The sequence below is a fragment of the Limnospira sp. PMC 289.06 genome, from assembly GCF_032350395.1.
Classification (GTDB): Bacteria; Cyanobacteriota; Cyanobacteriia; order Cyanobacteriales; family Microcoleaceae; genus Limnospira; species Limnospira platensis.
On the sequence record NZ_JARPLC010000010.1, the window covers coordinates 28,076 to 68,780 of the forward strand.

Below are 40,705 nucleotides of genomic sequence, written 5' to 3' on the forward strand. Positions count from 1 at the left end.
AATAAATTTGACTAATTCACCCCTGACTTTATAAGTTTCTTATATTTAACTGCTACAGTTAATTTCAGACCCTGATTTATTCTCAGTCCACCCATAAGTAAAATCACTTGTGATTTTTCGGTGGCTAATACCTTCCCACTATATGCTGGCTAGGAAGGTATTAGCCACTTACCCCTATCACAACTCGGAAACTCTCTCCGAGGGCTAATGCTGTTTACATAGATAGGGTATATGGGGGGCTGAGTTTTTTTTGTCGCGCAGACCTGCTGAAATAAATTTGACTAATTCACCCCTGACTTTATAAGTTTCTTATATTTAACTGCTATGTTGAATGTCGGACCCTAGTTTATTCTCAGTCCACCCATAAGTAAAAATCGGCACTGATTTTTCGGTGGCTAATACCTTCCCACTATATGCTGGCTAGGAAGGTGTTAGCCACTACCCCAATCATGACTCGGAAACTCTCTGTTAGGGTTGATGATGTTTAGATAAACGGGGTATATGGGGGGGCTGATTTTTTTGGTACATTAGTCTATGACATCTACTGAAAAACCTTATCAAAAAATTCCGATTCAAGATTGTGGGGAATTGTTGACTCCCATTCCCTCGGAAATGTTTATTTTCGAGTCTCCTCACCCCTATCAAAAATTGGGTGCGCCTTATCAACTCTCTCCCGTTAGTTCCCCCTATTACCTGCGAGAGAAGGTTGGCGATCGCTTAATTAACGCTCATCAATATTTACAAGCTGAATATCCACATTTGCGGATTTTGGTTTTTGATGCTTATCGACCTATTGAAGTACAACAGTTTATGGTTGATTATGCTTTTCAACAACAACTTAAAGCTACAGGATTAACCTTAGAATTGCTATCGGAACAACAGCGACAACAGTTGTGGCAGGAAGTTTATAAATTTTGGGCTATTCCTAGTCGTGATCCGGCTACCCCTCCACCCCATAGCACCGGGGCTGCTGTCGATGTTACTTTATTTGATATGGTGACGGTCAGTGCTGTTAATATGGGTTCTGATATTGATGAGATTTCTTCTCGGTCTCAACCGGATTATTTTGCTGAAAGTTCTGAGATGACAGAATTAGAATATCATCGAAATCGACAAATTTTAAAGCAGGTCATGACCAGGGCTGGCTTCCTACAACATTTACATGAATGGTGGCATTTTTCCTATGGTGATCAAATGTGGGCTTGGCTACATAATCGCCAGAATAACACTGCCGCGATCGCTTCTTATGGTTTATATAGTTGAAATCACCATATATATGCCGCCACATTTTCCCATGATATAAGTATAGGTCAAGTCGCCGAACTTGTCAAGCCCAAATCAGCAGTTAATTTGATGTTTAATTATTGAGTGTTTGTGTGTCTGTGTCTAACCCTGTAGCAGCGAGAGATAGATAGAATTTCCGGGATGGCGATCGCTTGTTGGGGTTGGCATAGTTGAAATCACCATATATATGCCGCCACATTTTCCCATGATATAAGTATAGGTCAAGTCGCCGAACTTGTCAAGCCCAAATCCGCAGTTAATTTAATGTTTAATTATTGAGTGTTTGTGTGTCTGTGTCTAACCCTGTAGTCGTGAGAGAGACAAATCCGAATTATCGGAGTAGGGGCGAGTAATAATTGAGAGATAATCAGAGATTCTAAGGATAGATAAAATCGGGAAAATCTGTTAACTTCATATTAGGAATTAGTGGCTAGGAGTGATTTAATCTTGACACATTTAGAAAATTCTGATAAATTCAGGTTAGAACATGGTAGGATGGCTATCCCTGTGGAAATACGAACCCTTATAGCTGTAATAGGGCTGTGTGTGGGGATATTGCTGACATCATGTAGCCTTCCGCAAGTCTCGGCAGCGAACCGAATGTTCTTAGATTTATCCCTAGAGTTTGTGGGTGAGTACGAACTACCAGAGTCTCAAAGGCTGTCAGATTTGACCTATGAGATTACCGGATATGGTGAACCGACCGATGGAGGTATTCGCTTCTATGGACTAGGGGAGTCCGAAGGCGAAAGCGACCCGACAGAATTATATACCCTGGGTTGGGAGTTTGCTGGTGGGAACAAATCGGCAGATATTGCTAAGATTGGGATTAAGGAGAGCATCAAATTAAGCGATCGCCCTAGGGAAGCGCGCAGCATCGCCTTTTCCCCGCGCAAGTCGCTGTTTATCGCCACAGATAACTCCCACATCGGGGAATATGACCTAGAAACGGGGGAACTAAAAAATACCGTGCCACTACCTCCGAGCTATGTGTTGAAGGAGGATGAGACCAAACCCCCCCAAGGCTTACAACCGGAGTTAGGCATAAAGTCTCTAGCCATAGCGCCTGATGGTTTTAGTGCGGGTGGGATGGACCCATTTAGGTTGTTTGTCGCACCATACGCATCACTAAAGCAGGATCTAGATAGCGGTGCGGGGAAAGTGCGAATATTGCATTATGTGATAGCCGATCGCGCTTCGTTTTTAGTGTCGGAAAATCTGTATAATTTTGATGAAGATGCCCAGGGAAGGGAGTTAGCCGGACTGGTGGCTCTAAACCGGGGAGGTTCATTTCTGAGTTTAGAGCGATCGGCGAGTGGTATGGGTGCGGGAATTTATCAAGTGTTTAGTGGAGACGCAACAGATACCTCCCGCATTGCTAGTTTACGCGGTAAATTAACTAAGGTTCAATCTTTGCGAAAACAACTGCTTTTAAACCTCCCAGAATTAGGAATTAATGCTCAAGTTACTGGTATGACTTTAGGACCCCGGCTTCCTGACGGTGGACAGAGTTTAGTGGTAATTAGAGATAACCCTCCGGGTTTATTGATTTTTCGCCTGACCGGAATTTAAGGGATAATTGAGGATGGACAATTTTGGTCAATCATTGAGGTTGGGGGTGCTACGGGCATTTTCTCCGCCCCCATGGTTAGCCAGCTTTGTCCTGCCTAGAACTGTGTACGCAATTGTTGTATCCTACAGAATCGAGAAAGAATTGTTAGGAAATCATATTTATTGGCGCTATTATGACACACGCTACAGATATTCTGACCCTAGGGCGTTGGTTGGCTTCCGACTTCAGCAACCAACCCCAAGCCTTTGAAAATCCGCCATTTTTCGCTCATATTCGGGTCTGTATGCGTCCCCTGCCGTGGGAACTTCTCAATGGGTTGAGTTTGTATCTGGAACAGGCCTATGATATTAACCTGAAACAACCTTACCGGGTGCGGGTGCTGAAGTTAATCCCTGTAGATGATCATATCGAAATCGAGAACTATGAGATTGATGGTCAGGAGGAGTTTTATGGGGCTTCTAGGGAAGTCGATCGCCTGAAAGCCTTAAAGAGGGAACAACTGAATAAACGATGCGGCTGTACTTTTATCACCCACTGGACGGGAAAGGGATTTAAGGGAGTGGTGGAACCGGGGAAAGGCTGTATGGTAGAACGGAAGGGGAAACTGACTTATTTGGATAGTAGTTTTGAAATAGACGGCGATCGCTTTATTAGCCATGATCGTGGTATGGACCCAGAAACCGATGAGCATATCTGGGGTGCGGTAGCTGGACCTTTTGAGTTTGTGCGCTGGGCGAGTTTTGCTGATGAGGTGAAGTTAGGGGAATAATGGTTTCTAGGGGGACCAATTGCTGATAAATTAACCTAAGTATCAACAAATACAAAATTTCACTGAAAGTTTATGAGAGTTCTGGTTACTGGTGGTGATGGCTACTGCGGTTGGGCGACGGCGCTGTATCTTTCCAACCGTGGGTATGAAGTGGGCATTCTGGATAACTTGGTGCGCCGACACTGGGATCAACAGCTAGGTATTGAGACCTTAACACCGATTGCCCCTATTCAAAAAAGGATTCAGCGCTGGCGTGAGTTAACAGGTAAGTCTATTGACCTGTTTATGGGTGATATCAATAACTATAGTTTTCTGATCAATAGCTTGCGAGAGTTTCAGCCAGATTCTATTGTTCATTTTGGTGAACAGCGATCGGCTCCTTTTTCCATGATAGATCGTGAACACGCGGTTCTCACCCAAAGCAATAATGTGATGGGAAATTTGAATATCCTGTATGCTATGCGGGAAGAGTTTCCTGATGCACATTTGGTCAAGTTAGGGACTATGGGCGAATATGGTACGCCCAATATTGATATCGAAGAGGGTTATATTACCATTGAGCATAATGGTCGCAAGGATACTGTCCCGTATCCGAAACAGCCAGGAAGTTTCTATCACCTTTCTAAGGTCCATGACAGCCATAATATCCACTTTGCTTGTAAAATTTGGGGTCTGAGGGCTACGGATTTAAACCAGGGTGTGGTTTATGGGGTTCTGACGGACGAGACGGGAATGGATGAGTTGTTGATCAACCGTCTGGATTATGATGGGATTTTTGGGACGGCTTTAAATCGTTTCTGTATTCAGGCGGCGATTAATCACCCCTTGACGGTTTATGGTAAGGGAGGACAAACTAGGGCTTTCCTGGATATCCGCGATACGGTGCGATGTGTGGAGTTGGCGATCGCTAATCCGGCTGAACCTGGTCATTTCCGCGTGTTTAACCAATTTACGGAGATGTTTAGCGTTGGCGACCTGGCGATGATGGTTAAAAAGGCTGGTGTCACCCTGGGGTTAGATGTGGAGATTCAGAATATCGAAAATCCTCGGGTTGAACTGGAAGACCATTATTTCAACGCGAAAAACACTAATCTGTTAGACCTCGGTTTGCAACCTCATTATCTGTCTGATTCGCTATTGGATTCTTTGCTGAATTTCGCGATTAAATACAAACATCGGGTAGATAAAAATGAAATTCTACCCAAGGTTTCCTGGCGTAATCCGGGTTCTGTTTACGCGAAAAGCTAATCGATTTTCCCCGCTTTGTCTCCCCAGAGAGATAGGCGGGGTATCTGATGATTAGCCATGGATAATAAATAATTAACTCCCGGAAATTATAATATGTTTATATGTCCGGTTTGTGGATATAAATATTTGCAAAATATTCCGAGAAATTGTGATGTTTGTAACTGGAATTTAGAGTTAACAGAAATTCATCCCGAACAACTAGATTGGGCGATAGAAACATGGAAAAACCTAGGTGATTTGCAGGGAAAACGCAAGAGAAAGCGGGTAACGGTAGCGGATTTGTTACCCAAAATAAATGCCATTGAGTCGGAACTGACAGCGGCGAAAATTGAGCGAGAAAATCTGAGGAATCAACTAGATTGGGTCTTGTATTATATCGAAACCATTAATCCTGAACAGGTGACAGAAACCCTGTCAAAAATGCGGATATGGTTAGAAGATAATCACGCGGAAAATCCCCCCCTGTCTGAGGTGGGTATGGACTATACAGGATTAATGGAATTATTGGCGGCGGAAGATTGGAAAACGGCTGATGAGTATACTTGGCAGATTATCTTATATCTGACGGGAAGGGAACAAATGGGATGGTTAAATGTGGAAGATATTGATAATTTTCCGCTGACGGATTTAGGGACAATTGATTATTTGTGGGATTATTATAGTAGTGGATTGTTTGGGTTAACGATTCAACAGCAAATCTGGGAGAGTGTAGAGTCGGATTATACTAAATTTTGCGATCGCATTGGATGGCGAGAGGGTAGTTGGAAATATTATGATGAACTAATCTTTAACCTAAACGCCCCCAAGGGACATTTACCAGTAATTCCTTGGCGGCGGCGGTCCTGCTACGGCGTAGGAATAGCCACCGCCTCCGAGATTTTATCGTCATTTATCCAGAGACTCTTAGCAGCCACCACTGACGGGAGGAATTAAAACCACCTCATCTCCGTCTTTTAGGTAGGTGTCTGGATTGACAAACTCCAGGTTAACCCCAAACCGGGTTAAATCCCGCCATTGTTGCAATTGGGGATATTCACTAATCGCTACATCAAGGATATAAGATACAGGGGTTTGGGGTGCGAGTTGCAAGACCAACTCAGGGACTCCATAGGCTTCCTGAAAAGCCGCGAATAGTTTAACCGTCACTGTAACCGAGGGATGGGACATCAAATCTTCAATCATGAAAAACCCGTCAACACCAAGCTATCAGACGTTTACAGCCTTATTGATAAGCCGAGATTAGCATATTGGTTGTAAATTTCTGAAGCAGATGATAATTGATTTACACATCATAGACTATAATCTATAGCAAATCTAAAGAGAAGATAAAATCTCCCTTTGAGTGGAGAACGGATTTTAGCAATTTATCCCAATCTTTCAGTTATGACTGAATTTTTCCTGCAAAACATTTGGTGGATTCCCTGCTATCCCTTTTTGGGGGCGCTACTATCAATTCCCTGGTCTCCGGGAATTATCCGCAAAACCGGACCGAGACCCGCAGGATATATAAATATCCTGATGACCCTGATGGCTTTTGTACATGGCTTAATCGCTTTGAGCGGAATGTGGGGTCAACCTGGCTATGAGATGGTGATTCCGTGGCTACAGGTGGCGGATCTGGATTTTTCGATTCCCTTAGAAATCTCAGTGACAACCATTGGCGCTACTTTGGTAATTACTGGGCTGAATTGCCTAGCCCAAATTTACGCTGTGGGCTATCTGGAGATGGATTGGGGTTGGGCGAGGTTTTACTCGCTGATGGCATTATTTGAAGCTGGACTCGCCGCCCTGGTGTTGTGCAATTCCCTGTTTTTCAGTTATATCGTCTTGGAAATTCTCACCCTGGGGACTTATTTATTGGTGGGTTTCTGGTTTAATCAGTCCCTGGTGGTAACTGGGGCGCGAGATGCTTTTCTGACTAAACGGGTGGGGGATTTATTCCTGTTGATGGCGGTAGTTTCCCTGTATCCCCTGGCGGGAAGTTGGAATTTTTCGGAATTAGCAACATGGGCGGAAACTGCAACGGTTAACCCCACTGTTGCGACTCTGTTAGGGTTGGCTTTGTTGGCGGGTCCGTTGGGTAAGTGCGCTCAGTTTCCTCTGCATTTATGGCTTGATGAGGCTATGGAAGGCCCCCTTCCTAGTACCATCCTACGGAATGCGGTAGTTGTCTGTTGCGGCGCTTGGGTATTAATTAAGGTGTTTCCGGTGATTTCCCTGTCTCCGGTGGCGGTGTCTGTAGCAGTGTTTATCGGTTTGGCTACGGCTGTGGGTGCCAGTGCGATCGCTATTGCTCAAATTGATGTCAAACGGGCGGTTTCCTATTCGGTTAGCTCATACATGGGGATAACTTTTATTGCTGTCGCAACCGGACAAACTCAGGCGGCGTTATTACTGCTGTTGACTTACTCCATGGCGATGGCATTATTAGTGATGACCAGCGGCGGAATTATCCTCAATAATATTACCCAAGATTTAACTCAATATGGGGGGCTGTGGTCGCGCCGCCCGATTTCGGGTATTTGTTTTATTGTGGGGATTATGGCTTTGGTCGCTGTGCCGCCATTTGGTGGTTTTTGGACGATGTTGGAGTTGACACAAAATCTGTGGATCAGTCAACCGGCGATCGCCATTACTTTATTGGTAATCAACGCTTTAACTGCTTTTAGTCTCACCCGTGAGTTTGGCTTGATTTTTGCGGGACCCCCTAAACAGATGACTATTAGATCACCAGAGGGACTCTGGGCTTTAGTGCTACCGATGACCGTTTTAATGGGTTTTTGTCTACATATTCCCCTGTTGTTGAAGGCTTGGGGAGTCCTACCCAGTTGGGAGGGTATTAACCTCACTGTAGCCACATTGCTGATAGCTTCTAGTGCGATCGGTATTGGACTAGCTACCTGGATTTATGTATTTAACGGTATTGAGAAACCCGTTAAATTATGGTCTAAATCAGTTCAGGACTTTTTCGCTTACGATTTCTACACCGCTAAACTGTATCGATTAACCATCATTTCCGCCGTCGCCTTCATCTCCAAAATTATTGATTGGATAGATAGATTTATTGTCGATGGCTTCGTTAATTTAGTCGGTCTAGCCACAGTTTTTAGTGGACAAAGCCTGAAATATAACGTTTCGGGACAAACTCAATTTTATGCCCTCACTATTGTAATCGGCATTACTCTCCTGTTAAGTTTGTTATCCCTTGGTTTGTTCTAAGTCCCTCACAGATGGTCAATCATGCTTAGTTTGTTAATTGCAATTCCCCTAGTTGGTAGCCTCTTAATCGGCTTGCTCCCCCCTTCCTTTACCCCCCACCGGATTCGGTTGATCGCCTTGGCTGTTATGGCATTAACGGGGCTGTGGACGCTGAAATTAACCTTAGATTTCGACCTAGATAATCCTGGTTTTCAGTGGGAAGAATATCTCCCCTGGATTCCCCAATTAGGGTTATCCTATAGTTTGGGAATGGATGGCTTATCTTTACCTCTGGTAGGGTTAAGCGCCATTTTAACCCCTATGGCGATCGCCAGTAGTCGCCCCGACATGAATCGCCCCCGTCTTTACTACTCCATGATTTTGTTAGTAAATGCGGCGATCGCTGGTGCTTTTCTCTCCCAAAATCTCCTGCTGTTTGTGCTGTTTTATGAATTGGAACTCATCCCCATTTATCTATTAATTAGCATTTGGGGCGGCGAAAAACGCAGCTATGCAGCGATGAAGTTCCTAATTTATACCGCCGTATCAGGAATTTTGATTTTGGCAGCTTTCCTGGGTATGGCTTGGTTAAGTGGGTCAGGAAGTTTTGATTTTGGTGCCATTCAAACTCAGAATTTATCAGCAATTAGCCAACTGGTATTGATGGTAATTCTACTAATTGGATTTGGTATTAAAATTCCTCTAGTTCCCTTCCATACCTGGCTACCTGATGCTTATGTAGAATCTTCCGCCCCCGTCACCATTTTACTAGGAGGTTTATTAGCAAAACTGGGAACCTATGGGTTAATTAGATTTGGCTTACAACTCTTCCCAGAAACCTGGAAAATTATCGCCCCCGAATTATCCATTATCGCCGTCTTTAGCGTCATGTATGGGGCTTTAACCGCCATTTCCCAACAAGATATCAAGCGCATGGTTGCCTATAGTTCCATCGGTCACATGGGTTATATTATCGTCGCTATGGCGGCGGGAACCGAAGTTAGTCTGATTGGCGCTATTTCCCAAATGGTCGCCCATGGGTTGATTTTAGCTATTCTATTCCACTTGGTGGGAATAGTTGAAGTCAAAGTGGGAACTAGGGATTTAAAACTCTTAAATGGCTTAATGAACCCCATTCGTGGTTTACCCCTCACCAGCGCCTTATTAATTATGGCAGGAATGGCGAGTGCGGGTATTCCTGGCTTAGTGGGATTTGTGGCAGAATTTCTGGTTTTTCAAGGCACTTTTACCGTCTTCCCCATTCAGAGTTTACTCTGTATTATTGCCTCTGGTTTAACCGCTGTTTATTTTGTGATTTTGCTCAACCGCACTTGTTTTGGTAAGCTAGACAATGAGTTAGCCTATTATCCAAAAGTTGCCTTTTCTGAACAAGCACCAGCTTTGATTTTAGCCCTGTTAATTCTGTTCCTAGGTGTGCAACCTAGTTGGTTATTACGCTGGTGTGAACCCACAGCTAAACAAATGGCAATGGAGTTGAGTATTCATCCCGTGCAACAGGTAGCAATTCAACCGGAAAATCCCTCTGGTTTATGATTCTTTATCCCGCCGTTTAGTTAATTACTGTTGATTATGACAACCAGTTTCATGCAATCAGAAAAAACCCCCACTAAATTACCTCCTTCTCAACATGAGTTTGCTGAGATTATTCATCGCTTAGAGGCGGGAGGTGCTATGCTACCGGATACCCCCGAAAATTTGATGCAAATTATCGGCATTTATAAGGCTTATGCGGTGCCCATGGATTTCTATTGGCGCGATTTGTTGTATATTGCTGAACGGGTGTTTTTAAATCCGTTGCCGTTTTTTAAATACTTTTTACCCCAGGAATATTTAGACCTGCATAACCATTATGCGGGGGATGATGCGGATTTAAGGATTTGGCGCGGAGAAGCGATCGCACACCCGGAATTATTGGCATTTATGCAGAAAGGGGAAACCCGAAAAATGCCCAAACTTCTGCATCATTTATGGCACGATCGCGTTAATATGGAATTTGCCGAAGCCTGTATGCAAGCCATGTTTTGGCATCGAGAAATGGGCGGCAGATTTGACAGTTATTTAGACACAGACGAATATAAAGCCAATGCTGACCGGGCTATCCGCGCCTATTTCCGCAAAAACCCAGTTATGTTGGGTTTATATCAACTGTTCCCGGATATGTTCTTAGAACAGGTCAGGCAACTTTCCTATTATAGCAATTTAGGGCTATTTTGGGAAGTCATGGCTCCCGTATTTTTTGAAATGAGCGATCGCTATGATGAGGGGACAATGACCACCGTACCCGAGGCGATGAATTTCCTAGTTAATGGCATTTTTGCGATCGCAGGTCGCCCTATTTATCATCATGTTTATATTGATGGCGAATGTTATGAAATCGTCCCCAAATCCAAAGGTTTTATGTGGCTCTATGAAGCCGCCTTACCCTATGTAGAAGCCGTTTTTTATCGCACCGCACCTTTCCGGGGTACTAAGTCCTACAACGCCCAAGCCCAACAGGTTCCTGATGACCAGAAGGATTTTCATTATGGTATTCTTTACGCCGATATTTTCCCAGTGGGTACCGCTGGAATACCACCAACTTTATTAATGCAGGATATGTATCACTTCTTACCTCCCTACTTGGTGGATTATTACCAGAAATATTGCCGAGGTGAGGATGATATGTTGATTCAGTTGGCTAACACTTTTCAGCGTTCCATGTATTGCGTCACATCAGCCGTTATTCAGGCTTTAAGGACGGCTTTACTATATCCCCTTGATGACCCCAACCCCCGCCACCTAGAAGCCAACAGAGCCTTTTTTGAGGCGCAAATGGATCGATTTAAACGCCCCGAAGCACGGTTAAGGAATATTCAAACTCCCAATTACCGTTAAGCTAAATTCCCCGTAGGGTGCGTCATAGCCCAGGCTATATAAATCTCAACCCGATAATTTGGGGATGACGCACCACCGCAGCCGTAGGGTTTAATTACCCAGAAAAGTTAATGGCATTAGGTTTGATGAAGTAATAATACCGCACATTCAGCCAACCTAGCGACTTGTTCTGCGACCGAACCCATTAACACCCGTTTAACGCCAGTATAGCCGTGAGTAGGCATAACAATTAACTCTATATTTTGAGCTTTAGCATAATCGACAATTTCATGGCTAGGTGTACCAATTAAAACGGTGACTGTTGCGCCATCAAATCCTCTTTTGATCAACTCAGCTTTCAAAGCCTCTTCCGCGTGTTTTTGGCGAGACTCAGGACTAACTGATTCCCACATGGAGCCAGGTTCTGCGGGATGTAATTCATGCAAAATATGGATAATATGGAGTTGCGATATATGGGGGACAAACTCTCGCGCTGGGGATAAAGCAGCAAAAGAAAGTTCAGAGAAATCGATAGGGACTAATACGGCATTTTTATTAAACCAACTCATCAGCGACTATCCTTTTGTGTTTTTCTACGACGAATTTCATCACCTACTGTAGCATTTAATTGTGCCCCCATAAGCACTACTAAGGAACTAATGTTTAACCATAACAGGAGAACAATAAAAGTGCCGATCGCCCCATAGATAAGATTATAATACTCAGACTGGTAAACATACCAGCGAAATAAATTAGAGATTAAAGCCCAAAAAATCGCGGCTAGAATTGAGCCAGGAATTAGGGGAGTTTTAGGCTTTCTGTAACTAGGACCATAACGATAGATAAAAGCAAAGTTAGTGGAGACAATGCCGAGGGTAATTGGCCATTGTAGACGATTCCAAGTATCCAATAATGTTGATTGAAGCAAACAATCTTGGACAGGTTCTTGAGCCAAACACATATCAATTTTATCTAGGGGACAATTACCAACTGTTTCTAAGATGCAACTTTTGCGGGCGATAATTTCCACCAAAAAATCACTAATAAACACGGCTCCTAATGCCATAATTAATAGTAATAATGTCCCCAAAGTTAAGGCGATCGCAATTAATTTAGACTTCCAAAAAGGTCTGATTTTTTCTTGGGGTACTTGATGAATCCTATTTAAGGCTTCCATAGCGGAACTAATCACCCCAGAAAACAGCCAAATAGAAATAATAAAACTAAAGGAGAATAATCTAGGGCTAAGACTTCTGCCAGATTGGCTCATAGTTGCCCCAATCAATTTTTGGACTTGTTCTGGTACTACTTCCCCTAACAAATTCGCCATTTCCAATAGGGTAGATTGTAGAGATTCATTGGAACCAATAGCGGCTAACAGAGCTAAAAGCGCGGGAACCAGTGCTAGGGTAGAGTGATAAGCCATTTCGGCAGACAAACCGTATAACCGTTGTTGAACAGTACGAACTCCTAAACTATGAAAAGTTTGCCAATTGAGGTAGGTAAAGAATAGAACAAAATCCACCACGCGCTTTTTGATTTGACGACCTAGCCACCATAGGCATTTGAAAAGGATAATCAGCAGATCGGCGGTTTTGGCAGCTACCCAGTCGAACCCCAGACACCATGCTTTACGGTTGAGTATCCATAGGGTTTTCAATCCCTGTAGCAGGGTTAACAGCAGCTTCCATAGCAGGTGTAGGAGTGTTAATAACAGGTTAACTATAATTTCAGCAGCATAGTCTATGATCTGGTTAAGGCTTGGCAGCTTTAACCGACAGTGCAATATTGCCCTATTTAGGTGATATAAAAATTGACAGGGCAATGCGAGTAGCATTTTGCGGGTTGGGGAAGATTTAATCAGGGCTACTTTATAGTATGACTTGTCGTGGGGGGTTTAACACAGAAACCGGGTGAGTAGGAGGTCATCTTTATGGGAGATTAACAATTGATGGTTTAAATTTCCCCAGGGGTTGAATGTTTCCGGTTGCTTATGGATTTGTAGGTTGAGTTATGAGTCAGGATATTAGACAATGGTTGGATGAAATTAAGCGATTGCAAGAGCAGTTAGGACAACTGCGATCCGATCGCGATCAGGCTTTAGCTAGTGCTGATCAGTGGCGAGAGCGTTATAATACGGAAGCCCAGCAGCGCCGAGAAGAGGTGCGCCGCCATCAAGATGCGATCGCTCAACTGCGCGGAGATCTTGAACAACTACAGAATAAATTTGGTATTGCTAAAAATGAGATTCTGACGCGAGTACAAACCCAGCGGGAGGTTGAGGGTTTACAAACCGTGGAGGAGTTGCAAAATAAGATTATCCAGATTACCCTAGAACGCGATCGCGCTAGGGAACAGGTCCACCAAATGACGGCAGCCCTAGAGAAGGAGAAAGCCGATCACCTAGAAACCCGCACCAGTCTAACTACGGCTTTAGGGGATACCATGGACCTGCTCACTAAGGCTCAGAATACGGCTAAGTTAAATAGTTAACTGGACGCTACAGGAGGGGGTTGGACTGAAATTGAGCAACCCCCTCCCACGGGCTAAAATCCCATAGCTTTAGCTACTGCGTCTAAATTAGCAGCAATACCCTCTTTAGTGGGGTTATTACTGTGGTTAATGGCTACATCGGGATCTTTTAAGCCATTACCTGTTAACACACAAACTACGGTGGCTCCCGCTGGTACTTGGTCTTTGACTTTCAGGAGTCCGGCTACGGAGGAGGCGCTGGCGGGTTCACAGAAAATGCCTTCTTGGGAGGCTAATAGGCGATAGGCGTTGAGGATTTCCTCATCAGTAACGGCACTAAAACTGCCTTGGCTGGCTGATTGGGCTGCTATAGCCATATCCCAACTGGCTGGGTTGCCGATACGAATGGCGGTGGCGATGGTTTCGGGATGGGGCACTGGTTGGCCATTAACTATGGGGGCGGCTCCGGCTGCTTGAAATCCCATCATCCTGGGGAGGCGATCGCATTTTCCTTCTGAATGATACTGACAAAATCCCATCCAGTAGGCGGTGATATTTCCGGCATTTCCCACCGGGATACACAACCAATCAGGGGCATCACCCAAAGCATCTACCACTTCAAAGGCGGCGGTTTTCTGTCCTTCTAAGCGATAGGGGTTGACTGAGTTAACTAGGGTGACAGGATATTGACGGGAAACCTCCCGCACAATGGTTAGGGCTTCGTCAAAGTTTCCTTCGATAGCTAAGACTTCCGCACCGTAGAGGAGCGCTTGGGCTAGTTTCCCCAGGGCTACATAGCCGTATGGAATCACGACAAATGCTTTTAATCCAGCTCGACGAGCATAGGCGGCGGCTGATGCTGAGGTGTTACCTGTGCTGGCACAAATGACGGCTTTGGCTCCCTCTTCTTTTGCTTTGGATATGGCCATGGTCATCCCCCGGTCTTTGAATGACCCGGTGGGGTTCAATCCGTCATATTTCACATATACCTGCACCTGTTTTCCGATTTCGGCGGCAATGGTGGGGACTGGAATTAGGGGGGTATTACCTTCTTGCAGGGTGACAACGGGAGTGGCTGAGGTAACAGGTAGATAATCCCGGTATGCTTCAATCAGACCGGGCCAAATATTGAGTTTTCTTTCAGTTGCGGGCAAAGTCAGGGTCATTTCAATGTTACAGTTTGTGGTTTTGGGCTCAATTTACTTGACTTTTCAAGGTTGCCGTGGTATATAACTTGGGGCTCATAGATTAATCAGCCCTTGAGTCCTACTCAGGTGAAAACGGTTTCGCGCCTGTCACCCTTAACTCAGTTTACCCCTTATGTCAACATCAAGTCACTTTGATTTGGGGATGATGATGTTTTTTTCCAAACCAGTTTAACATGGGGTTAAAATATAGTTAAGATTTGTTGATGTGCAAGTTCAGTTTAGACCACAAAATTAATTACTGATGCCAACTCCTTCATCGACTTTACCCCGTCCACAAAATCTGTCATCCTTGCCGTTGTCTTCAGCCTCCGGTAAAATGGATAAGATGCCATCTATATATAGTGTTGATCAGCAAGTGAAGTTTTTGCATCTTCAAGCTGAGGTGGACACTCTACTGTTAGAATTACAAACTCTAAAGCAAATGCGATCGCTTAGTCCCACAGCGCCGAAAAATTAGGCCCAATCCCGCCAGGCGGCCAATTGTCAAAAATCAGAAATTAGCGATCCCGATCGCAGATGGTGTGCTATAAATGATCAGACTAAACTTAACAGTCTGAGGGGTTGATTCAACTATTTGGAATCAGCTAATCTTGGTTGGGAGTTTCTCTCAATCTCACTGCCGGGTAACTCATCAAAAAAAGACCGCTTAGGCTGGTTGATTGACTGAAATACCGAAGCTGTGGGCTGAGAAAGTTGTCAGCTACCTGGGCAGTTAAAAAAAAGCACATTCATTCAGAAGCCAGGCACCAGTAATGGTGGCTTGGTTTTCCCTTAAAATTCATCTATGACCCTATCAATTGTAAAGTCTGAAGATTCATCGTCACCCCCCTCCGCAGTTCCCTCTGATTTGCGTTTAAGGGATATTATAAACACCCTCCCTAGTGATGTGTTTGTCCAAGACCGATACAAAGCTTGGATGACAGTAATCATTAATGTTTTAATGGTGGGTTTAGGGTGGCTAGGAATAGCGATCGCTCCCTGGTTTCTCCTCCCCGTGTTATGGGTATTTACAGGAACCGCCCTCACCGGATTTTTTGTGATCGGACATGACTGCGGACACCGTTCATTTTCTCGGAATGTATGGGTAAATGATTGGGTAGGTCATATCATGTTTCTGCCGATTATATATCCCTTTCACAGTTGGCGTATTGGTCACAACCAACACCATAAATACACTAACAGAATGGGGTTAGATAATGCTTGGCAACCCTGGCGCAAAGAAGAATACCAAAACGCTGGTAAATTAATGCAGGTCACTTATGACCTTTTCCGAGGTCGCGCCTGGTGGATTGGTTCCATTCTACACTGGGCCAGCCTTCACTTTGATTGGACGAAATTTGAAGGTAAGCAGCGCCAACAGGTCAAGTTTTCCTCTTTGTTGGTGATCGGCACGGCGGCGATCGCATTTCCGACTATGATTTTAACCATCGGAGTTTGGGGATTTGTCAAGTTTTGGTTGCTTCCTTGGTTAGTGTTCCACTTCTGGATGAGTACCTTTACCCTGCTTCATCACACCATCACCGACATTCCCTTTAGAGAACCCGAAAAATGGCACGAAGCCGAATCTCAACTATCAGGGACTGTTCACTGCAATTATCCCCGCTGGGTTGAGTTTCTCTGTCACGATATCAACGTTCATGTTCCCCACCACGTCACCACCGCAATTCCCTGGTATAACCTCCGGAAAGCCTATGCCAGCTTACAGGAAAATTGGGGTGAATATCTCTATCCTGAGTGTGATTTTTCCTGGGGTTTAATGAAGGAAGTTGTTGACCACTGCCATTTGTATGATGAGAATAACAACTATCAGTCAATCCCGGACTACAAAAAGAGTTTAGCTGTAGCCGAAAAATAGCATAGGCTTAAATCTCTGTATCAGCCAATTAGTGGCTTAACCTCGGTCGGTTGTGGAATTTCCCAGCCGACCTTAATTTTGGGTAATTGATTGGGTGAGTCAGACTTGACAGAAATATCAAATGATGTTATGTCTAAAGCAAGTTTAATTATACTCATTACAGCTAAAGACATTAACTTATGTCAAGCCCCACCGTAAGCCGGAACTGGAAACCGATAATCAAAGAATTTGCCGCCGTTGTAGGTAAGCGGGGGGTGGTTCAGCGACGGGAAGAATTGCTAGTTTATGAATGTGATGGACTAACCAGTTATCGCCAACGTCCGGCTTTGGTGGTTCTTCCTCGCACCACAGAAGAAGTCGCAGCAGCCGTGAAAATATGCGATCGCCATAATATACCCTGGGTAGCGAGAGGGGCGGGAACCGGACTATCAGGAGGTGCATTACCCGTCACTGATTGCGTGATGATTGTCACCGCCCTAATGCGCCAAATTCTGAAAGTAGACCTCGAAAATCAGCAGGTCGTCGTACAACCAGGGGTGATTAATAACTGGGTAACTCAAACCGTCAGCGGTTCAGGATTTTACTACGCCCCCGACCCCTCCAGCCAGATTATCTGTTCCATTGGCGGTAATGTAGCCGAAAATTCCGGTGGTGTTCACTGTTTGAAATATGGAGTCACCACTAACCACGTCCTGGGCTTAAAAATCGTTACCCCAGACGGGTCTATCGTCGATTTAGGCGGTTCAATTCCGGAAATGCCAGGATATGACCTGACGGGTTTATTTGTGGGGTCAGAAGGGACTCTAGGCGTGGCTACGGAAATCACCCTCAGAATTCTGAAAGCCCCCGAATCGATTTGTGTTCTGTTGGCAGATTTTGCTACCATTGAAGAAGCCGGACAATCGGTATCTGATATTATCGGGGCGGGGATTATTCCCGGTGGTATGGAAATTATGGATAATCTCAGTATTAATGCGGTGGAAGATGTCGTTAATACCGGATTATATCCCCGAGATGCCGGGGCGATTTTATTGGTAGAATTAGATGGTTTACAGGTGGAGGTAGACCGCAATAAACAGCGGGTGGCAGATATTTGTAAACAAAATGGGGCGCGGAATATTACTACCGCCAATGAACCGGAAAAACGCTTGAAAATGTGGAAGGGTCGGAAGGCGGCATTTGCGGCGGCGGGTCATGTTAGCCCGGATTATTATGTACAAGATGGGGTGATTCCTCGGACTCAGATGGCTTATGTATTGAAAGAAATTGCGGCTTTAAGCGAAAAGTATGGCTATCGCATCGCTAATGTGTTTCATGCGGGAGATGGGAATTTACATCCTTTGATTCTCTATGATAATTCTGTGGCAGGTGCCTTAGAGACGGTGGAAGAAATTGGCGGCGAAATTTTGAAAATTTGTGTTGATGTGGGTGGGAGTTTGTCGGGGGAACATGGTATCGGGGAAGATAAAAAGTGTTATATGAATAAGATGTTTAATGAAGAGGATTTGGAAACTATGCAATGGGTGCGATCGGTTTTTAATGCTAAGGGTTTGGCTAATCCTGGTAAAATGTTCCCTACACCTCGCACCTGTGGAGAATCCGCTAAAGTTCAGAATGTTAAGAAGTTTGAAGGTGCTGAGGTATTTTGATGAGGTTGTGCGATCGCCTGACCTAACCTAGGATAAAATCAGAATGCCCAACCTAGATAATCCGAATTAATAGCCTTTACCATGACTCATTTTGCCCCTGATGCTGATATCTGGCCGCAACTTCTCCAACAACTCCTAGATCATCAGTCCCTGTCCACCGACCAAGCCTCAATTTTAATGGAAGGATGGCTGAGTGAGTCTATCCCCCCTGTGTTATCCGGGGCGATTTTAGTGGGGTTACAAACCAAAGGAGTATCTGGGGAAGAGTTGGCGGGAATGGCGAAAGTATTACAATCGCAGTCCCAATCAGGAAATCTACCCACCCCCAGCGCAGATGGTTTAAAATCCCAATTTTCCCTAATCGATACCTGTGGAACCGGGGGAGATGGGGCATCGACTTTTAATATTTCCACTGCTGTGGCGTTTGTGTGCGCCGCCGCCGGGGTTCCGGTGGCTAAACATGGGAATCGCTCGGCTTCGAGTAAGGTGGGCTCTGCGGACGTATTAGAGGGGTTAGGGGTCAATTTAGGAGCGCCCCTAGAAAAGGTTAGGGCGGCGGTTGAACAGGTGGGGATTACTTTCCTATTCGCACCGGGTTGGCATCCGGCTATGAAGGCGGTAGCGCCCTTACGTCGAACTCTGAAGGTGCGGACGGTATTTAATCTTTTGGGGCCTTTGGTGAATCCCCTGCGTCCGGTAGGACAAGTTATTGGGGTGTTTGATCCGAGTGTTTTGGATGCGATCGCAAACGCCCTAGGACATCTTAACATCGAAAGAGCTATTGTTCTCCACGGGCGGGAGGGTTTGGACGAGGCGGGTTTGGCTGATGGTACGGATTTAGCTATTCTATCTGAGGGTAAGGTAATGCGATCGCTCCTGAACCCAGAAGATTTAGGCATCAATGCCGCCCCTATTAGCGCCCTGAAGGGGGGAGAACTATCGGAAAATATGGAAATTTTAACCCAGGTGCTACAAGGGAAAGGAACGACCCCCCAACAAGATGCTGTGGCGCTCAATAGTTCCCTAGCTTTACAGGTGGCTGGGGTAGTTCCACTCCAGGAACATCACCAAGGCTATAGCCTGGCGCTGGATATTCTCCAAAGTGGGGCGGCGTGGTCAAAATTACAGGAGTTAATCGAGTTCCTGAAGTCTTAGTTATGGATTGATTTTCCTTTGGCGATCGCTCCTAAATGGTAGGTTGAAATGGTGCGATCGCTTTGGGCAGGTTATCGCTCAGAATTCTGATGATCCGACAGGCGTTTATAGACTGCTGAAAGCAACCATTCCGAAACGACATTTTTAAAATCATTGTCATTCATATAACGAGCGAAAATAGTTTCATTTTGGTCTACACGCTCTACAAAAAGAGACTCAACTATTTTATCAAACAGTAAACCAAATTTATTTACCGAATTGACTTGGGCTGCTTGTTGCAGTGCTTCCGTGTTGACAGCCGCTTCAACAATTTGGTCGAAGAATAGTTGGTCAGCTTGATTAAAGTCAGTACCAAAGCGGTTATTCAAAACATCAATTAACTGTGACAGCTTAACAGAATTTTCCCGCAAAATTGCCGTACCAATTGCTGGGGAGCCATCTTGAGGAATCGTTTCTCCTTTTTTTAGGTGAATTGAGCCTTCACTGATTTTCTGAAGACGATAATATTCAAGCTTAATCTCACTATCAAAATCATATTGGTCTTGATTTGAGGGACGCAATAATTTAGTAGCCAAATGGCGGAGGAAAATATAAACTTGCTCCAAATCAGAATCCTGATAAGGAATAATCTGGCTTAAAAAACTATATAAATTGCGAAAAGCTGTTAATTTTCGTCGCCAGAGTTCTGCCGCTTCAACATCCTGCTCGTATAACGCCAGAAATCGATCTACAGCCGGATCTAGAGCAGCATTCATCCCTTGATGATCGCTAGGATTCTGACGCTGTTTTGGCTTAAAATAAATAGTGCAGAATCTGTTGACTTCTTCACTTAAATATATTCCAGAAGCGTCGAGTTGACTTTTAAGGTGGTAAAGCTGTCCGGGTTCTGCTTCCTGTCCCAACTCTGCCCCTTCATAGAACTGTTGAAAAGCCTCTTGAATTTCTTGACGTTTATTGACAAAATCGAGGATAAAAGTATCTTCTTTATGAGGGTGGGTGCGATTCAGGCGAGACAAGGTTTGTACTGCTTTAATACCCGCCAACCGCTTGTCAACATACATGGTATGGAGTAAAGGTTGATCGAAACCCGTTTGATATTTTTCCGCCACCAATAACACTTGATAATCATCACCAGCAAATTTTTCGGTTAATTCCTTTTCCCGAATTCCATGATTCATTTCTTCTTCGGTGTAAGTTTTCTCCGGTATTTTGTCATCATTGACAATTCCGGAGAAAGCAACTAAACTCTTGATGTCATAGCCTTTTTCTTTAATGTACTTATCAAAACTCTGTTTGTAACGAACTGCTTCCAGGCGAGAACCTGTGACCACCATTGCTTTTGCTTTACCCCCAATTTTATGCCGCGTAAAATTATTAAAATGTTCTACCATAATTTGAGTCTTTTGTGCAATATTATGAGGATGTAAGCGCATAAAATGAGTTAGAGATTTAGCAGCTTGCTTCCGTTGAACATTGGGGTCATCACCAGAGTCTTTGAGTAGTTTAAAGTAAGCTGTATAGATGGTGTAGTTTTTTAAGACATCTATGATAAAGCCTTCTTCAATAGCTTGACGCATGGTGTAACGATGGAAAGGTTCACCTTCACGACCAAAAAATTTCAATGTTTTGTGCTTGGGTGTAGCCGTAAATGCAAAAAAGCTGAGATTGTCTTGTAAGGAGCGTTTTGCCATGCTGAGGAACATCTGTTCTAAATGTTCTAATCCTTCTTCTTGTGCCATTTCACGGGCTTTCTGATGTAATGTTTCACCACCTAGCACTCCCTTCAATTCTGTAGCCGTATCCCCCGATTGTGAACTGTGGGCTTCATCAATAATCACCGCACAGCGACGAGTGGGTAGTCTTCCGCTTCCCTGTTCGTTTCGTTCTTCTGCAAGTTTAAGCAACTGTCGGGTTACAAAGGGAAATTTTTGGAGGGTTGTAATAATAAGAGGAACAGCACTTTCTAGGGCTTCTGCCAACTGCTTAGAATCTTTATCTATTTTTTGAATAACGCCTTGGCGGTGTTCAAATTGATAGATAGTATCTTGTAGTTGTCGGTCAAGAATACGTCGATCGCTAATCACAATGACAGTTTCAAAAATTCGCTGGTTTTCTGTGTTATGCAGAGAAACCAAACGATGGGTTAACCAAGCTATTGTATTACTTTTGCCACTTCCTGCCGAATGTTCTATTAAGTAATTAGATCCGACTCCCTCCTCTTGGGTGGCTGCAATCAATTTTCGGACCGCTTGCAATTGATGGAAACGAGGAAAAATCATGGTTTCTTTCTGATATTTTCGCCCGCGATCGTCATATTTTTCTTCGATTTGTACATGAAGAAACTGAGCCAGAAGGTCTAATAAACTATCCGGTTGTAAAATGTTTTCCCAAAAATAGGCGGTGCGATAGGTTCGTCCTTGGGGGTCGCGAGGGTTTCCGGCACCGTTATTGTCACCTTGATTAAAGGGTAAAAAATGGGTGGCTTTTCCGGCGAGTCTGGTGGTCATCCAGACTTCTTCGGTATCAACAGTAAAATGAACTAAAGTTCGCCGTTTAAACTCAAAAATAATTTCGTGAGGATCGCGATCTTGACGATATTGTTGTTTCCCATGTTCTACGGTTTGTCCGGTGAGGGGGTTTTTCAGTTCTATCGTGACAATGGGGATACCATTGAGACTGAGAGTAATATCGAGTTCATTTCGATGGCGATCGCTATATTGAAGTTGGCGGGTAATCCCAAGTTGATTGGCTTTGTAGCAGGTTTCCAAGTCAGAATTGAGGCTGTGGGCAGCTTTGAAATAGGCAATCCGCAGGGTGCGACCATAACATTTAAAACCGTGACGCAGGGTATGGAGTGATCCATAGGTATCCATCCATTTACACAGGTCGGTAAGGATTTGATTACCCGTATTTTCTCCGTGTAAGGCTTCTAATTTTGCCCAGGCTTTGGGTTGGGTTTGACGGATAAAGTTAAGGGCAATATCTGGAAAAATGGCTAGATTTTTGTTAAATGGGGTTAGGGGTTTAACATAGCCCTGTTTTATAAGAGAGTCTTCTATCACTTGCTCAAAGGCTTTTTCGCTTTGTGGGAAAACAACACTGATAGAGTCCATAGGTCAATAGTCTTTATAGATTAATGCAAGGTTTTTAGAACTTAATTGATTCCAAGATAAATGGGGTTATATTAGTTGTCTTGCAACTTGTTCAATAGCCAAGCAAAATTGACGAAATTTCCCCTCTTCATTCTTTTGGGAATATAAGCCATTAGCAATTTTCTGGATATCTGAGGCATCTAATTCAATATCGATAGGGAATATTGCTTCATCAATAGCTGCCTTTCTTAAGTCTATCAATCGCTGATGATTTAACACTAATTTTTCAATCGTTATTTGTGCCGCAGTGTCTTGATGATTTGTAGCTTGGACTTTCCCAAAATCATCAAACTTGAATCTGTCTTCACAATCTAATTGTAACGGTGTTACAAAATTGTCACGTTCATACCAATTCTCTTTAGCGTGCGCTCCAAAAGGACATTTCTTGCTATTCTTGTTTTTTTTGCTAGGTTGATTAAGTTCATCATCTTCATCATTCTCATCCTCTTGAGATTTATAATTTCTACCGGGATAAGCAGTTACAAGATTAAAATAGTTGACATCTTCATAATTTTTCTCATTTCGACATATAGAATAGGGCTTGAGGTGTTCAATGTGGGAATTTTCAGTATCAATCAAGATCCCTGTATAACAACATAGAAAGCCTTGCTCCTTTAGTAGATGCTCTTTCACATCCCTTTTAACATCGCTTGGCACGTCATCATAGTAGTCGCAACCAAGGCGATTTCCTTCTTCATCATATTGGTTGTTAAACCAGGAACGTAATTTTTCAGGTTCTTGTTCTTTTTTGATGTACTTCATCATTTATTTCCCTAATAGTCTGATCCGATCAATGCGAGTTTGCAGGCGTACCAATTCAGGAAAGTTTCCTAATTCACGGAGACTGTTGATTTGTTCAGTCGCTTCTGGAAAATTCCTCTGTTTAATCAATGATTCTATCTTTTCTAGGGTTTTTTGCGTGTTTATATCACGCTCAGGAGTTTCCATAAGAAAGCGTAAAATCCAATTACTATCCATACCCAAGGATTGGTCAGGAATATAGGGTTGTTTATCTTGGTCTAGAATAATAATATTTTCTGGTTCAACTTCTCCAATCATTTGCGGTGAATGAGTGGTGGCAATAAATTGGCAGTTTGGAAAGATTTCGGTCAGTTTGTGGACAACCATGCGTTGCCAGAGTGGATGTAAGTGTAAGTCCAATTCATCAATGAGCACGATCGCTTTTCCATCCTGTAAAGGATTTTCGAGATCGGGATTTGCCTGTAAAAGCCGTTGTACTAGGTCAAGTATCAATGCTATGATACCCCGTTCGCCATCTGAAAGCTGATTAATATTTAGTGTTACCCCGTTTTTGTCAAGTAGCAAGGTTGGTTTTTTGTATGTATCCGAGGCTGGAACAGCACGAACATTATTACACCAATCTAAAAAGTGGGTGACGGCATCATTTAAAGCATTAATATGACGGTTTAATTGAGGTTTTTCGTCTAAATTTTCCTCTTGGACTAACCACCAATCTATAAATTCCCGAAGACGTAGCATTCTAGGAATGAGTGCGTCAACAAAAGCCGCAGATTGATTACCTGAACTACGATTAGGATTTAAGTCTTGTTCTGTAACTATTGAGCGCCGGGTTGCACAATATACAATCAGGGGTTGATTTTGCGCCTTTTTTAGAGGTTCTAAAATTTGGTCACCGTTAGGTTTGAGTTCCTGTTCATGGCTTTTTCCCCGGCTAAATTTACATCGAAAAGGTATTCCTGATATATCCACATTCATTTCAATCATTAATTTATCTTTTCCAATCATAATATCATCGGTATTAAAATTAATCTTTCTCTCTTGACAAGCTGTTAATTTAGGCAGGATTCTTGAAAAGGCAATCCGCAAGGCATCCAAGACACTGGATTTGCCGACTCCATTAATCCCCACAATCAGGTTCATTCCTGGCTGAAATTCAAATTCTGCCTGTTCAAAGCCTCTAAAGTTACTCAGTTTAAGTTGGTTAATTTGCATGGGTACTCCTTGATTTTAAGTAATTTTAATTTGTCCGGTGACTGCTGCTGTAATTAATGAAGTTCGGCGTTCTTGTAGCAATTTTATAGTTTCTTCTGATGAAAGACATAATTTTTTTATTTTTTTTGTGTTTGTCTGAATATATTCTGTGATGTTCAACTGTTCTTCAATTGGCGGGATAGGAATCTTGATATAACTATAACGATTAGGGTTTAAGTTGACTTGCCCAATAGCTGGCAGAGCATTACTTTTAGCCCATGTCAAGACCGGCAAAGAGTTTAATAAATAATTTAAGTATTCTGGAATTACTGAATCATTACAACGCATTCTGACAAGATAAGAAGCAAAGGAAACCGGAAATAAGAAGTTGTTTCTAAAAATGGCTACTTTACCAATTTTATCTAAACTATTAGTGCGATTAAACAGCAAATCATTTGCTTTTAAAATCAAATCATGATCTACATCATCAACAAAGCCTACATTATCATAACTAATTTCTCCCTCATCAACATCACCCATACGCAATACAGCTATATTACCTTCACTTCCAACAGACTCGGAAATACCATAATCCATTGTTTGAAGAATACGCCGCAAGGGTAAAATTTCCCAATGTTTAGGAATTTCCCCTATCCACTCAACACCAGAATCACGCATCGGAACATCAGGATTTAAGCCACGAGTGACAGCATGGGTGATGAGGGCACGACGTTTTTCGTCTAATAATGCCAATAATCGTTTTTTGGCTTTAATTAGTTGGTCGATTTTAGCCGTTTCTATATCGAGATAATGTGCGATCGCTTTTTGTTCACCAAGTGGAGGAATAAAAACTTTTTTTGCATAAGCATCATCTCTACTAAGTCCCGGGACTGCTGCTTCATCTGTACCTTGATCTAAATTGAGTGTTTGCAATAGATAAAATAACCATCTTAAATGATGATGTGTAGTTGTTGCATCAATAAAGAAAGTTGTGTCAGAAGCAAAACACGGATGATCTGACCAATTTACTTTGCCATAGGAGCCTTTCCGCCCTACTATAATTACAGGAGCCTGAGTATTTGCTCGCCCATAGTTATCATACGCTCCATTAGAACCGAAAACTTTGAAATCCCCCTCTCGTTCTTGATCTTTAGGAAGGGCATCACCATAAGCAAAATGGGCCACATATTTGAGCTTTGCTTGTAGCCAAGTCATGCTGTTACCTCCCTCAACAACTTAATAATCTCCTCTTCCATCTGTTTAATGTCTGAATCAATTTCCGCCAATGGACGAGGTGGCGTGTACTTGTAAAAATAGCGATTGAAATTAATTTCAAAAGCACTTCTAATTTTAGCGCCATCTGCCCAAGCATCGGAAACATGGGGTTCAACTTCCTCCAGAAAATAACGGGTCACTTCATCTTGTAAATTAACATTTTCAAAATCCCGCAGCTTTGAGTCTGGCTCATACATCAGTTCAATTTTTTTACCAGCCACTGGGAACCAACCCCAAACACGAGCATAAGGTTCATCCTTAGCCTTCCGTTGTTTTAAAATAACGGGTTCTGCCTCCGGTTCTCGTTCCGTAAAAACATCTCGAAATAGCTTTTGTTCCGCCTTTTTCCAACGACTACTCCGCTGTTTTAATAAATCGTTCATTAACCGATCGAACTCATTCCAATCCGGACGAGGTTCGCGCCCTAATTGTTTGTCTATCGCCTGAACATCCTCTAATAAATGGGGAACACCATCAAGAAAACGAAGTTTTCGGTCTGTATCCATCTGATACAGTAAACGTAGGGGTCGCTCAATGGGAACGCGGTTATAACCGAAATCCTCATTCTTAAAAATTTTGCTGGTTTCCGTTTCTACAAAATTTCCATATTCCTGCACCACAATGGCGATATCTTCTTCACCCATATACCGGCGTTTATCCCCTAAACTCCGTCGCATCGGTTGCCAACGGTGACGTGCATCAATCAGTTGAATTTTGCCTTGACGGTGTTTCTGCTTTCGGTTGGTGACAATCCAAATATAAGTTCCAATACCCGTGTTATAAAACATCTGTTCGGGTAAGGCGACGATCGCCTCTAACCAATCGTTTTCAATAATCCACTTGCGGATTTCACTTTCACCGCTTCCCGCACCCCCTGTAAATAGAGGAGAACCATTAAAGACGATCGCCAGACGAGAACCCTTTTTATCGCTGTCTGGTTGATAGGGTTCAAACTTGCTAATCTGATGCTGTAAAAACAACAGGGAACCGTCATTAACCCGGGGCAAACCCGCCCCAAACCGTCCGGCAAAACCAAATTTTTCATGTTCTCGTTTTACGTCCTTTTGCTGTTTCTTCCAATCCACACCAAAAGGAGGATTTGCCAAAAAATAATCAAAGGTTTCGCCGGAGTATTGATCGTCAGTTAGGGAGTCTCCAAACTGAATCGCACTTTGTTCGTTGCCTTTTATCAATAAATCAGAAGCGGCGATCGCATAAGCCCGGGGATTAAAATCCTGCCCAAAAACCCAGAGTTGTGCTTCTTTGTTATTTTCTCGTAGATAGTTTTGGGATTCCGATAACATCCCCCCGGTACCACAAGCCGGGTCGAGCAATCTACAAATAACAGGTTTGGTCAAAATATCATCATCGGGGTCGAATAAAATATCGACCATTAACCGGATGACTTCTCGGGGGGTAAAGTGATCTCCTGCGGTTTCATTGGCGAGTTCATTGAAACGGCGGATTAAATCTTCAAAAATCGACCCCATTGCAATGTTATCCACTTGGTTAGGGTGTAAATTAACATCACAAAACTTGGAGACGACTAAATAAAGAATATTCGCCTCATTCATCTTTTCAATTTCGGCGGTGAACTCGAAGCGTTCAAAAATCTCCCGGATGTTTTTTGAAAAACTATTGATATAGGTCACCAAATGTTTGTCAATGTTATTGGGATCGCCCTTTAGCTTTTCAAAGGTAAATTCAGAACGATTGTGAAAGCGAAAGTCTGGCCCTGCTGCTTTATTGAGCATGGAGTCAAGGGCCTCATCTTTGAATCGATCCTTACATTGCTGATATTTGTCTAAAACATCCTGTTTGGTGGGTGCAAGTATGCAGTCAAAACGACGCAAAACCGTCATCGGTAACATGACCCGCTCATATTGTGGCGGTCGATAGGGCCCCCGCAACAGATCGGCAATTTGCCAAATGAAGTTAGAAAGTTGCTGATGATCTACGGTTGTATTTTGGGTATGGAGCATTACGCTCTCCTCTGTGATCATGTGAATAACTCAATCTCTAATCTGCGAATAAAATTACAACTCTAAATCTGAAAATTTTATAAAGAAAATTTTATAAAACCCAGAGGGCGATTCACTCGGGCAGCGGGCCCCCCATTGAGTCCGCCAGACTGAGAGCGATCGCCTTGAGTTTTTAGATATGATGATGGCAGATCACATAATCTGAAAAGCAATAGGGGATATCCTGAACTAGGTTTAATAGTAGCTTTAAATGGTGCGATCGCTCAAATTCAGCTAGTAACAGTTTATGATCGCGTCCCTCTCCCCCCCCCTGAGATTCTGATTTAGGGTGAGGGTAATGTTTTAAGTGACTTCCCGGCTGTATCTACCACAGCAAATTATTATTATTAGAAAGCGATTCAACCTCCCGTTGAAGTTCCTCAACAGATTGCTGAATAAAATCAAAATTTTCTAGAGATATACCTCCTTCAGGCAGACTTTTAGAAGCTACTTCTTTTAAGCCATTCATACAGCGATTGATATCCACGATAAATTCACCACGAGTAGCCACACGACGGGGTCTAAAGGTGCCGTCATGAAAGGCTCCCATGCAACCATATTGACTGATGAATTGAATAGCTTTATAAGCTGGGTCATTAGGGCTAATCTCAAAGAATTGTTGATAGTCTACTCCTCTCAAAGTATCAGCATTTGGATAAGTAACCGCACTGGCAAATTCTGAGGGGTTGGCGGGAGGAAAACGCAGGTCATTTTTTAAGCTATATTGTGCTTCCCGTTCCTGTACATCGATAAAATCATTGATTTTAATTCCCAAACTTATATCAACACATTGAGGGCGCTCATGCTCCTGGCCTGAGCCATGCACGCCGATCACTTCTCCGCGATCATTGAAGACAGGACCACCACTCATACCCGTGGCTGTCTCAGCCGTGTAACATAAATTATAATTGCCATTCGGATCAGCAGGGTCAATAATTTGTTGAAGTTCTCCAGCTCTCAAAACACGGGTTCGATCTTGGGATGGGTTGCTTGGTAAAGGCCAACCTGAAACAAACACAGGTGTTCCAACTTTAGTTGTGTTGGCATCTCCAACCACTGCAACGGGATAATTGTTATTGCTTTGAAAACTGATTAAAGCTAAATCATAACCATCCACCGTTTTTTTCTGAGGATTATATTCCCCAAAGCGGGTTACTGTATCCTTTGTGGTATCCTTTTGACCCAAATCAAGATAGGGGGGCAGCTCATTTTCAACTTGATGCAAATCGCCATCGTGAGTCCGAATAGCATACTTATTACGATGTGGCACAACATGTTGATTGGTCAAAACATAGTAAGTTGCATTTCTGCGGGCTACAATTACGCCGGAACCAGCTTCCCTGAACTGTACACCACTTTGTTCCAATTTTTGACGATTTTCGATTTGCCCACCCACAAAAACTGTGACCGCCCTAGCAATGGAGTTAATGTCATTTTCGGAATAATTAGCTGCTAGGATTATCGGTTCTCTCTGGTTTTCCAAGATAGGGGAAGGGGTACTGGCATCGCTGCGAATGGTACTGATAGCAAGAAAAATACAGAGGCTGGCGATCGCAGCTATTACCATGGTTGGCCAATTTTTTAGATTCAGTTTAAACATGATGTTTTCCGTAATGTTTAAATCAGTGGATCCCCAGCAAATATTAAAAAACGTCTGGCTAATTAACTGGGGTAGAGCTTCGCCGTTGATTGACTTGTTGTTGTAAGGCATCAATCCTATTTTGCAAAGCAGCCACTTGGGATTTAGTTATCCCATGCGTTCCGCTGGTTGTTAGATTTTGCTCCAATGAATTCATGCAGGAACTCAGATAGACTGCTAGTTCAAAGCGAGTTAAGGCTCTATTGCCTCTAAAGGTTCCATCCGGGAAGGTGCTAAAGCAATCATAACGCTCAATTAGAGATTGTAAGGATTGAAAGTAGAAATCCGTAGGTTGAACATCAACAGGCAAATTTTGAGCCTTGGCTGGGGGGTTTGATGGTACAATTAGCAGCCCAAATACCGCTAGTACAACTACAAAAATTGCACCAAAGACAGCTAGTTTAAACTTGGATAATTGCGATCGCAGCATAATAGACAAGCCAAATAAGAACAGCAAAAAATCTGGATCAGCTCACATGGGAGCAAGATTCGGTTAAGGACTTCCCTGCTGTAATTCTCGTATAGACTCTTGGAGAGCTCTAACAGATTGTGCAAGTCGGTCTAAATCCTCTGGTGTGGCTAAATCGGACTGTGTACTATCTAGCTCTGATGTTTCTAATATCCTTCTGATAAAGCCTTCAAACCATTGAGCTACTTCACCTCGTCTGACTGCTCGATTACCACGAAATGTCAAATCAGGATAAGCGATCGGCATTCCTCGATCCGCTAAAGATTGAACCGCCATAAATGCCGAATCCGTTGGCTGAACATCCGATAATTGACTCACCGATGTAACATAAATTTGATCAGTTGTATGAAATTGAGTGTCCGGCTCGACCTCAGACTGTAGAGCTGAGATTGGGGCTATTGTGGCGAGAATAATTACCAACAAACTGGTCAGAACCGCTAAAAGTCCTAACCTAATATTCCAGTTGTTTTTAACCATAATTCCTGGGATGATGAATGGCTAACAGAAACTTAAATTTTCTCTGGTCATTGATTCTGACGCATGGGTGTCGCCGGTAAAGAGGGCTGAGTCGGATCGGTGGAAAAGGGGCGACCAGTCGGCCTAGGTTCCAAGGGTCTCTGAAAGGCAGAAATTGGCACAGCCCAGCTCAAGGGCGACATATACTCATAGAGTTCGAGTGAGGGCAAAGTTCCATCGGTGAAACGAAATGTCTCAATTCCATGAATCGTGACCCTGCCACGTCCGTGAATCCCAATCAGTTCACCGTCAGCATTCAAGACCGGCCCACCACTCATGCCTTGAATGGTGGCATTAGTATAGGCAAGCTGATAGCCACGTTGCAAGGTCAGACCCGATAACCGCATGGATAGATTTCCAGTTGTGAATCGAAAAGCTCTTAGTCCCCAATCATGGGTAATATGCAGACCACCATCATCTCGGGGTTGATAGTTGGGGAATCCTGCCACATAAATTGGTTTTCCAATCGAAATATCTTCAGAATTCCCCAAAACCGCAACTTGATAAGGGTTTGAGCTTGTAAACTCCACCACAGCCAAATCTAAGCCCTGCAAACCCGACATTGGCCGACGTCGCCCCCAATGGGTTTTACCATCGGGAGTCAAGATTTGATAGGTCTGATCTTGACTCCCGCTAACAACAACATGGTCGCAGGTGAGAACTGTATAGGTTCCCCCTTGGCGGTCAATGATTACCCCAGACCCAGCTCCCTGATTTTTCAAAATTCTGACCGTCACCTGTTTGGCTACCTGGAGGACAGAACTTTCTACAGATGGTGATGCGGGGGGTAAAGGATTTTGAACCATAGACTCAGCTATCTGTTGGTCAAAGGCTCTCAACCCGGAAGTGTTTGCTAAGACCAGTCCTGCTGCGAGCAAGAACCCGACCCAAAATTGCCGAGATTGAAGGTTAGATTTAGGCATCACAATCTTAAAAAATTAAGGGGATTTGGAGTTGATAAATTGACTAAAAAACTACGGGCGGATCGTTGGGAGGACGAACAGGAGGACGCACAGGATCGGGAGTGGTTACCGGGTTACTATGACCCCCGCCTCGCCTTCTGGCTTCGTCTAACTCCCGCTGAACCAGTTCGCCGAATCTGACAGTGGTTCGACGCACGCTTTCTTGACCCGGTGTTCCTTCGCTCATAGGATTAGCCCCCATCTTGAGAAAGTTACCCAGAAACTCACCCGCACTGCGACCAGGAGAAATAGTTACTAAAAGGTTATTCGGGTTGCAAACGGAACTGCTATTGTTTGTCCAGCAGACGACATCATAGCCATTAACGCTTCCAGTCGTTAACAACAGATTACTCAGAAGCCCTCCACTCTGAGCCACAGCCCTGGTTAAACGTTGACTGACTATCTCACAGCGATTTTGGGGTGTATAGCCACCTGCTATAAAGGCTTGACTATTCCAGGTGATCAGAGGTTCACTTTGGTGTCCGGTACTAGCTACAGCAATGGTGGCATAACCGTTTCCGGCTGGAATACATCGAAAGGTGGTATTGGCAACAGCCGGTTGACTGGTGAGAGCCACGGCTGCTGAGACGGTTACACCAGCCATTGATAAGTTTAGCAATATTTTGGCTTTAGACATTATGGTTTACTCCACAACGCAACTTCCCAATCCGATGGGTTTTCCTTCAGAGTCGGGAATTAATTTTTAGGTAGAATGCAATAGTCTATAAAAATCACACCATGCAAAAAAGTTCGCCTGAATACATAATTGGATTTGGATAGAGTTCCAAATCTCTATACCTGACTACACCTCATATCCTAGCATGACATAGCTTGAATACAATAGTACTGATCAGTAAATTTATAAAATGTTACAAACCTTCATGGTTCTTGATAAGATTATCACATTCATTAAGAATCGTTGAATCAGCTTGTATAAACAGAAATATATTTAATCACAATTTGTGTTAATGTCTTCAACTGGGTTGTGGAGGTTCCCCCCCCAGTTGATCATCCTTATAAAAATGTCTTTACAGCAGGGAAATCACTTACTTAAAACATTACCCGCACCATAAACCCTTATTCCCCCCGGGATAGGGACGAGGGAAATCATATTGCATGATGACTGAAAGGGTTGTAAGTTTATAATCATCTGATGTAATCGCTCACATCGACATACTAAAAAATCATAAATTGTAGCTTGGGAAACCCAACCCCAGCCTACAGATAATCACCCCACAGATAATCTGAAAAGCAATAGGGGATGTGTTTAACTAGGTTGAAATGGTGCGATCGCTCAAATTCACCCACTCCCAACTACTCCCCGCAGCCTCCCACCTCAACAACTTAGGCGTATTTACAACTCACCACAGCCAAAGTCGTCACCCTCCCAGACCGCCAAAAAAGTCAGGCGGTATCAGAAGATGCTACCTGAAATCGATAAACAGACAGAACTATTGGGAAAGGTTGGCCATAATCAGGTAAGGGTGTGGGCTTTACAAATTTTGGATATCATCTTATAAGTTCCTTATATTTTGCTGGTACTATGCTACATAGACCCTGATATACAGCCCAGTCTACCCATATAGAGCTGGTACCTAATAGTTTAGGAAACCAAAAGCCCTCAAGGGTTCATGCCCTTTCTGGGTGAGTAGGAGACCTAAATATCTAGTCCCTAGTGGGCTGGAAGTGGGGGCTGGGTTTTTCTTTCTGACAATCTCGGTCAGTAGCTGCGGCTATGATGGATAACTCACCTAGACTGTTTTCGGATCTGTTTAACTTTTCTTCTCAGTTGCGATCGCTCAATACGAGCCATAACGCGGGTGACTAATTCTGGGCCCATAATTGGTTTAGTAATAAAATCATCTGCGCCAGCTTCAAAAACCCTTTGGATCATATCAGAACTTTGATGTCCAGTGACCACCAAAATTGGTAACTCTTCCCAAGCCGGGTCTTGTCGGACGACCTGACACAAATCCAAACCCGTATAGGTAGGTATTTGTACATCTAAAATTAATAAATCCGGGAGAGTTTGGGTTAGGACTTGCCAAAATTGGTTAGGTTCTCTCAAGCAAATCATATCAAATCCCCAGGGTTTGAGGATATTTCGCAAAACTTGCAAACAGATAGGATCATCTTCTACAATCAGAATCCGAGCATCTCGGCTGGGGGGTTTGGGGAGAACTTGTACGATCGCTTCAAAAATGTATTGAGGCGTAACGGGTTTGTGCAAAAATCGTCTAGCCCCCAAACGCGCTGACATAATACGTTCCGACAGGTTATCCTCATAAGTAAAAATCAAAATAGGAATTTCCGGGAAACGTTGTCCGATGTTCTTGAGGAAATCAAATCCTGTCAAATCTTCCTCTGACAAATGGGGGTCTAATAAAATCGCATCAGGGAGAGTTTTGGTCAGCCACTGTCTAGCATTAGTCAAAGTGGAAACCGCGTCTATATTTAAGTTCCAAGCGCCAGCTTGACCTTGTAATTGTTCCGCTAAACTTCGATCAGCATCAATCAGCAAAATTTGATTAGATGAAGCACAAATTTGGAAATATATCGGTTGAGGAGACTGGTTAATTTCATGACATAATTGGCGTATTTTTTCTTGAATTATACTGATATTTTTATATTTATCTGATAAGCCATCATCATAGCTCAAGCAGTTTTCGATATCACGGGCTAATTCCGAACCTCGTTGATAGCCAAAAGAACCCAAACTTCCCGCTAAATTATGAGCAATTTCTTGAGCCTTTTCCCTGGCAATTTCTGAGATAGAATCATCCGAATAATTGATTAAAAACATGGTTTCTAAAAAGCCGACCTCTTCGTCAAAGGAATTCTGATATTTAGCCAAAATCTCCTCAATATTATGGTTAGATCGAGGGATTAAAGACGGTGAGTTATCCAGATATTCTGCCTGATTAGATTCAGTTTCTGGGGGTGGATTTAAGCGATATCCCAAGCCATAAATAGTCGCGATAATATCTGTAATCATCCCCGCATCTTTGAGAGTTCGGCGCAGGTCTTTAATTAAATTAGTGACCGCATATTCGCTGGGTTCATTATCAAAAGACCAGAGTTGATCGATAATATCCTGACGGCTAAAAATCCGCTGTGGATTTTTCAGAAATAGCAACAGTAAATTATAGGCTTTTGGCTTAATATCAACAGGCTTGTTATCATAATAAACCTGTGCAGAAGTTTCATTAACCTGCAAGTTTTCCCAGGTAAATTGTAATGGTAATTGTGGCAAACTTTTCCTTCTTAATAAGGCTCTAATTCTCGCCAAAACTTGAGACGGGCTATAAGGTTTAGAAACAAAATCATCAGCGCCAGCATCTAATCCGGTAATAATCTCCTCATTAAGATTGCGTACAGTTAAAAGCAAAATAGGTTTGAGAAAACCTTGCTCGCGCAATTGACGACAAATTGCTAGTCCATTGATTCCGGGAAGCATCCAGTCAAGGATAATTAAATCATAATTCCATTCTAAAGCGAGTTCCAATCCGGTATGACCATCAACCGCCAAGTCAACAATATAGTGATAGGCTTTTAACTCGTCAATCAGAGGAACAATTGCATTTCTATCATCCTCAACAATTAAAATTTTCATGAACATCTCCTACTGATGCTATCATCAACTCTCTAACCCTGACTAACAAGATAGGAAACCGGATAGAAAAAAGAAATAACTGTCTACTATATAAGTATCTCAACTCCTGACAAGTTTTACACAACTCGACAGACAAAGTTAAAGGTAGCCCAAGCATTAATATCTAGGGCAAGATTATCAGTAGAAATCCCAGAACGTTCAACTCCTAGTTTACTAGCTTTTGCCAAATCCTCCAATACAGACCGGGAAACTTCCCAAGGATTTGACAGCAATTGCAGTCTATTTTTTGAACTGATGGAAGTTTGCTTTAAACCACGACTAATAGCTGGTAAAGTCTGAGTAAAAGGGTAATGGCTAATAATCAGATAGGTTTCAATCAACCCAGCCGGACCCCGCACCAATTCTCCTAGGGTTTCGGTGGTGCTAGTTCCGCCATTAACATTAGCTGGGGGAATACTCATAGTTTTTCCCCCTTCTACCCGTAAAACCTGGGGTAAAATCATAGAACTGTCTTGAGTCTCAACTATGGGAGGTCTAGTAGCATCATAAACGTATGTTTGACCACGACTGTCAAACAGAAACATGATGAAATATAATGGGAGTTCACCATTATTCTGTAATTGCATCTGAATACGACTCTCCTTTGGTATAGTCGGTATACCAAAGGTCTCGGAACGGTGTGCTACCGCTGGGGTAGAATTAGCATTATTTGGGCTGGTTAGGGTGAGTTGATCACTTCCCTGATGGGATAAATCAGGGGTTTCTCGTTTAGCGATCGCCCGTGACTGGGGAGTTAACATCCCTAGGGTAACTTTGGCTTTGAGTAAGTCAGAACGTTCATTTTCCGTCAGTCGTAGCAACTTAGCAGCTAATCGAGTTTTCAATTGAGGAACTAATCGTTGTACGGCGACTTTGACAGCCTCTCCACCTTCTCCTGCTGTATCGGGAAGCACCACCTGAGCGGGGGAAAATAGACCATAATGCCCTTGGAATAATGAATTCATCGAGCTACTCGGATTTTGAGCAATAGTAGTATCGCGTACAGCGCTGAATAGATAATCAATGGGTTGGTCGTTGCTAGTGATAGAGATATGATCAATACTAGACAAGGCACTGGTTGCATCGACCCTTTCAATGCGATCGAGTTTAGAATCAAGACCAATTTTTAAGTTAATGTGGCGAGGTATAACCCGAATAGTCTCTTTAATAAATTGGCCGGACTGAACCACAGGTGACTTGATACCACCCACTTCTAATATTCTCACCTCAGCGGTAGCGTGCAATGAGTTAGAGCCGCGAATTTGGAGTTTTGGCTGCACCTTAGCTTCTGTACTCTCAGTGTTTGATACAATGGTAAATAGGGAATTAATTTCTCCCGATTCCAGAACACAGCCAGGTAAACCAGCCAGTAGCAATTCCGTACTTTTGCCATCCCCAGTCACAGCAGTAACAATTCCATCGACTGGGGGTGATGTTAGCGGTAGATTAATCATGGGTGGTTGATCATCTAACGTAATTCTAACTTGACGCTGAAGCTGAGGTTGCTGGTTCGGTCCGGTAATACGTTCTACCACTCCGGCTACACGACCTAGAGTTTCTTTGAAGTCTGAGGTGGCTGTCGCATTCCAGAGAGTTTGAGTAAGGTTATAGGTAAACAATCCGGCGCTGAGTCCAGACCAAGTGGTTTCTGTAGCCATTTCGGTGGGTTTGCTGGCTGCTAAGACTATACCAGGAAGTTCTCCGAGGCGACGTTGTTCTAGTTGTTCGGGGTCGATTTGGTAGCGCTGTAGTAATTGTTGTTGTCGGGTAATGGTGCGATCGCTAATTTGGCTAGAATTGGGGCTGGCTGCTGATCGGATTCTCAGGACTCCCTGTTGAGAATAACCAGGATAAGCATAACTGGTATCAAGAATTGTGATGACTTGTTGAGTTTTCAGCGATCGCAGTAATAGCCACAGGGTATCCTCCATAATATCGTTAATGGGTTCTCCATTATGGTCTGGGGTGACATCAACGGGAATTAGGGAATGTTTAATAGTAGCCGCGTCAGGGTTTTGATTAGCATCAGCCATACAACTGCCATAGCCGCTATAATGAAAAACCACCAAATCCCCTGGTTTAGCTTGGTTAATTAGATGTTCTATAAAGCTAGTTTCGATATTTTCCCCCGTCGCTTCCTTATTAGTAAGGGTAAGGATATCTGAGGGGTTAAATCCAAATCTACCGATTAACAGTTCCCGCTGTAATTCTACATCCGTGACGCATCCTGATAGGGGTTCTATATGGCGTTGGGAGACTTTCGGATATTGATTGATACCCACTAGCAGAGCCAGTTTCCGATGATTCGGTTCTGCTAAAGCCCTATGGTAGCGATCGCCAAGTTGCCACCAAGCCGCCTCACTAAGTCCCAACCCTGCCAGTAGCATACTCGATCTTTTTAGAAATTGCCGTCGCTTTAATGCCATGATCTATTATTCCTAATCCATCTATCCCTGAAACTTACTCAAACTTATTCACTAGCAAAATTTACCAATTTCTGGAAATCAAAAACATCACTAATTCCTAGATTTTTGAACCCAGGATCACATCATCATGGTGAGCCATACTCCAATTCATCCATAAATTAATTAAGACTGACCACGGACTGTAAATATAGCCATTATCGCGGCTTTTTTTAAGAAGAATAAATGCTATAAATAAAATTTTATATGCCTCCACTGCTATTAACTGTTTGAAGGTTGGCATTTCTCGCTGATTATTTATGGCAATTTTAGTGTAAAAATTGTCAATTTTCATTCGTGTTAATTACTCTCCTAATTGTCGTTTTGTATCACTCCTATAACTAGATAATATCGCGGGAAACACAAAGATTATTTCCTAGACATGAAAGCCTCAATGTTCTTATTATTCATAACTAGAGACCTGAGAACCTGCCACCGAGATGGTTTGACAATAACCTGATGAGTTTCCCACCGATTAAATTCGGTTGAGCCCTAGCATAGGATATATTTTATCCTAGCGCGTCTTCTGCAATTGTCGATAATTTTCTACTCCCCCCTCCCAGAGACGGGGATAGGGGGATTTGGTGAAATTATGCTTCTGAGGGAACCCTCATCGCCTTAATTAGTTCCGCCGCCACTTCTGGACGAGAAAACTCTGGGGGTGGCAATTCTCCCCTTCGCAGCATTTCCCGAACCTTGGTTCCCGATAAGTGAATCCGTTGTTCTGGGGTACTGGGGCTAGTTTTACTGGTAGCCATACCCTTAGTCAATGTGCAATAGAAAGCGTGTTCAAACTTCATGGGAGTAATACCCAATTCTGCCGGTTCAAACTCATCAAAGATATGCTGGGCATCATAGGTTCCATAATAGTCCCCGACACCAGCATGATCACGCCCGACAATAAAGTGGGTACAGCCGTAGTTTTTGCGGACCATAGCATGAAAAATCGCTTCTCTCGGTCCGGCATAACGCATAGCAGCCGGATTAATCGCTAAAATCACCCGATTTTTAGGATAGTAGCGTTCCATCAAGATTTCATAACAACGCATCCGCACATCAGCCGGGATATCATCAGACTTAGTAGCCCCAACCAGAGGATGGAGAAATAGACCATCAACAGTTTCTAGGGCGCATTTTTGAATATACTCGTGGGCGCGGTGAATAGGGTTGCGAGTCTGAAATCCAACAATGGTTTTCCATTCCCTTTCTCGGAATAGTGAACGACTATCGGCTGGGTCAATTTGATAGTTGGGGAACAAAGGGTGTGATTCTCGCTGGAGTAACCACACAGGACCGGCGAGATTGACCGGACCTTGGTCATAAACTACCTTGACTCCCGGATGTTTGTTATCATTAGTGCGATAGACGTGGATGGCTTCGTGTTCTTTATCGTAGGTGTATTTTTGGGTTAGTTCCAGAACTCCCACAAATTTACCCTTTGGTGAGTCCAGACGGATTAGGCTACCTTCCGACAGGTGCGCCGCTTCCTCTTCGGTGACGGATAGGGTGATGGGAACAGACCAGGGCAGTCCGTTACTCAGTCGCATATTATGGACGACATTGCTATAGTCTGCCTGTTCCATAAACCCGGTTAGGGGACTGAAACCGCCGATCGCAATTAGTTCTAAGTCCGACTGCGATCGCTCGTCAAGTTGTACTCTGGGGAGAGTATCGGCTTTTTCTAGGAGTTCGGCCCGTTGTTCGGCACTGGCCATGCGATTAATTAGCTTTCCACCGTGGGGCGCAATAGCATCTTGATGATGAGTCAAGGGAACCTCTAATGGTTAACTACAGATTGAATTAAATCGATTCAGTTTGATTCAATCTCCTATTTTACCTTCTGCTGTGACTTAATATTGGCGCTCTACCTAAGTTACACTACTCAGGGTCCTACCTGGGAACTTTACGATCGCCAATATCGACTATAAACTTGGTCAATCCTATTGACAAAATGATACTATATATGTATGGGTAAATGAACCCGGATTTTCGTTAGTCTGAAACCGTAATCATTTCCCATGGGGGTGTCAATTAATCTTAAAATTATGGAGAATTGAGTAATGAAGGGTATTTTGGTTCTGACAACATTTCTAATGGCGGGAGGGTTACAACTGCCTGCTGACCAGATGGTTGCCTATGCTAATTCTACTCAACAAGCTACTATAGGAGAAACGGGATTTGCGATCGCTAATCGTAATAATGATGATTGGCGGCGACAGTTTGAGAGGGATTTTGAAGAATATAGCCGGCGGCGACATGAGCAGCTAGAATCGGAAATGCGAGATGAGATGAACAAGCCCCACAATCAGCGTTTGTCTCAAAGCCAAAAAGAACGGGTGATTCGAGAAGCCCATGAGGAATTAGAACGCAGCCTCAGTCGTGAGAAAAAGGAATGGGAAAAGCGCTATCGCGACAACTTTGAAAAAATGCGCGATCGCCAAGACCGCTATAATCGCGGTTACCGCTATAATCGCCATGATCGTTATAATCGCGATGACCGTTATAACCGCTAATACCTAGGTAATTGATGGATAATGAAACCCTCTAAATCTGGCTCTCCCGAACTCTGGGAGAGGGCTGGGGAGGGTTTGGTGATGTGGTAGCCTTGAAAAAATAGGTCGCCCATACTGTGGGTATAGGGCGGGTTGGGCAATCTTTTCTGTGGGAATTGAGGATTGACAGCAGAACCCGCCCCGACATCATGGTTAATGTGATGTTCAATTGTCCATGGTCTAGTATATACTGGGTGGGATGGTGGAAACTTGTAATTGATTGAGAATGGAACGTTCTAAAGTAGTTGCCTATATTACCGGAGCCATTTCGATTATTTTAGCGATCGCTTATTTGTTATTGGTGAGCATCCTAGACTTCCGTGGAGAAATGCTCCCCGCCCCCCAAAGCCAAGTCACCGGGGAGATCTCAATAGCCTCCGTTTCCATTTCTAGTGAAGCAATGCACCCAGGGGGCGGAAGTCAAACCGGATTCTATGGGTAGCCACAAGGCTGGCTGGGGCTTTTTTTGTCGGACGGAGACATTAGGGCGCTTTGATTGCGCCACAACGTGTTAACTATAAACCCTTATCCTAACAGCGATAGCGGGTTATTACTCAACCCAATAACTATGCCTAGTTACTCAAATGTTACTCACAATCTAGTCCTAGCATAGGAAAATAATTCTGTCAATAGGTTGATTACTCAGTCAATAAGCACAACTTAATCAATCTGTCAAATACCCATACCACCCCCCTAACCAAACACCGATAAGGTAACTCTCTCGTGATACCCGTCAATGGCAAGCCTATCGGTTCGTTACGAACCAA

Annotated in this window: 32 protein-coding genes and 1 pseudogene; 15 read left to right on the plus strand and 18 right to left on the minus strand. The window is 43.5% G+C overall.

The annotated features are described in order from the left end of the window. The first annotated feature begins 534 nt into the window (after window positions 1-534). From P5674_RS04050 to P5674_RS04070, 5 genes are all read left to right on the plus strand, one after another. Window positions 535-1,263: a M15 family metallopeptidase gene (locus P5674_RS04050; RefSeq protein ID WP_152088684.1), complete on the plus strand. Its 729-nt coding sequence runs from the start codon at window positions 535-537 to the stop codon at window positions 1,261-1,263. 468 nt (window positions 1,264-1,731) lie between these two features. After that, window positions 1,732-2,856: an esterase-like activity of phytase family protein gene (locus P5674_RS04055; RefSeq protein WP_286171764.1), complete on the plus strand. Its 1,125-nt coding sequence runs from the start codon at window positions 1,732-1,734 to the stop codon at window positions 2,854-2,856. 173 nt (window positions 2,857-3,029) lie between these two features. Next, a complete protein-coding gene (locus tag P5674_RS04060; RefSeq protein ID WP_006620300.1) occupies window positions 3,030-3,626 on the plus strand; it encodes a chromophore lyase CpcT/CpeT in 597 nt (198 codons plus the stop codon). A 72-nt stretch (window positions 3,627-3,698) separates the two neighbouring features. Beyond that, window positions 3,699-4,874 (plus strand): NAD-dependent epimerase/dehydratase family protein, encoded by a 1,176-nt coding sequence (locus P5674_RS04065; RefSeq protein WP_014274283.1) that lies wholly within the window; start codon window positions 3,699-3,701, stop codon window positions 4,872-4,874. 93 nt (window positions 4,875-4,967) lie between these two features. Further along, the gene (locus P5674_RS04070) at window positions 4,968-5,807 is read left to right on the plus strand and encodes a GUN4 domain-containing protein (protein WP_315669813.1); all 840 of its coding nucleotides are present in this window, start codon (window positions 4,968-4,970) and stop codon (window positions 5,805-5,807) included. On the opposite strand, the gene P5674_RS04075 is transcribed toward P5674_RS04070, so the two are convergent. Further along, window positions 5,778-6,056 (minus strand): MoaD/ThiS family protein, encoded by a 279-nt coding sequence (locus P5674_RS04075; RefSeq protein ID WP_315669814.1) that lies wholly within the window; start codon window positions 6,054-6,056, stop codon window positions 5,778-5,780. The genes P5674_RS04070 and P5674_RS04075 overlap by 30 nt on opposite strands. 201 nt (window positions 6,057-6,257) lie before the next feature. On the opposite strand from P5674_RS04075, the gene P5674_RS04080 reads away from it, so the two are divergent. From P5674_RS04080 to P5674_RS04090, 3 genes are read left to right on the plus strand one after another with little or no spacing between them, the layout of a single operon-like run. Further along, on the plus strand, window positions 6,258-8,093 hold the full coding sequence (locus P5674_RS04080; RefSeq protein ID WP_315669815.1) for an NAD(P)H-quinone oxidoreductase subunit F: 1,836 nt from the start codon (window positions 6,258-6,260) through the stop codon (window positions 8,091-8,093). A 21-nt stretch (window positions 8,094-8,114) separates the two neighbouring features. Further along, window positions 8,115-9,626, plus strand: a complete 1,512-nt coding sequence (locus P5674_RS04085; RefSeq protein ID WP_062945576.1) for an NADH-quinone oxidoreductase subunit M — start codon at window positions 8,115-8,117, stop codon at window positions 9,624-9,626. A 36-nt stretch (window positions 9,627-9,662) separates the two neighbouring features. Beyond that, window positions 9,663-10,967: a CO2 hydration protein gene (locus P5674_RS04090; RefSeq protein WP_410223010.1), complete on the plus strand. Its 1,305-nt coding sequence runs from the start codon at window positions 9,663-9,665 to the stop codon at window positions 10,965-10,967. A gap of 116 nt (window positions 10,968-11,083) precedes the next feature. On the opposite strand, the gene P5674_RS04095 is transcribed toward P5674_RS04090, so the two are convergent. Together P5674_RS04095 and P5674_RS04100 are read right to left on the minus strand one after the other, a co-directional pair. Further along, window positions 11,084-11,515, minus strand: coding sequence for a universal stress protein (locus P5674_RS04095; RefSeq protein WP_014274288.1), 432 nt, complete (start codon window positions 11,513-11,515; stop codon window positions 11,084-11,086). Further along, window positions 11,515-12,783, minus strand: a complete 1,269-nt coding sequence (locus P5674_RS04100) for a YihY/virulence factor BrkB family protein (RefSeq protein WP_190490337.1) — start codon at window positions 12,781-12,783, stop codon at window positions 11,515-11,517. Before P5674_RS04100 ends, P5674_RS04095 begins: the two co-directional genes overlap by 1 nt. Window positions 12,784-12,959: 176 nt before the next feature. Between P5674_RS04100 and P5674_RS04105 the strand changes: the two genes are divergently transcribed. Continuing rightward, window positions 12,960-13,439 carry a hypothetical protein gene (locus P5674_RS04105; RefSeq protein ID WP_014274290.1) on the plus strand — a complete coding sequence of 160 codons (480 nt, stop codon included), beginning with the start codon at window positions 12,960-12,962 and terminating at the stop codon, window positions 13,437-13,439. Window positions 13,440-13,492: 53 nt separating this feature from the next. Here the strand turns inward: P5674_RS04105 and thrC are convergent, their stop codons facing one another. Further along, a complete protein-coding gene (gene thrC, locus P5674_RS04110; RefSeq protein WP_006620310.1) occupies window positions 13,493-14,584 on the minus strand; it encodes a threonine synthase in 1,092 nt (363 codons plus the stop codon). A 283-nt stretch (window positions 14,585-14,867) separates the two neighbouring features. Between thrC and P5674_RS04115 the strand changes: the two genes are divergently transcribed. The 4 genes from P5674_RS04115 (at window position 14,868) to trpD (ending at window position 19,285) form a co-directional block, all read left to right on the plus strand. Beyond that, entirely contained in the window at window positions 14,868-15,083 is a 216-nt protein-coding gene (locus tag P5674_RS04115) for a hypothetical protein (RefSeq protein WP_014274291.1), read from the plus strand. Between the two features lie 327 nt (window positions 15,084-15,410). Continuing rightward, complete coding sequence (locus P5674_RS04120) at window positions 15,411-16,481, plus strand: fatty acid desaturase (RefSeq protein ID WP_062945578.1); 1,071 nt, start codon at window positions 15,411-15,413, stop codon at window positions 16,479-16,481. Window positions 16,482-16,660: 179 nt separating this feature from the next. Continuing rightward, window positions 16,661-18,130: a glycolate oxidase subunit GlcD gene (glcD, locus tag P5674_RS04125; protein ID WP_006620312.1), complete on the plus strand. Its 1,470-nt coding sequence runs from the start codon at window positions 16,661-16,663 to the stop codon at window positions 18,128-18,130. Window positions 18,131-18,211: 81 nt separating this feature from the next. Then, on the plus strand, window positions 18,212-19,285 hold the full coding sequence (gene trpD / locus P5674_RS04130) for an anthranilate phosphoribosyltransferase (RefSeq protein ID WP_006620313.1): 1,074 nt from the start codon (window positions 18,212-18,214) through the stop codon (window positions 19,283-19,285). Window positions 19,286-19,356: 71 nt separating this feature from the next. On the opposite strand, the gene P5674_RS04135 is transcribed toward trpD, so the two are convergent. The 14 genes and pseudogenes from P5674_RS04135 to sat form a co-directional block, all read right to left on the minus strand. Then, a complete protein-coding gene (locus P5674_RS04135; protein ID WP_006620314.1) occupies window positions 19,357-22,398 on the minus strand; it encodes a type I restriction endonuclease subunit R in 3,042 nt (1,013 codons plus the stop codon). A gap of 66 nt (window positions 22,399-22,464) precedes the next feature. After that, window positions 22,465-23,202, minus strand: coding sequence for a retron system putative HNH endonuclease (locus tag P5674_RS04140; RefSeq protein ID WP_315669816.1), 738 nt, complete (start codon window positions 23,200-23,202; stop codon window positions 22,465-22,467). Further along, window positions 23,203-24,411 carry an AAA family ATPase gene (locus P5674_RS04145; RefSeq protein ID WP_006620316.1) on the minus strand — a complete coding sequence of 403 codons (1,209 nt, stop codon included), beginning with the start codon at window positions 24,409-24,411 and terminating at the stop codon, window positions 23,203-23,205. 15 nt (window positions 24,412-24,426) lie between these two features. Next, complete coding sequence (locus P5674_RS04150; protein WP_006620317.1) at window positions 24,427-25,605, minus strand: restriction endonuclease subunit S; 1,179 nt, start codon at window positions 25,603-25,605, stop codon at window positions 24,427-24,429. Beyond that, window positions 25,602-27,647, minus strand: a complete 2,046-nt coding sequence (locus P5674_RS04155) for a type I restriction-modification system subunit M (RefSeq protein WP_006620318.1) — start codon at window positions 27,645-27,647, stop codon at window positions 25,602-25,604. Before P5674_RS04155 ends, P5674_RS04150 begins: the two co-directional genes overlap by 4 nt. 364 nt (window positions 27,648-28,011) lie before the next feature. Beyond that, window positions 28,012-29,397, minus strand: coding sequence for a S1 family peptidase (locus P5674_RS04160; RefSeq protein ID WP_014274298.1), 1,386 nt, complete (start codon window positions 29,395-29,397; stop codon window positions 28,012-28,014). A 102-nt stretch (window positions 29,398-29,499) separates the two neighbouring features. Continuing rightward, window positions 29,500-29,626: pseudogene (locus tag P5674_RS26545) on the minus strand (S-layer homology domain-containing protein); the annotation flags it as partial. Window positions 29,627-29,818: 192 nt separating this feature from the next. Further along, the gene (locus P5674_RS04170; protein ID WP_006620321.1) at window positions 29,819-30,271 is read right to left on the minus strand and encodes an S-layer homology domain-containing protein; all 453 of its coding nucleotides are present in this window, start codon (window positions 30,269-30,271) and stop codon (window positions 29,819-29,821) included. 47 nt (window positions 30,272-30,318) lie between these two features. Further along, window positions 30,319-31,233, minus strand: a complete 915-nt coding sequence (locus P5674_RS04175) for a S1 family peptidase (protein WP_006620322.1) — start codon at window positions 31,231-31,233, stop codon at window positions 30,319-30,321. Between the two features lie 43 nt (window positions 31,234-31,276). Continuing rightward, the gene (locus P5674_RS04180; protein WP_006620323.1) at window positions 31,277-31,909 is read right to left on the minus strand and encodes a COP23 domain-containing protein; all 633 of its coding nucleotides are present in this window, start codon (window positions 31,907-31,909) and stop codon (window positions 31,277-31,279) included. 1,110 nt (window positions 31,910-33,019) lie between these two features. Then, the gene (locus P5674_RS04185) at window positions 33,020-34,885 is read right to left on the minus strand and encodes a response regulator (protein ID WP_006620324.1); all 1,866 of its coding nucleotides are present in this window, start codon (window positions 34,883-34,885) and stop codon (window positions 33,020-33,022) included. Window positions 34,886-35,001: 116 nt separating this feature from the next. Further along, window positions 35,002-37,350, minus strand: a complete 2,349-nt coding sequence (locus tag P5674_RS04190; RefSeq protein ID WP_014274301.1) for a caspase family protein — start codon at window positions 37,348-37,350, stop codon at window positions 35,002-35,004. 97 nt (window positions 37,351-37,447) lie between these two features. Then, window positions 37,448-37,681, minus strand: a complete 234-nt coding sequence (locus tag P5674_RS04195) for a hypothetical protein (protein ID WP_006620326.1) — start codon at window positions 37,679-37,681, stop codon at window positions 37,448-37,450. A 295-nt stretch (window positions 37,682-37,976) separates the two neighbouring features. Next, window positions 37,977-39,155, minus strand: coding sequence for a sulfate adenylyltransferase (gene sat, locus P5674_RS04200; RefSeq protein ID WP_006620327.1), 1,179 nt, complete (start codon window positions 39,153-39,155; stop codon window positions 37,977-37,979). A 291-nt stretch (window positions 39,156-39,446) separates the two neighbouring features. Between sat and P5674_RS04205 the strand changes: the two genes are divergently transcribed. Then, window positions 39,447-39,899 carry a hypothetical protein gene (locus P5674_RS04205; protein WP_006620328.1) on the plus strand — a complete coding sequence of 151 codons (453 nt, stop codon included), beginning with the start codon at window positions 39,447-39,449 and terminating at the stop codon, window positions 39,897-39,899. A 265-nt stretch (window positions 39,900-40,164) separates the two neighbouring features. Next, complete coding sequence (locus P5674_RS04210; RefSeq protein WP_006620329.1) at window positions 40,165-40,380, plus strand: hypothetical protein; 216 nt, start codon at window positions 40,165-40,167, stop codon at window positions 40,378-40,380. The last annotated feature ends 325 nt before the right edge of the window (window positions 40,381-40,705 follow it).

Coding starts and splice junctions, on each gene's coding strand:
- P5674_RS04050 (WP_152088684.1), top strand. CDS start 535: ATGACATCTACTGAAAAACCTTATCAAAAAATTCCGATTCAAGATTGT.
- P5674_RS04060 (WP_006620300.1), top strand. CDS start 3,030: ATGACACACGCTACAGATATTCTGACCCTAGGGCGTTGGTTGGCTTCC.
- P5674_RS04065 (WP_014274283.1), top strand. CDS start 3,699: ATGAGAGTTCTGGTTACTGGTGGTGATGGCTACTGCGGTTGGGCGACG.
- P5674_RS04070 (WP_315669813.1), top strand. CDS start 4,968: ATGTTTATATGTCCGGTTTGTGGATATAAATATTTGCAAAATATTCCG.
- P5674_RS04075 (WP_315669814.1), bottom strand. CDS start 6,056: ATGATTGAAGATTTGATGTCCCATCCCTCGGTTACAGTGACGGTTAAA.
- P5674_RS04080 (WP_315669815.1), top strand. CDS start 6,258: ATGACTGAATTTTTCCTGCAAAACATTTGGTGGATTCCCTGCTATCCC.
- P5674_RS04085 (WP_062945576.1), top strand. CDS start 8,115: ATGCTTAGTTTGTTAATTGCAATTCCCCTAGTTGGTAGCCTCTTAATC.
- P5674_RS04090 (WP_410223010.1), top strand. CDS start 9,663: ATGACAACCAGTTTCATGCAATCAGAAAAAACCCCCACTAAATTACCT.
- P5674_RS04095 (WP_014274288.1), bottom strand. CDS start 11,515: ATGAGTTGGTTTAATAAAAATGCCGTATTAGTCCCTATCGATTTCTCT.
- P5674_RS04100 (WP_190490337.1), bottom strand. CDS start 12,783: ATGCTACTCGCATTGCCCTGTCAATTTTTATATCACCTAAATAGGGCA.
- P5674_RS04105 (WP_014274290.1), top strand. CDS start 12,960: ATGAGTCAGGATATTAGACAATGGTTGGATGAAATTAAGCGATTGCAA.
- thrC (WP_006620310.1), bottom strand. CDS start 14,584: ATGACCCTGACTTTGCCCGCAACTGAAAGAAAACTCAATATTTGGCCC.
- P5674_RS04115 (WP_014274291.1), top strand. CDS start 14,868: ATGCCAACTCCTTCATCGACTTTACCCCGTCCACAAAATCTGTCATCC.
- P5674_RS04120 (WP_062945578.1), top strand. CDS start 15,411: ATGACCCTATCAATTGTAAAGTCTGAAGATTCATCGTCACCCCCCTCC.
- glcD (WP_006620312.1), top strand. CDS start 16,661: ATGTCAAGCCCCACCGTAAGCCGGAACTGGAAACCGATAATCAAAGAA.
- trpD (WP_006620313.1), top strand. CDS start 18,212: ATGACTCATTTTGCCCCTGATGCTGATATCTGGCCGCAACTTCTCCAA.
- P5674_RS04135 (WP_006620314.1), bottom strand. CDS start 22,398: ATGGACTCTATCAGTGTTGTTTTCCCACAAAGCGAAAAAGCCTTTGAG.
- P5674_RS04140 (WP_315669816.1), bottom strand. CDS start 23,202: ATGATGAAGTACATCAAAAAAGAACAAGAACCTGAAAAATTACGTTCC.
- P5674_RS04145 (WP_006620316.1), bottom strand. CDS start 24,411: ATGCAAATTAACCAACTTAAACTGAGTAACTTTAGAGGCTTTGAACAG.
- P5674_RS04150 (WP_006620317.1), bottom strand. CDS start 25,605: ATGACTTGGCTACAAGCAAAGCTCAAATATGTGGCCCATTTTGCTTAT.
- P5674_RS04155 (WP_006620318.1), bottom strand. CDS start 27,647: ATGCTCCATACCCAAAATACAACCGTAGATCATCAGCAACTTTCTAAC.
- P5674_RS04160 (WP_014274298.1), bottom strand. CDS start 29,397: ATGCCTTACAACAACAAGTCAATCAACGGCGAAGCTCTACCCCAGTTA.
- P5674_RS04170 (WP_006620321.1), bottom strand. CDS start 30,271: ATGGTTAAAAACAACTGGAATATTAGGTTAGGACTTTTAGCGGTTCTG.
- P5674_RS04175 (WP_006620322.1), bottom strand. CDS start 31,233: ATGCCTAAATCTAACCTTCAATCTCGGCAATTTTGGGTCGGGTTCTTG.
- P5674_RS04180 (WP_006620323.1), bottom strand. CDS start 31,909: ATGTCTAAAGCCAAAATATTGCTAAACTTATCAATGGCTGGTGTAACC.
- P5674_RS04185 (WP_006620324.1), bottom strand. CDS start 34,885: ATGAAAATTTTAATTGTTGAGGATGATAGAAATGCAATTGTTCCTCTG.
- P5674_RS04190 (WP_014274301.1), bottom strand. CDS start 37,350: ATGGCATTAAAGCGACGGCAATTTCTAAAAAGATCGAGTATGCTACTG.
- P5674_RS04195 (WP_006620326.1), bottom strand. CDS start 37,681: ATGAAAATTGACAATTTTTACACTAAAATTGCCATAAATAATCAGCGA.
- P5674_RS04205 (WP_006620328.1), top strand. CDS start 39,447: ATGAAGGGTATTTTGGTTCTGACAACATTTCTAATGGCGGGAGGGTTA.
- P5674_RS04210 (WP_006620329.1), top strand. CDS start 40,165: ATGGAACGTTCTAAAGTAGTTGCCTATATTACCGGAGCCATTTCGATT.